Here is a 57,671-nt window from a genome sequence, read left to right as displayed (position 1 = left end):
CAAAATAGATTTTCTGAACCATCACTTTTTCTCGAATGACCTGAGTAGAAGGTTTTCCATCCGTGTAAAACAGGATAAGTGGAATCGCTTCAGGGTTATGATGTGTCGTGGAGATACCGGATGCAATCTCACGCGCTTGCTCCGTAATATATCTCAAAGCCCCTTTCTCAACCTTATCAAAACGTGTCTCCATTTCCCGATGAACGCCATCTACACTGCATCCACATATACTGTCATGAGGATGATTCTCCATAAGCATCTTCCAATAAAATTCCGCAAAATCACGGTGAAGTCTTTTGTCTTCTACCAGGAGTCCCATCGGCTCCAATACTCTTTCCAATAGAGACTGACAGCGGTCGTTCGCCTGCTTTAAATAAATTCTCGCAGAAGCCGTGTTCACAAGTGTCGACCATCCATCCGTTTTTTGGTTCCTGAGTTCTCCACGAATGGTTTGAAGCTCATCCGGCAGTTCTTTTTTCACCTCATCTATATATTCTTTGAAACTTGAGTGCTTGAATGTGACATTCGGAATGAGATCATTTGCAGTCGTGATAGCTTTTACAATATCTTTTTGCAGAGGTTGATGATCACAACCATTCATAAATAATAATTGGGAAGTAGAAGCAAACTTCTCAGCATCTGCAAGTTTCTTTTCCCAAAAGTCTTCAGCCTCCACTTCATCGGTGGGAATTTCATTTCCATTGGAATACCAATTGGCAAATAAGATCCCTAATATATTCGAGCCATCAGGAGCTTCCCACTTCATTTCTGAATAAGGGGAAGAGAACTCATCACCGTGATGAACCTGATTATTAAACCCTGTCGGTGTCACCCCTCTTCCGAAGGCTGCAACATCTATATTTGCTTGTTGTAATAATTGGGGTGCCTGTCCGTAAATGCCGAACGTATCAGGAAAATACCCCAGCGTACCATCTTGCCCAAGTTTCTTCGTATCTTTCATCCCATAAAGCAAATTCCTTACATTCGCTTCAGAACTTGTAAGAAATGCATCCTGCAAGATATACCATGGACCGATGATCAAACGTCCTTCACGAATATATCGTTTGACTTCTTCTCCTTTATCAGGACGGACCTGCAAGTAGTCATCAACCATAATCGTTTGTCCATCCAGGTGAAAACTGTGGAAACCCGGGTCTTGTGCCAATTGCTCTAACAAATCATCAAACAGCTTTACTAAGTAATAACGGTGTTCTTCCAGTGACATATACCATTCCCGATCCCAATGAGAATGGGAAATAATATGAGCGGTTTTGTTCTCCATCATGACTCTCCTCCAATCATTTTCACTTGCAACTGTGTATAGCGATTCATCGAAACTTTCATCACCCAATAGGAAGGCATGACACCTAAGGCAAAGGGAATTAACCCAGGCATTTGATAAATCAGGTAACCTACCATCGTTAAGCCGATGGAGAGGATAAGGTTCTGTTTGAAGCTGATGATCGTAATAATAAATGGCTGGTACAGGTAACGCCTAAAAGACTGGTCAAAATGAACGTAATAGGGGAATAAATATAGAAATGAAAATACATACAGGATGAGTATGAATAAAATGAGCATCGTGCTGAATAAAGCAATGATCCCTTTTAGTTGAGTCACAAGATAAAGATCAATCCATAAGAATAGACCAACACTTGAATAGATCCAGCCCAGACCGTTAACCTTCCAAAAATTCTTTTTGTAATAGTGGTGGTATTCACGGAAGAAAGGTTCATCCCGTCCACCTTGCAACCACTTTCTAGTAATGGCAAATAAAGAAACGGTTGCAGGAAAAATCCCAAAGACAACACCGCCCATTACAATATGTAAAATCCAAAAAAGATTAAGCTGAATCGTCTTCCAAATCCAAAGGCTCGCTTCTGTAAATAATCCGCCTAATCGACTAAACATGAAGATCACCCTTTCTGTATTCTGCCAACCACACATAAGCAGCTCCAACTAATTGGGCTTCATCCAGATAGTGACACAAAGAGATGGAGGGACGTACCTTGGCAATAGGCTTTGAATCCAATATCTTGTCCATTCTGGATTCCAGCTCCTCTATAAAATCAGGCTGTCTAGTAATGCCTCCCCCTACCAAAATCTTCTCAGGATCCAATATGTACTGAATGTTGAAGATTCCGATCGCCAGAGTATAAAAAAAGGAATCTAATGATTTCTGAGCTCCTTCATGGTTCTTCCCGGCTTGTTCAAATACCAGCGGCCCTGTCCATCCATCGTCATAAGGGGCTTGATGCTTCAGCCTTCTTGAAATCGCAGAGGACGAACCCAACTCACTCCATGTCTCATAAACATTTTCATGAATGTCACTTGCTAAAATCGAGTATCCAAATTCGCCTCCATGAAGATTTGCTCCCTTGAAGAGTTTCTTGTTAATGACAAGAGCCCCACCTATTCCCGTACCACATACGATACAGGCGAACGTTTCACTTTCTCTTGCCGCCCCCTTCCAAAGCTCTGAAAGGGCAGCGCAATTGGCATCATTCTCCATTGCAACCGGCAAACAATATCTCTTTCCGAGCAACTGCTTGACATTATGCTCATGAACAAATGGCACAGCACTATATCCTAAGACATTCCCTGCATCCGTCACACTTCCCGGACTACTAATGGTTATGCCAATCAAGGAATAATTCTTGTTCATCCGCTTATAATACTGATCGATCATGTCACTAAATTCATCGATTGATTGAGGGGTTGATTCTTCTTCTTTCTCAACTAACTGACCTGTAATAGAAATCAGCGCAAGCTTAATATAGGTGCCGCCTATATCAATGGTTAATAAAAACTCCATATCTTATCACCCTAAATTCGGAAGCTGATTTGATTCGGCAAGTGCCTTAAACCAGTCTGCACTTTTTTTCTTATACCTTCTCCCGGTCTTCAAATCCAGTTCAACGAGTCCATACCTATTTTTGTACTCATTTAGCCATGACCAGTTATCAATGAAGGTCCATACATGATACCCATAACAATTTGACCCTTCTTTTATTCCTTTGTGAAGCCACTTTAGATGATTGCTCATGAATTCAATCCGGTAGGAATCCTGAATCATCCCTGATGAATCTCTAAACCTTGATTCACCTTCCACTCCCATCCCATTCTCCGCTATATACCAGGGGATGTTTCCATATTTGTCTCTTACCGTCAGGGCAATATCATAAATGCCTTTTTCGTATATTTCCCAGCCGCGATGTGGATTCATTTTCGCTCCGTCCCAATGATACGGTTCGAAATAGTGATCAAGTGTGTTTGTCGAAGCAGGTGCCCCTGCCTGTACCCTTCGTGGTTGATAATAATTAACACCAAGAAAGTCCACGGGGGAATCTTTCAATAGTTGGAAGTCTCCAGGAAAATAACGGACGAGAATGTGTTCTTGTTCTATGAAGGACAACAACTCTTCCGGGAACTCACCCTTAACAACCGGATCTAAAAAGCTCCGATTATACAGCACATCGGCCCACATAGCTGCTTCCAAGTCTTTAGGTTTGTCTGAGCGGGGATAACTTGGCGTTAAGTTTAAAATGATACCTATTTTCCCCCGATGGTTCCTATCCTTAAATGCCCTCACTGCTTTCACATGGGCCATCAACGTATGATATCCAGCCTGAAATGCTCGATTGAGATCGAACACTCCCGGCAGATGCTTATCATTTAAATAACCCATTTCAATGGGTACAATGGGTTCATTAAACGTGACCCATTCCTCAACAAGATCCCCAAATCGTTCAAAGGCCACCTTAGCGTAAAACTCAAACTCATCGACCACTTCCCGATTGTCCCAACCGCCTTTCTCGTACAATCGAAAGGGCATATCGAAATGAAACAAGTTAACAATGGGCTTAATGCCACTTTCTTTAAGCCTCTGAAATACATCCCTATAAAAGGCAACCGCCTCTTCATTCACTTGAATGCCATCAGGTAATAACCGCGACCAAGATATCGAGGTTCGAAAGGAATTAAAGCCCGTTTGCTTCATAGTGACTATGTCTTCTTTATAGTGAGCATAAAAGCCTGAAGTCTCTTTTGGCCCTATCTGCTGAAAGAAACGTTCAGGTTCCTTCTGAAACCAATAATCCCAAACATTTTGAGCCTTTCCTCCACTACTTCCCGCTCCCTCCATCTGAGGTCCCGAAGAAGCCGCTCCCCATAAAAAACCATCAGGAAATTCCATCCTTAACACCCTCTCTAGAAATCGCTTACATTTCTTCTTAAAGCCATCATATATAGAAAAAAAAGGAGTTGGAATATGTTCACTCCAACTCCTTTAATAAACGCATGAAAACTTTAAAAATGACACTTTTTGTGGATGATTTCCTACTCTTTTTACTTAGAGGAAAAGTAAAAGAATGATAAAAAAAACGCAAAGCTCTAAGCTCTGCGCCATTCTTATAACCAATCAAACATGAGAAACAATCAACTCAACCTGTCCCTCAATCTCAAATGTCTCAACATCCGCGGGTATTATGAAATGATCTCCTTTTGTAAGAGAATACTCTTCTCCTTGGACCTTCAGTACACCGTTTCCATCCAGTACACTTGCTAATTGAAATGGCTGGTCCTGCACAAATGCGGCATGTCCATCGACTCGCCATTTGTACACTGTGAAGTATTCTGCTTCTACAAATTTCGTAGACTCGACCCCTTCTCGTTTCTCCACAACCGGTTCAACAGCCGCAGCCTTGTGTGGAATGGTCGTCACTTCAATCGATTTGTCGATATGCAGCTCACGGGTATTCCCTTCCCCATCCTTACGATCATAATCATACACACGATACGTCGTATCCGAACTTTGCTGTGTTTCTAACACCAATGTTCCTTTGCAAAGCGCATGGATGGTGCCACTTGGAACATAGAAGAAGTCACCAGGCTTAACCGGGATGCGTCGCAGCAGGTCATTCCACTCGCCTTTTTCAATCATCGATACAAACTCTTCCTTCGTTTGAGCTGTATGACCAAAGATCATTTCGGCATCTTCATCACAATCGATGATGTACCAGCACTCGGTTTTACCCAGTTCACCGTTTTCATGTTCTTTAGCATAGGTATCATCCGGGTGCACCTGTACAGAAAGATCTGCGTTTGCGTCCAATATTTTCGTCAGTAATGGAAACACCGGTGAAGAGTGGTTCCCAAATAACTCACGATGCTCGTTCCAAAGCTCGCCAATCGTCTTTCCGGCAAACTCACCGTTGACTACTGTGCTCTGTCCATTCGGATGACCGGATATGGCCCAGCATTCACCCGTTATATCGGATGGAATATCGTAGTTGAATTGGTCCTTTAACGCCGTACCTCCCCAGATTCTTTCCTGGAATACGGGTTGAAGAAATAGTGGTTGGTTCATGGTTGCCTCCTAATGTTTACTTTTTGTATGTACTTATACAATTTTACTAATCTTATCAACGATCTCATTCAGTTGATTCTCTTGAGCTCCACTTAGTTGATATCAAACATTTCATCAATCTTTAGGCTATTAACTCTTCCCAATTGATTGTCTTACATAATGTAAGTTCTATCAAGTACGAAATAGTGTTCGATCTTCTTTCATTGACTGACAATCAATCATCAGTAGTGGCTTATTCCGAATGATCGCTTCACTCCCTCAATCTAGTCATTATGTTCCCCCATCACTTTCCATCTTATCGACTATCCCAACTTCCTATTGCCATCTATAAAAAAGGCCAAAATCGACAGCCGATTTTGGCAGAATTCTATTCTACATAAGTAAAATATTTAATATCCATGAACCTCCAGTTCATAAATCCGTGCAGCTTGATCCCCTGTTTGGGTAGGTTCGTTTATCGATAAACGAACGAAGCGAGCTTCTGTCACGGGTATCGTATGCTCGGTAACAGAGGCCTGATTATCATCCACGCTTACGTTCTCTTCCCACGTTTCTCCATCCATACTTGTCTCTATAACAAAAGATTTCGTGTTAAACGCCGGAGATTCCCCTCCTGCTTCAGCATGTTTCACGATGAATTTAGATAAATGATACGTATCTTCTAAATCCACCACCATCCACTGATCCGTACCAAGCGCACACCATTTACTGTTATTTTCCACTACCCCATCAATAGCCTTATCTGCTCCTTCACTTGGAGCACAGTCACCACTTGATTCAGTCGCTTTATTCAAGGCAACATTTTCAATCGCATCCGCGTCTTCAGAGACATAAATATAAGCTTGTTTCGTCCTGACATCTTCACCCGATGTATTCCGAGCCGTCAGGGTTACGGAAAATAACCCCTCCTCGGGATATTGAACGACAGGGTTCTTCTCTGAACTAACTTCCGGCTGACCGCCCTCGAATTGCCATTCCCACTCTTCCGTTACTTCTGAAGCTTCGCTAAAGAACTGCACCTTATCACCCGGTCGTATAACCGTTTGATCGACCCGAAAGTCTGCTTCCGGTTTCGGGTAAGCTGGCCAGTCCATCGCAACCACACTGCCTTCACCTCTTACAAGCTCCTTACTGACTGGTACCAACTCATAAGAAGTAGCTGCTTCTTTTCCATCCCTTTTCAAGTCATTCAAGGCAAGGACATGGTTTGGAGTAGCCCCTACCCACTCTTTAGAGCCATCTGAATGAATTCTGTACACCTCATAATGTTTCACTTCGTCCATTTTATTCCATGACAGCCTAACATCCGCATATAAACCATCTACAAATTCGATTTGAGAGACCTCAAGCCCTGTTGGCTTTCGAGGCTTATCTTTATCATTGTAAATCTTTATTTCTCCAATATGGATTTCATATTCCCCAGGTTTTTTAACTTTATCGAAGTGAAGGGAAAGGGAGGAAAGATGACGTCCCTTAAACTTCGTCAAGTTAAACGTTTGTGTGACCCAATCTCCGCGACTCTCCTTTTTCACTTCCATCAATGAAGTCTTATCATGATCAAAGTCCAGTTGTACGTCCATCCCTGGTTTCTTTTCATCCGTTTTGTACGTAATCGAAAACTTTGTGCCTTTGGTAATCTCCAAATCTGTTTCATAAAGGGACAGAGTCGTCTTGCTATTCTCATCACGCGTTCCATGAACTTTCAATGAGCTTCCACCATAGTAAGACGTACTCCAATCAAAGGTTGGATTCAATAATTCACCTTCTCCTTCCACTTTCCAACGCCAAGTCGGTAAAATGTCTTGGAGACTTCGGTTATTCCACTCCTGTTCAGAAGACTTCTCCCCGTCAATTGCGAAGAATTCTCCACTTCCCGTATTGAAATTCGTCGTGAATGGAAGCGACTGGATCGTTGTCTTTTCAGTAAAATGACTTGAAATCCCTGGCCAGTTCACTTCAGGATCCCCAGTCCAAAACGCTTCTTCTTTTTGATAAAACTCGTTCATCGCTCTTGATGATTTAAAAGCCCAATCAGGGCGATAAATACCCAGGGATGTCCAAAGAGAGCCGTCTTCTTTGACTAAGTTGTCCCACTTTACAGAGGTCTGAGTCCCATTCGCTTCAACATCTATTCCTGCATACAAATCATAAGGAGATCGGCCGATTTCCAAAGCCTTTTCATGCGAGCGTTCCTGACTTCCACCCTTCCACCAGAAATTTAGGAACATACTGTCGGATACACGCTGAGCCTCATCTTGCAGAAAGTACGTGTTCTCATCCGTCAAATAGTTCTGCCAATCTATCTCTCCGGATTTCACCATCGAGTCATACCACATAACCTCAAAGTCCTTTGGCTTATGATCCTGAAGATAGGTAAGGAACTCTTGCATCTTCTTCGCTTGTTCCTCGTCTCCACCCTCGGTCTCCTGATTAATAAACCAGCCGTCAAATCCATAATAATCTGCTACTTCAAGCAACTTGTCAGCAGCCGGGAATGACCCATCCTCCCGCTGCGTCAACATTTGGTCGACCCACTCTTCTTTTCCGCCATACACTTTCGGCGGGAAGAAGACATTCCCTAAGATCGGTACCCCGTTACGGTGAGAAGCATCAATCACATCAGCACTCGGGGGCACGATGATACCTTCCCCGGAAGAACCTGCCCAGTACACCATCACGTCCACATATTGCCAAAAGGCAAATGTATTCGCATAAAACTCCTTTCCTCCTTGAGAAGGTACACCGCTCGTATGAGGATTTAAAGCAGATAAAGCTACAACGCGTGCAGAATTGTTACTGTCACTTGACTCCACCCGTTTCGCCAGAGGAACCGTGGACCTGTTGTAGGCTGCGTCCGGATCCTGCTCAGGAGACCATTCCAGAAACTCTTCCGGATACCAATGAGAAGAAGTGGGACCTTCTGCCGATACTGCCATGGGAAAAAGAAATAAAACAAAAAACATGAGACTTCCAACAATACTTTTGTAACCGTTCTTCATTTCCTCAACCTCCTAATATGAATGTATCAACCCTTTTATTGCCCCGTTCTCATCCACCCCCTTCTTGAATTAGAAACTACTAATCTCCAATTTGTTAACGCTTACAATAATTGAGAAAAGCAGATTGATTAGATTTAATTTAGTCGAGAAGGATATAGGAATCAATTGCTCAGGAGGATGTTGTAAAGTATGAACAGCTAATCTTTAAATTTTACAGTGCTTTTATTTATCAATCTTAGAACGACTTTACGGGAGGTTGAAATATAAAAAGAAGGAGAAAAATCATATTGTAAGGTGCTTTGTATGTGGCAAGTGAAAAATGTATGAAATGGCACTTTATATTGAAGAGGGAATTGAAGCTTCCTTCATAAGCATAGTTGGAGGGAACTCCTTATGAACCAGGAATTGATGATTAAACAATCATTGCAAGATTAATAGATGAAGTTAAAAAGATTCGTTCCGAAAATCAAGTATTAAGAAATGAATGTGAACAATTAAGAACAGGTCCAGAAGCTATTCCGTTCATCAATAATTTCCGATATGAAATAACGTTATGAAGAATATAATTTAGAAACAAATTGAAAAAAATTCAGGGGGTTGCAACCGTGAACACATATGGCACTTATATTGAAGTGGAACCAGGACTCGAATTATTTGTTCAGGATATCGGCAGTGGGAAGCCCATTGTATTTATCCCGGGGTTTACATTTACTACAGAAGTCTTTTCAGAGCAGGTGAAGCATTTTTCAAAAACTCACCGTACGATTGTGATGGATCCCAGGAGCCATGGCCGGTCAACCATGACGGTTCACGGGAATGACTATGTCACGCATGGAACAGATCTCGAAAAGGTATTGAAGCACTTAAAGGTCGAGAATGTAACCCTTGTCGGCTGGTCATTCGGATGCTTAACGGTTTGGGAATATATCCGCCAATTCGGTACGGATGGAATCAAATCCCTAGTCCTCATTGATATGCCGCCAAAATCTTTATCCGTTCACCAAGACCAGGAATGGGTGGAAGGCCCGCTTGATGACATGGCTGCGGCCTACACTAACTACCTTCGACATCCAAAAGGACAACGGGATTTCATTTCTGCTTATGCCAGCGGAGTCATGGTCCAACGAGAGCTGAAGGAAGAAGAATTAGTATGGATCGTCGAGCAATCACTCAAAACACCTTACTATATTGCCGCGAATTTGTTTTCTTCCGGGCTTTTCTCCGATTACCGTGATGAGGTGGCAAAGAGCAGTGAATCCGTACCGACTCTATTTGTTGTCGCCGAGCACTGGGCAGAAGTGGCAACCTCTAACGTGAGAAAGCTGGCGCCTAAAGCGTCGGTGGAGGTATTGGGAGGGCATCTTATGTTTTGGGAGCATAGTGAAAAGTTTAATGGGATTGTTGAGGATTTTTTGGAAGGGAATAAGTAACACAGCATTTACTTCATTCGTTCTGTCCCAAACTAAAGCAACAGAAAGACTGCCTTTCCTACTAAGAAGGCAGTCTTTTCTTTGACACCTATTTGATTGGTGGAACGGTTTATACTCATGGCTTGATGTGTAGCCTTAAGAATTCACGATGCTTGATTCAAAAAAGACCTCCGATAATAAAAATCCTTCTACCAATCAAAATTACTTTACGCACTAAGCTTTACACTTTAGCTGAGTGAAATTATTAAGAAGCACTGGAAACGCCACGGCGATCCCTTGTTCTTTCCAATGACCTTAAATCGTCCCTTTTTAAGCAGCCATTTCAGAAGTCTCCTTCCTTCGCCGATAAACGACCTTGGATAACAACACACTGCATTCATACAGTAAGAGCAATGGGATAATGACGAGAACATCTGATAAAAAATCAGGAGGGGTAATTAAAACAGACGTCACAATCAGAAAGAAATAAGCATACTTCCTCGTCTTTTGTAAACGAAAAGGGTTCAATACCCCAATGCTTGTGAGAAACATTATGACTACTGGAAGTTCGAACAGGAAACCAAAAGGCAGCGTCATACTGATCATAAAGCGAAAATATTTCTCCACGGTAAAGAACTCCATGAACATATCCCCTGATAATGACAACAGAAAGTCAAGAACGATGGGAAAGATTAAAAAATACCCCATGCAGATACCCAAAATGAAAAGAATGAATAATGCCGGAATGTAGGCCAACGTTACTTTTCTCTCATTTTCATGTAATGCCGGTCGGACAAAGAGCCAAACTTGGTAAGCGGCAACAGGAATGGTTCCGGCAAGAGCGATGACACTTGAAAGTAGTAAATATACCCATAGGATGTCACTCGGACCCAGTACAGCAAGCTTTATCGGGAAATCCTGAATGAACCATCTATATAAATCTTGGATATAAAAAAAAGCAATCATAAAAAAAACCACAAAAGTAGCAAGTGTGATGATCAGTCGTTTGCGCAATTCTTCCAAATGTCCAATTAAATTCAAATCCATCTTCTCCATAAACACACCTCTGGTTGTGGGAAATTAACGGCTTTTTAACACGTTCAAGGATTGCTGTACACCTTATAAATCTCAAACAATGTCATAAATCTTACTCTCCATACTTTAAAGGAATACCAACCTGGTTATAACAAGAAGATGCAAGTGAAGAACCTACTTGCACCTTCCTGAATGGAGATTAATTAATTTATTTTTTCATTGTTTGTTTTGGATTTGGGGTTTTCCGACTCACCATCTGAAACCAATTCTCTAGTAGACTTCTTAAATTCCTTTAATGTCGACCCGAAGGCTCTTCCGATTTCCGGGAGCTTGGATGGGCCGAAGATGATAAGGGCAATGACTAATACTAATATCAAGCCCGGTATTCCGATATTTTGAAGCATCCTATTACCTCCTGCTCATGTTGATTTAGTAGCTTGAAAGATTCAATCCAATCATTCATTTGTCTGTCAGACGATTATCCATTTTTCTTCGGATTCTTCCCATTCGGCTTCACACCTTGGAGAGAACCGGATGCCACATTCCCCTTGTAGAGAACGGCATCACATTTAGGTAAGCGGGCCACCGTTTCAGCGGAGCAGCTTGCAGGAACAAGGACGGCTGTTGCTTCGTCCCCCACCTTCGGCCATACTTGTTTACCTGATTCATTTAATGGTGTAATCCCTCCGGTGGCGAGAGAAAGTGCCCGTGACAGTTTGTATTCACTGGACCAGCCATACAGTTCGGCAGCTCGGTGTGCCTTATGGAGAATATCTCCGATTCCAAACGGTGACCAGTGATCGGTGATACTGTCATTCCCTAGCATGACGTTCACATTCTGTTCTTGCAGCATCGGAATCGGCATCACACCTTTTCCGTTAGGTACATGGGACGCAATGGAAATCCCCAATGATGCCAGGCGGTTCGCCATCTCCACGTCAGCACTTGGAGCTAAGTCTGCGAGGGCGAACGCGTGGCTGATCGTTACTTTTCCTTGAAGGCCAGCTTCCTCAGTCAGATCTGCTAATCTACGAATTGCCTTTATACCGGTTTCCCCTCCTTCATGAAGGTGAATATCAATCCCGGCATTATAATCTGCTGCAATTTGTACCATGGTTTGCAATGACTTTTCCATGTTCCCATCGACCTTGGTTGGATCCAGTCCGCCAACATGTGTCACGCCAAGCTTCATAGCCTCACGTATTAGTCCCTCAGAATCGGAAAGGAGCAAACCATGTTGAGGGAATGCCACAATCTCATGCCCTAACTTATCTGAGTAGTTGGCTAAGGCCAGTTGTAATTTCTCCAGATTCTTAAGGCCAACTACCGTATCGATGTTACAATGGCTTCTCGCAAAGGTTGAACCATAACCAAGGATCAACTCAATCAGTTTCTCTGCACGCTCCTGGGCAGTCGGAAGTAATTCCAGTAGCAGCGACTGTTCCAATTCAATCATGGAGAAAATGCCATTTTTCCTCGTGGCTGCCGCTTTCCAGGGGCCACCATAATAGGTTTTGTCCAAGTGAATGTGCATTTCCTTAAAAGAAGGAAGAAGCAGCCTCCCATCGGCGTCATAGCAGTCAAGATGCTTTTCATATGGTACACCTGTATCTAAAATCTTCGTGATCTTGCCTTGGTCGATTCGCATGTTTTTCAAGACCGTGTCCGTTGCGACAACCTCTCCACCTTCATATTGATATCCGCTTTCTAATCGTACATTCAACAGCATATAAGAACTGTTTTTGTCCGGTTGCCTGGTGTGGTGTTTATTCTTTTGATTTTCTTTCGCACCTGCCATTTGGGGTCCAAATAATCCCATGGAACCAGTCACCCCAAGAACAGCAGAAGCGCCTCCAATCCTCCCTGCGTCCTTTAAGAATTTTCTCCTGGATAAACCATACCTTTCCTGATCCATTTACTCATTCTCCTTACCTATTGTTTTTAATAAGCTAAAACTAGCGTACCAAAAATTTTTAGAATTTATTTTTAATTCATTTACGTATTTTTTAAATTTTATTACTATTCAGCAAAATACGAAGAATCACGTGTAGACGTCAAGTTGAATTTTACACTTTTTGCTCGTTTCCTTTTTACACTTCTGTTCAAAAAATGCTCTTTCGGTTTTTCATCCGATGACTTTCCTCATCCTCACCACCATGTATGACTTCCACACGATGAAGTAAACGGTCTAAAATAGCTGTAGTAATGCCTTGATCTCCAATTAAATTACCCCATTCATCAGGACCTTTATTTGAGGTAAAGATAATCGAACTTCGTTCGTATAAATGATTAATTAAATGAAAAAATAAGTTTCTTCTCTTTGATCCATCGCCATGTACATCAAATCATCGATAATCACAAGATCGGCATTTCTTATCCGTTTGAGCTGGACTTTAGATTTATTCAGATATTCTTCTGTCTTTAAAAGCTGCACAAGCTCACCCATTGTAGCGAAGTAAACATTAAATCCTCTGTAAACTGCTTCGAGTCCCAGCCCTATTGCGATAAAGGTTTTCCCAATGCCAGGGGGACCTAGGAGAATTAAATTATACTGTTGCTCTAACCAGCTTAATTCTCTAAGTTGAGAAAGCTGGCGGGCTGTTAGAACGTTTTGACCTTTTAGTTCAAACTCATCTAATGACTTCACGAAAGGGAAGCGTGCTCATTTCATTCTTTTTTCAAGGCTCTTTACTTCACGTTTTGCTAATTCATATCGTGTGATAGATTCTAAGAATTCCAAATAGGTCCAGGATGCTTTTTCAGCTTTGCGAAGAAGCTGTGGCAACTCCGCAGTCTCTGATAAACGTAACTGTCGAAATTGATCCTGTAATTCATGCACCGTCTTGTTCATTAACCTCGACCTCCTAAAATGCTGGTATACGCAATTAAAGAACGGGTAGAGGCCTTAATATGAGAATGTTTTGCTGGATTGGCATAAAAGGATTCTGCCTCTTTAACAGGTTCATCACGCAATGTATCAAGGTGATGAGCTATATCACGAAAATCATTGGCACTGTATAGTTTCTCTGTCATGCACTTGTTCATCACAGTATCTATTAATGCTGGATACTGTTGATTCACCTTGTAGATGATCGCAAACTGATCTCGACGATACCTCGGGTATTTTTGGCTGATTTCATCAAAATAAGCAGCCGCCTTAGTCTGATCTTCAAAGTAAGAGACTAGACGTTGCTTTAGCTCTTCAATCCCTTTTGAGCGATCACGAGTATGATGACGGTTTTGAATGAGTTTTCCTTTTTCTGAACTAACAGAGTGTTCTGTTATGATTTCACCATTTTCTTCTTTACGTATCACAAGCGTTTGTTGTTCGTCGCCTGTGACTTCAATCCATACAAGATTTTCAGTCATTGTTTGATAAGTCCCTAGTGGGACGGAATAACGGTTTGACTTATAACGGATCGTGTTGTCCTTGCTTACAGTTCTTGTTATACTTTGGTTATTGGTACTTTCATATGAAAGTAACGAAGAGACTGGCTGTAAGTGTTGCTTTTCGAGGAGAAACACTTCTGCTGGTCTTTTTTTCGTTGTCTGGTGAACCTGATGGTTCCCGGTACGTTGAAGCCACTGTAGTGCTCGATCATTCCAATTTTCTATATCGCTAAACACTCTACTGTCGGCGAAATTGCCTTTTATGTATTTCACTACATTTTCAATCATACCTTTAGATTCCGGGTCAGCTCTTCTACACAAGTGAACTTTGAATTTACGCTCTTTCACATAGCTTTGAAATTCTGTTGTTAAAAGCAGCTGACCTGCATTTTCACTAACTGTGATTAAGTGATCCTGGTCATAGACGATTTCTTCTGTTCTTCCTCCGTAGAATTGAAATGCATTTTCATGACATCTGATCGCATCTCTTGTAGTAAACGGACGTGCCTGCCATTCCATATATTTGTTTCTGGAGTGAGCGAGTACAAAGGCAATAAAGTACAGTTTGATTTCTTTGTTGCCTTTCGTCTTCTGTTTTGTTTCACCCCAGCCTACCTGAAGTTGTTTGCCCATCGGTTGTTCAGGAACTGCTTCGTATTGCTGCACAATGACCTTTTTCTCAATCTGATAGACTTCACGTATATTTCTCACATACGTTCTCACAGTACTTCCACCGACCAAAAGGTCGGGATATCTCTCTAAAAGCCAATCATGAATTTGAGCGCTACTCAGGTGAGGATACTCTTCTAGCCAAGCAAGTATCCAATCTTTATAATGATCCAATTTTCTCTTCTTCCCCAAAGGCTGTTCCGTGTATGCTCTTGCTTCATCAAATGTCATTTCTAAATACTTGTAAACAGTTGGTCTTGAGATCTTAAGCTCCTTAGCGATTTGTGCTACTTTAAATTTTCTTTTACGCAGTTCATGAATCTTTACATATAACACTAACTTCTCCTCCAAAAATCCTAACCTCCAGTAAAATAACGTCACGATCTATTTTACTAAAGTAGTAGGTTGATTGAGCAAAAGTGTAAAATCTTATCAAGCAAGAACTGTCAACTTTATTCTAGCGTTCACAGCGATACTGTGGTAAGGAGTAAGAGCAAGATTAATAGCTTTGCTAGCCACTTTTTCCTTAAGATTTGCTTGTGCATTTTGATGACCCCCATTAAATAAATAATAGTCCTACTCTTTTATATCCGGTTGCTTTTGGACTATTTTCTATTATCATCATTCCGATTTTAATAGTAAATAAATTCTATAAAAGGAATAAAATTTTAATTATATTTTAGTGATGAAAAATAATTAACAAGTTAAAAAAACCTGCATCGCACATAATGTTATGTACGTTGCAGGTCTTTTTTTTTACTTGTATACTTCATATAAATTTAAGTAGTTAAATAGAAAAAATCCTTAACTTTTTTTATTCAGTTTATCAATGACTAATTCTATGTTTTTGAGTGATGTCTCCTAAAAGTCGTTGAACAAAATCTACATTAATAGGACTTCCTGTATTGGTATCTTACAATTGGGGAAGTCTTTGGGTCCTAGAAACTGATAGCCAGCCCAAAATAGCATTCTTGACTCAGACATATTTGGGTCAAACTCTATTCAGTAAAGATTATCGATATTCATTCCTGTTGCTTTCTATAACACTTCTTAACTTATTTTTTGTTACTAGTTCTCTATTAAGACTTAAAGCTAATCCAAAATAAAAAAAGATAAGTATTGGGTAATTCCAACCACTTAATGTCTCAGCTTGGAATCCTATAATTAAAGAAAAAATAATATACTGTACACCTAAAGCTTTAATCTTTAGGTTTTTAACTTTCATGAACCTGATTAAAATATACATATAAATAAATATATTAATGGTAAAAAATATTAAACCGTTATTAAAAGCCGCAAATAAGTAATCATTATCTAGTGATGAGAGTGAACCTGGTCCTAAACCAAATAGCCAAGTAATTAACATATTGTTTTCACTAGTAAAATTTTTCCAAGCATGATTCCAAATTTGGGTGCGAGCATCAAATGAATTAATACTTGTAAATGACTTATCTTCAATCACACTTACGATTTGGTACAAATATTTCAATTCACTTCCATATTTAATTAATAATTGATAACTTATCATTAGTATTCCAACAAGTAATGCTGTATATATAGGTAATTTAATCAAGTAGAATTTAACAGTATTTCTATTAGATAGTAATTTACTTGTGAAAATCATAAATGGAAACAATAAAAATGCTGACCTTGATCCTGATAGTAAAACTAAAACAAATCCTATTGTTAGAAAAAGTAACCTCAAACCCTTTTTAGTCTCAAATAAAAATATAAGAATAGACATCTGAGTGACGATCCATGCAAATGTATTTGGGTTCCCTATCGTTCCAGTAATTCTAATTAATGACCCTAATGATTTTGTTTTATCAGAAAAGTATAGATTACTTAAGATTTGTAAGTTCCATAGTTGATCTATTGCTAAAATGCACTGAAATAAAACGACAATATACGCTAGAGTTAATAAGCCTTTACAAATTTTATTGTAATTTAGATACAATCCTACAAAATAACTAGATAGTAATATTAAACTAAAATAGATTGGTTTAAAAACCTCAAATAAAGCCATAATAGATAAATTACTTAAATTAAATAACACTGAGATAGCTATTGTAAAAGAACATAAACCTAATAAAATCAGAAAGTTAATTAATGATTGAGTTAATCCAAATAACTTAGATGAATATATGATGATTATCACTGCTATTAAAGCTATTAAGAAATAAGTTACATAATGAAAGTATGATAAATTTGGCTTTAACATCAACATATAAGTTAATGGGATAACAGAGATTAAGATATTTTGTTTAAGAAGGTGTTCCTCTTTCAAGTATGGATTCATTTTAAAGATGCACTCCGATTTATTTCCTTAAGTTTATTTAGATGTAATAAGGTAATTACAAAATAGGCAGCATAGCTTAAAGCCATTGAAACACTGATACCAATTATCATGAAATCTATATCATTATTATAAATAATTGGTATGGAAATACCTATGAACAATAAAATTAATCTTATTATCTCCCATATCAGGTGAAGACCTGTCGAATTTGTCACATAAAGAGTTTGTCCTAAGGGTGTTATTGATATTTGAGCAATAAACATGGGAATTAAAAGTTGAATATACCTTCCAGATTCTAACCATTCATCTCCTAAAAAATACTCGGCAGCAGTTGGAGCAATAACACTAATTAAAATAAAAGGTACAAGAGATATCAAGAAAATTTTCATAATGCTCTTTCTAAAAAAAGAGGAAAGTTTATCAGGTCCTTCTCTAAGTAGTTTAATTGCTTCACTGTAATACACTTGGGAGATAGATCTACTTATGAGAGTAATAGGTAATCCAATTACTTTCTGGCTTAATAGATACAACCCTGCAAAATAAGGATCATACACATATCCAATAATAATTATCGGGACTTGTATAGTAAAGGTACTTAAGAAAGCTGCCAATGTTGCTTTAAAGGAGAAAGACTTAAATTTTCTAAAACCTAAAAAGACTAATTTCAGCTTAAATACTCTTATAAACTTTTTTTTAGTGTTTAAGAAAACTTTAAATAACCTTAATACCCCTGAGGATCGACCTATACCGTCCCCTATTAATAACCAAAGTGTATTACTACCTAAAACTAAGGAGAATACTATTTGTGTTATAACTTGTGATAAACTTTGACTTACTTTTGAAATTGAAATATCATTAAATGAATTTTTTCTAATAGCATAATAATTGAAAATTTGATATAATCCTGCAATAAATAAGCTTAGTGGTATTAACCAAAAGTAATCAAGCAAGTCCATCATGTTAAATATATTTAGAATTTCTTCTCCAAGATAATATAACAGAGCAAATACTATTATAGTAAATAAAGAAAGTATAGCTGTAGATAATAATACAATGTTAATTGCAAATTTTTCATTATTAACTAAAGGTATTACTTTTTCAAAACTTAATATTGATATAGCCAATAAGATTGAAATTAACGCAGTATAAGAGGCTAATACCCCAAAATCTTTTGGCGTATATAAACGTGTTAATATAGGAGTTGTTGCAAATAATATTACTTGAGATAATATATTTCCACTAAATAAGATTAATATTGATTTCTTCATATTAGTCATTTTACTTTTCTTTTTTAATTGCATTAAAATCTTCATATATTTCATGTACAGCAACCTTTGTTATATTTGGTTAATTAAGTATAAATTTATCAATGTTAAGAACTAAGATTCATGAATTTTTTTAATTGGCTTTGCGGGAACTCCACCTGCAAAATAGTAGTCTGGAATATCTTTTGTTACAGAAGAGCATGCACCTACAATACAACCTTCCCCTATTACTACTCCTTTAGTTATTACGCTATTACTGGCTACCCAAGAACCCGACTTTATAATAATCTTAGATACCTCGCTTTTTAAATTACTAACTTTACCATTTTCATATACATGTTTAGTAGAGGCAATAACAACCATAGGAGACACTATAACTCCTGATTGAATCTCAATTTCTCCTGTACCATTTATCCATACATTATGAGCAATATAAACATCATCACCAATTGATATTTTATTAGGATTAATTATGATTACACCACTAGCTATTTGAAAATTTTTTCCGCACTCTTTAAAAAAAGGAGCAATTAATGCCCCTCTTATTCTATTTGAGTATCTATTATTCGGCAGCAAACTCGTTAATAACTGGATATTATGTAGAGTTACATTTCTCAAAATACCTATTACTCGTTTTTTCAACTTTTCACAACCCGGTTCTTTATTTAAATAATTTAATAATTATAAATACCTAAATACATGTCAGATATATATTTCCATTTAAAACTTTTTGCCATTTTTTTACATTCTATAGAAATATCATTGTAACCTTCACTTATTTTCAATATGTTTGAATAAATTTGATCCCAATTATTAGGATCAACTGAGTACCCTACTTGTCCTTCTTCGAAGAAACCATCTATACCTTCACCTTTCGTGTAGATAATAGGAATTCCTCTAGACATCGCCTCTATATAAACTAAGCCAAATGTTTCTGTATAAGAAGGCATCACAAATACATCACTATCATTCATTATAGACAAAATATTTTCTCTTTCCTTTAGGTGTCCATGGAAGGTTATATTCTGATCTACCCCTAGTTTCTTGCTGAAGGATTTCATTTTTTCCTCTAAGGGTCCAGTCCCTATTATGTCTAAGGTATAACCTTGTCCATTCTTCACAAAATAATTAAGAACTGTAATAATGGCTTTTACATTTTTATTCCTATCAATTCTTCCTATATATAACATTTTAACATTTTCAGAGTTCAATGATTTAGGTGAGCTCGGATTTTCATGCCAATAATTATCTATCCCGTTAGGTATAACTATAATATTATCTTTAATTTTTTCAAGAATATCCTTTGGTAATACTGACATTATTTTTTTCTTATATGCATGTGAAATAAAGACTATTTGTTTTGCGTTTAACAAAATCTCATACATCAATGGGCGTAGATGAATTCTATATTTATAAAAATAGTTAATGTCAGTGTTTCTTACATTTACAATATAATTTATTCCGTATTTTTTATTAAGTTTATATGCTGTTCCTCCATCGCTGAAAACTGTATGAGCATGTATGAAGTCAATATTTTTCTTAGATAATATATTCTTTTCCACCCATTGAAACTGCTTATTTATCTTTTTTTCAAAAAAAAGTCTATCACTTTTTTTTAGAATATTCACAAAATGAAATGAAATACTTTCAAACTCATCTTTTGCCAATTCATTTTTACCAATTTGATTCTCATCTTTTATTGGAATAAAGACATCCTGATTAATATTGCTATCGGCTAATTCCTTAATTAAATTTGAATATAATTTACTTCCGCTATAATACGAACATATATGCAACAGATTCATTAAAAATCGTCCTCATTTCATAAAACTTACAATCCCCAATAACGATAGCCTTTTCTTTCAGTTTCATCTTTATCTAATATCCCTTTGACGTCTACAACCACTTTTTCATTATTATTAGACTGAATAAACATTTGATCTATTTGTTTCCAATCTAAGTTTTTAAATTCATCATGGGAAACAGCAAAAACAAGGCAGTCAGCATTATCAATACTATTAATTTCTTCTAAACCAAGGTTATATTCTCTATCTACGTCAGCAGGATCCGCTTGAGGATCAACTATAACTGGCTCGATACCATATTCATTTAACCCCTTTATAATATCAATTACTTTTGAGTTTCTTATATCAGGACAGTTCTCTTTGAAAGTAAGTCCCAAAATGACAACTTTAGATTGTTTAACAGTTTTATTAGCTAAAATAAGTTCTTTAATAATAGCATCTGCCACGAATTTACCCATTCCATCATTAATTTTTCTTCCAGATAAAATGATTTGACTGTGATATCCTAATTTCTCAGCTTCATAAACAAAGTAGTAAGGATCAACACCTATACAATGACCTCCAACCAGTCCTGGATAGAATTTCAGGGCATTCCACTTTGTATTCATAGCCTCAATTACATCATTAGTGTTTATATCCATGCGATCAAATACCATGGAAAGTTCATTCATAAAAGCTATATTAATATCACGTTGACTATTTTCAACCACTTTAGCAGCTTCAGCAACCTTAATAGAACTAGCTCTATGAACACCCGCTTCAATAACTAATTCATACACTTTCGATATTTCCTCTAGGCTTTCTTCATCCATACCTGATACAATTTTAATGATTTTTTCAAGAGTATGAACTTTATCTCCTGGATTAATTCGTTCAGGTGAGTAGCCTACCTTAAAATCCACTCCACACTTGAGTCCTGATTCACTTTCAAGAATAGGAATACAAATGTCTTCAGTAACCCCTGGATAGACAGTTGACTCGTAAACAACAATGGAGCCTTTAGTTAGATTTCTTCCTATGATTCTACTAGCTCCCTCTACTGGGGAAAGATCTGGAGTTTTGTCCGAATTTATAGGCGTAGGAACAGCAACAATATGGAATTTTGCTTCTTTAAGTTTTTTTTCATCTGAAGTAAATTCAACAGTTGACTGCCTAATTTCTTCATTACCCACTTCATTGGTAGGATCAATTCCAGATTTATATAATTCAATCTTATTATTATTTAGATCAAAACCTATTACGTCAATTTTCTTTCCAAAGGCAACTGCAATTGGCATACCTACATAACCCAAGCCTATTACTGCAAGTTTCTCTTGTTTATTAATCAATTCTTTGAATACCACGACAACCATCTCCTGATTATTTACATTTTAAAACTTAATCTCTACTATATAGATCTCTTGTGTACAATTTTTCAGCGACATCTTGTATTTCCTCTGTTATTCTATTGGCGACAATCACATCGCAAATTTCTTTAAATTCATAAAAGTCTTTAATTACTTTAGAATTATAAAACTTTTCCTCAATTAAATTTGGTTCATATATTACTACTTCAATTCCCTTAGCTTTTATACGTTTCATAACACCCTGAATAGCTGATTGCCTAAAATTATCTGAATCCATTTTCATTGTTAATCTATAAATACCTACTACCTTCGGTTTCTTAGCTACTATCATTTCTGCCACATGATCTTTTCTAGTTATATTAGCATCAACTACTGCTGTCATAATATTATTTGGCACGTCTTCATAATTTGCTAGTAACTGTTTCGTATCCTTTGGAAGACAATAACCCCCATAGCCAAAGGACGGATTGTTATAATGATTTCCTATTCTTGGATCCATCCCAATACCTTCAATAATTTGCTTTGAGTTTAACTCTCTTAACTCTGCATAAGAATCTAATTCGTTAAAGAAAGCAACTCGCATAGCAAGGTATGTATTTGCAAAGAGCTTAATAGCTTCTGCTTCTGTAGAATTAGTAAATAATACAGGAATGTTTTCTTTATGGGCCCCTTGTATTAATAAGTCTGCAAACACTCTAGCTCTCTGTGACTGCTCTCCTACAATAATCCTTGAAGGGTTTAAATTATCATATAAAGCCTTTCCTTCCCTTAAGAACTCCGGAGAAAAAATAATATTTTCAGTTTCGAACTTCATCCTCACTTGATTGGTATACCCTACCGGCACAGTAGATTTGATAACCATAACAGCGTGCGGATTAATTGATAACACTTTGGCAATTACATCTTCAACCGTTCTGGTATTAAAGTGTTTTTTTTCAGGGTCATAGTCGGTGGGTGTTGAGATTATTACATACTCAGCATCTCTAAATGCTATATAATAATCGGTTGTAGCGGTTAAATTTAATTCCTTTGTAGCTAAAAACTCCTCTATTTCATGGTCAATTATAGGGGATCTTTTATTGTTAATCATATCTACTTTTTCTTGCAAAACATCAAGTGCTACTACTTCATTGCTTTGGGCTAATAATATTGCATTGGATAATCCTACATATCCTGTTCCAGCGACAGCTATTTTCATTTTGATAACTCCTCTATATATAAATTACCTTGTACTCTCTGCTTTTTCCCAGAACGGCTTAGCCTTTCCGGTCAATATATTATAGACCCCCGCCCATTGTGCAATTATAGTTACACAGTAGTAGTAAATTAGTGTCAGATATTTATTATTGGTCTTAGTATAGGTTTTAATTAATGCCAATAGATAAAAGAGTACCTGTCCAGAAAAAGTCATAGTATAAAACCAGGAATCTGAAATTAAGCAAGCATTGGAGATAAATACAATTAAGTGTGCTATCCATAATAAATATCTACAAGTTCTGTGACCAAAGTAAAAATAGGAAAACCATTTATACTTAAATATGTTAAGGATCCTTGCATCAGGCAAAATATGTTTTAGTATAATCCTATTCATCCTTACTTTACGACCAAACTCATCTTCAATGACTTCTCCAGCCTTCTCATAAGCTATAGCATCATGGTTGGCGATCGCCCTTTTACCCTGGAGGGCATATAGAGGCGGCATTGCGCTATCATGACATTGAATTGGATTAAAATCATAATAATCCTCTGTCTTACAAGCATATAACGCACCGTTACCAGCAGTAATAGTTTGTATTCTTCCCTCTATTTCCCGAATAGCCATATCACCATCCCAATAACTGGCCTCAGCGTCACTTACATCACTTGAAGTTTGATTTACAATCGATAGTCTTCCAGAAACATACGCAATTTCATCGGAAGTAAAAGATGCCATAAGTTCTTTAACAGAATTTTTATCCATTATAGAGTTAGCATCAGTCATAACTAGATACTCTGTTGTAACAGTTTTTTGAGCCTCATTTTGAGCATTGGTTTTCCCTTTACGAGCCTTCACTTCATAAAGTCTTACATTTACACCTTTTCGTTTTTTGATAAAATGTCTAACAATTTCATTTGTTCTATCTGTACTATTATCTGAAGCTATCAAGAACTCTATCTTATCTTTTGGGTAATCTAACTCCAAAATATTATTAAGTTTGTCTAAGATCACTTTTTCTTCGTTATGTGCTACTACCATAACTGTTACAGTAGGTCTATGCGAAAAATCTTTTTCAAGTTTGCGACCCTTATAAAATTTGCCAATTATCTTTAATGAAACTGGATAACCAATCATTGCCCAGAATATAATGAACCCACTTATATAAAATAGAATTTCAAAAAATAATTCCATGTTATAACTCCCTTAAATTAGTAACTATTTATCTTCCTCATTGGAACCCCTACATATGTTCCAGCTTCAGTAATATCCTTAACCACCACTGTTCCTGCACCAACTGTACATCTACTAGTTATATTTACATTATTACTTACTATGCTACCTATTCCTAACCAGCTCCGTTTTCCTACTTTAACAGTGCCAGCTAAATGTGAACCAGGTGATATGTGAACATAATCTTCTATAATATTGTCATGATCAATTGTAGAAGAAGTATTGAGAATACATCCTTTACCGATACTAGTGCAACAGTTAATTACTACTCCAGCCATAACTACTGTTCCACTCGCTAAAATAACTTGTTCTCCAATAACAGCATTAGGATGAATTAAAGTGGGTATGCTTGCACCATTTTCTTCTAGTTCATTTTGAATTTTTTCTCGTATAGTATTGTTACCTATACCAACAAAAATGTCATAATCGTTTATAAGTTCAATAGCATCATTTGACTTTCCAACTACTTTTATTCCCATTGATGATTCAATGCTTTCATCATCATCCATAAATGAAATGCTATCCCATTTATTCATTTTCAAAGCGATGTCAGCAACCACTTTTCCATGACCACTTGCTCCGATAATGAGAAGTTTGTTTTTCATAGATCCATTCGTTCCTTTTTAGTTCCCTTGAAAGGCTCCATAGTCACTGCTGTCTCTGAACTGATTCCCTCTCTTACAAAAACCTTCTTAATAGTAGAAAAAATAATATTCCAATCTCCGATAAAACTTACACTATCTACATATTTCACATCTAGATTAAACTTATCTTCCCAACTGATGGCGTTCCTGCCACTTATTTGCGCTAATCCAGATAATCCCGGTCTTACTTCATGGCGACGTTTCTGATGCTCATTATAAAGGGGCAGATATTGAACCAATAATGGTCTAGGTCCTACTATGGACATATCTCCCTTTAAGATATTAAATAGCTCTGGAAGTTCATCAAGTGACGTAGAACGTAAGAATTTTCCAAACCTCGTCAACCTAACACTATCAGGAAGCAATTCTCCATTCTCATCTCTCTCATCCGTCATCGTTCTAAACTTATACATCATAAAAATCTTTTCATTCAGCCCCGGTCTTTTTTGTTTAAATAAGATTGGGCTGCCTAACTTGATTCTTACAAGAATAGCTACGATTACGAGAATAACGCTGAGTGGAATCAAAGCAAGCAATGATACTATTATATCCATCGGTCTTTTTATGAATCTTTTATAAATTCTTTTGTTAGAATCGATCATTATTTCAACCACAATCCTTTAATTATCTCTACCACTCTTTCTAAATCCTCCTCCGTCATCTTTGTATCAGACGGCAAACAAACACCATTTTCAAACAACTTCTCTGAAACACCTGCCCCCACAAAATCATACTGCTCAAAAAACGGTTGCATATGCATCGGTTTCCAGATTGGTCTGGATTCAATATTTTCTTTTTCAAGAGCATCCATTACATCTATCGGCCTTACATGACCATTCAAAGTTATCGAACTTAACCAATAATTCGGCTCATCCCATTCATTACTAGGCATAAACTCAACACCATCAAGTTCCCCAAGCTCTCTTTTATAAAAGTCAAAGATATACCTCTTCTTTTCAACTCTCTGATCTAACACCTTCAGCTGTCCTCTACCAATACCAGCTACTACATTGCTCATTCGATAATTAAAGCCTAACTCGCTATGCTGGTAATGCCTTGCTTGGTCTCTACTCTGTGTCGCCCAAAATCTTGTTTTCGCAATACGTTCTTCATTATTAGAAACTAACATACCACCACCAGAGGTAGTGATGATCTTGTTTCCATTAAAGGAGAAAATACCGTAATCTCCGAACGTTCCTGTATGCTTTCCTTTGTAATAAGTTCCTAAACTCTCAGCAGCATCTTCTATTAATGCAACATTATGTTTTTTACAAAGTTCTATTATTCTATCCATATCGGCAGATAATCCATATAGATGTACAACGATTACTGCTTTTACTTCTGGGTATTTCTCAAATGCTTCTTCTAAGGCTTTAGGGCACATATTCCAAGTCTCATAATCACTATCTATAAAAACAGGAATAGCATTTTGATAGATTATTGGATTCGCTGTAGCTGAGAATGTTAGTGTTGGACAGAAGACGATGTCTCCCTCCTCTACCCCTGCTGCTCTTAAAGCTAAATGGATTGCCCCAGTACCAGAAGATAGAGCTGCTGCAGCTTTAGAACCTACCTTAGCAGCTAGTTCTTTTTCAAATTCATTCACGTTCTCACCAAGAGGTGCGATCCAGTTCGTATCAAAGGCTTTTTTTACATATTCCATTTCATACCCTTCATCACTCATGTGTGGTGATGAAAGAAAAATACGATCTCCCATACTCTAAATCTTCCTTCCACTATTATGTAGTTGCTTATTACTTACTTGGATATACTTTATCCAAGTAACTAATAAACTACTCATATTATTTTCATTAACATAGGTACTTAAGTTTCGTTAAGTACCTATGTTGTTAATATTCATATATTAAATAGTTATCTTTTCTTGGTTCACTATATGCTTAAGATAGTCCATTACTTGAACCTGCAAATCTCCACGCTCCAAAGCAAACTCCACCGTAGCCTTAATAAAACCAAACTTATCTCCAACATCATAACGCTCACCCTCAAACTCATACCCAACAACCATCTGCAATTCATTTAGCTTCTTAATAGCATCCGTCAACTGAATCTCCCCACCAGCCCCCGGGGTAAGATTCTCCAAAATACTAAAGATTTCCGGTCGTAAAATATATCGACCCATAATTGCATAATTCGAAGGTGCTTCTTCCTTCTTAGGTTTTTCAACTAAATCATTGATATGGTAAACCCCTTCTTCAATTCCATTCTGATTAATTGAAATAACTCCGTATTTAGAAACATCCTGTTCGGGAACTTGTTGAACTCCTATGACCGAAGAATTATAGCGTTCATAGACATCGACTAACTGCTTCAAGCAGGGACTACCAGGAGAGTGAACAATATCATCCCCCAGTAATACAGCAAACGGCTCATTACCGATAAAACGACTAGCGCACGAAATTGCATGACCCAATCCAAGAGGTTCCTTTTGACGGATATAATGGATATTAGCAAGCATAGAAATACCTTGTACCTCTTCCAACTGGTCATACTTACCCTTCTTCGCAAGTGTCTCCTCTAACTCATACGATTTATCAAAATGATCTTCAATTGCTCTTTTCCCTCTACCGGTTACAATAATAATGTCCTCAATCCCTGATGCGACTGCTTCCTCGATAATATATTGAATAGTAGGCTTGTCTACAATTGGTAACATTTCTTTCGGCTGAGCTTTAGTAGCAGGTAAAAAACGTGTCCCTAGTCCAGCTGCAGGAATAATTGCTTTTCTCACTTTTTCCATACCTTCCACCTCTTAATTTGCATTCTTGACTAATAATTGTTCTTTCTTATTAGCTAATTCTATTACGTAGTTTGATAAGTACTGAGGATCAAATTCAGTATGATTCTCAATCAAGTTTGAAACTCTCTCATACTCAAAATCAACTGTCTTTCCAATGAAAATTTTGGGGAATATGGCTTTTCCATGAACTTCATTTTCCCCAAGCAGTTCCTCATACATCTTCTCACCAGGACGAATCCCCGCATATTTAATCCCGATTTCTTCTAATGTATAACCGGATAACTTAATAAGATTTTTTGCAAGGTCAACGATTTTTACTGGTTCACCCATATCAAGGACAAAAATTTCTCCACCGCGCGCTAAAGCTCCAGCCTGCATGACTAAACGGGACGCTTCTGGAATTGTCATGAAGTATCTCGTCATATCAGGATGAGTTACCGTAACTGGACCGCCAGCTTGAATTTGATTCTTAAATAATGGAATCACGCTTCCTCTACTACCTAAAACGTTCCCGAAGCGAACCGCAACAAAGTTTGTTTGACTTTCTCTATTCAAGTTTTGAATGACCATTTCTGCAATTCGTTTTGTTGATCCCATTACATTTGTAGGGTTTACTGCTTTATCAGAAGAAACCAAAACGAACGTATTCGCACCGAATGTATCCGCAGCCTCCGCTACATTCTTTGTACCAATAACATTGTTCTTAACCGCTTCTTTCGGATTATATTCCATTAACGGCACATGCTTATGAGCTGCCGCATGATATACAACCTCGGGGGAATGTTCTTCAAACACTTCAAAAATACGGTTTCGATCTTGTATATCCGCGATGATAGGAACAACTTTCAATTCTGTTCCATATTTATTTCTTAATTCCATATCTATGGTGTAGATAGAGTTTTCACCATGACCTAATAATAAAAGCTTTTCAGGTTTAAATTTACTTACTTGCCGACAAATCTCAGACCCGATTGAACCACCAGCGCCCGTAACCAGTACTGTTTTCCCTGATATTTTCTTAGAAATACTTTCAGTATCAAGTTCTACGGGTTCACGGCCAAGTAAATCTTCTACCTGCACTTCCCTGAATTGATTGACGGATACTTTACCAGACACAATATCTTCGATCATAGGCATAATCTGTGTCTTGGCTGAAGTTTTACTGCATTGTTGATAAACTTCTTGCAGTTCACCCTTACGAAGAGAAGGAATGGCAATGATGATATTATCAACTTGGTGCTTTTCAACTAATGTTGGTATATCTTTGGTGCGGCCTAGTATCGTTACACCATATATTTGAAGCTTCATTTTTTTAGGGTCATCGTCAATAAATCCGACTGGAAGTAAATCAGTATCCTGGCTCTTTATCAACTGACGGACAAGCATGGACCCGGCTGACCCCGCCCCGATGATCAAGGCACGTTTTTTCTCCTGTTTAGGCTTTATGTAATAGTGTCTGTACATTCTCCATGAGAATCGTGATCCACCTATTAAGATGATATGAAGCATCCAAGTGACCGCTAATACCCGAACATATATATCCCCGTTCACAAAAAACTGAAGAATACCGGTGGCCACGATTGAAAATGTAATCGCTCGAATGATCGCAACCAATTCCCCGACACTGGCATATTCCCATGCTTTCTGATAAAGACGATCAATAAATGCGAATACATGGTGACTTGCCAGTAGTGCGCATGAGCTAAAGACGAGTGTGGGTAACGTATACAGACTGAACGTTGGATGAAGGAGATAATAACCGAAATAAATTGCTGTTAACACGATCAATGAATCCAGCAGCATCAGCAATGATACCCGTTTTGTATAACTCACATAAATCCCTTCTTTTCTAAGTTATTTTGACAAATTAAATACCTAAGGAAAAGATACAACCGTATACCCTTTCCTTAGGTATCTAGATTTATTTTTGATCATTTAATCTTTTTTCAATGGCTTGATTGATTAGATTCCTTATTTCTTCTAACCGTCTACGGGTGCATCCTGGTAGATGTACCTTATGGCTTTTTTAATTTTTTGAACAAAGTATTAAAATCTTTCAATTATAGTTTCTACTTGATTTTACAATTAATATTTTTCATACCATTTTCTGAATAAATCGATAAAGCGTTTTCATTTAAAAACTTTACCGTCTTCTATTATGATGGTATTTGTGGGCATCTAACCCTTCCTCACATCCCACCACCGACGACAAGCGTCTAAGGTTGAAGCATTTACTCTTCACCCACGGTGTGACCGAGTGCCTCCAATGATAATGGTAAGGAGACATTCCCAAAATTCTACTGTTGTCTGTGTGCAACTTTCTGTTTCTCATTTACCAACGACAATAGTACCTTAGGATTACCTGTATCTTGATTTAGTTAGAAGATTCCTAGGAACTTCTTCTTTTTGATCAATTCAGGTATTTCTTTATAAATATTTTTCCCATCTATTAGCAATTCTGCATTTTCTGTAAAGTAATAGACCATGTCTATTCCGTACTTTTTCTCTATATAGTTCATCGCTTCTTCCATTTTGAAGGTGCGATTATGTATGTTATGAGCGTCCGATGCGATGAAGTGTGTCAAGTTGGCTTGGATCATTTGCCGTGAAAACTTCTGGATGTTCTTGCCGAAATACCCTATAAGACTGGACGCTGTTAGTTGAGTTGCGGCTCCTCCTTGTACAAGCTTGTAAAGCTTTTCTGGTCGTTCGATCAACTCAGCATTCCGTTCAGGATGAACGATGATAGGGGTCAGACCGGCTACCTGAATGTCGTAGAGAAGCTTTTCCGCATATCTCGGAACCGAACTTGATGGGAATTCAATGAAAAGATATTGGGATACTTGATTTAGCGGTAATATATCACCCTTTTGGTAATCTTCTAAAATTTCACCATAAATGCGGCACTCCTGCCCAGGAAGGATTTCAAGGTCAATGTGTTCTTCCCTTAACCGATCATTCACTTCTTTCACAAGGGGAAGGATGTCCGACTTCACATTGTCGTATTTTCCATTACGGTGATGAGGAGTCGCAATGATTGTATGAATGCCTTCTGAGACAGCCTGTTTAGCCATGTCGATACTGTCGTAAATCGTATTGGCCCCATCGTCTATCCCCGGCAGGATATGGCTGTGTATGTCAATCATTACTAACTCCTCCTTTTTCTAGTTCTTTCAACTTAATTTTACATCATCTTCCATTTTACACCACTAGGTATATTTGTAAAGGGGTGAATTTTGTCGAATGAATCTTAATTTCCGTAATAGTAATAATAGTCTGTTTCTGAAGCTTTCTTATTATTAAGGACGCATCCAAGCAACTTTCCTTTTGTCGATTGCAATAGTTCTCTCGCTTTCTTCGCTGGTTCCATTTCCGTCTTTCCACTTGAAACGACAAGGATGCTTCCATGACACTGGTTCGCCATAATCTGAGCATCTGTCACAACGAGCACTGGTGGCGTATCAAATATGATCAAGTCGTACTCTTGGTAAGCTTCTTCAAAGAAATTCTCCATTGCTCTTGAACTTAGAAGCTCTGCCGGGTTCGGTGGCACCGGACCGCTTGAAAGAATATGAAGCTTGTCCACCCCGCTGTCTTTAACGGCTTCCTTCAATGTGACTTGTCTCGATAGAATATTCGTCAACCCCGTTGTGTTCGGGAAGTTAAACGTATAGTGAACGGTTGGCTTTCGCATATCTGCATCGACCAGGAGGACCGCCTTACCCTGTTGAGCAAAGACTACAGCTAAGTTTGCGGCCGTTGTGGACTTTCCTTCCCCGGGACCTGCAGATGATACCATGATCGAGCGGTATTCCTGATCGACGGATGAGAATTGAATATTTGTACGAATCGTTCGGTATTGCTCAGATACGGGAGACTTCGGATTGACTTTAGCGATTAGCTTACGAATATTTGCGTTCATTGATTTCTTCTGTTTATTAAACACCGACACTTTCACCTCTGCGTCTTGACGTTCTTTCCTGGCGATGGGCTACCTTCTGAAATTCACTATCGGTAATCGTTGGGATCACCCCTAGTACAGGAAGCTCGAGTTCTTTTTCGATGTCTTGCTCTGTTTTCACTGTGTTGTCTAAGAACTCTAATAAGAATGCAAGTCCGACTCCCGCCATTAATCCCACTACCAGTGCAATGGCGATATTTAATAGTGGCTGCGGTTTAATTGGAGATGGGTTTTCTCCAAGTTCTGCCTTTGCAAGGATGCTCACATTATCGACGTTCATGATTTTCACAATTTCTGTTTGAAAGACTTCCGCAATCTTATTGGCAATTGCAGCAGCTTGTTTAGGATCTTCATCCTGAACGGAGATGTTCACGACTTGTGAATCTTTTTCACTTTGAACCGTTACTTTTTCATTTAAATCCTTTGTTGTCATATCTAACTTAAGATCATCAATAACAATATCCAGAATAGCCGGGCTCTTCATGATAACATTATATGTATTGATCAATTGCAGGTTGGTTTGCACTTCCCCTATATTAAATGAATTCTGTTGATCTTGATTCGATTTATTCACAAGCAATTGAGTGGACGATTGATAGATTGGTGTGAGGGCAAAATAGCTGATTACCGCACTAACCAATACTGCCATTAGGGTCAGTATGATAATGAGACTCATGCGTTTCTTCAACGTCTGAATGAGCTCCTTTAAACTGATGGTTTCTTCCATGATAGCCTCCTATAATTCTTCAAAAATAAAAATCTCTCATATTATATCATAAATTCTTGTTATTTTTAGGGAATCTTGTCATAATTTTAGTATAATTGAAATCTTTTGTTACTTATCTATTAAACAATAGATTGTTTATTATTGGTAGGGTCTGCTTGAATTTGGTTCCATTTTCCAAGTTAATTACTCATAGGGGGTTTAAAATGAAAAAGGTCTTTATTTTGTTCTTACTTATATTATGCGGCGGGGTTATTGTGTACGGAAATCTTCACTGGAAGTCTATGATGCCGAGCTCCACGTCTGCGGATTCGTCTTCAAGTTCAGAGAAACAAGGTCAATCTGATAAGAGTGAGTCACCATCACTTGGAACAGAGGAAGAGAATGCTCTCCCTACCACGGGCAATTGGCCGGAAGATGCCCGTTCCCTTTATAAAGAGAAACGGGAAGCTGGAGAACCCTTTAATATTATTCTAATGGGGTCAACCGAGATGGATTCCATTGAAGAGGGATGGAATGATAAGGTCGCGGACGCTTTAGAAGATGCGTATGGGGACACTGTTTCAATCGAAAGTCTTTCGTTTGAAACCAGTACACTTGAATTCGTTCGTGAGAAACGATATGAAGAAATTGGGGAATTACAGCCTGGACTAGTCATTTTTGAGCCGTTCGTCTTTACGGATAATGGAAATGTCACGATTGAAGACACACTTCAGAGTATCGGAACCATTATAGATGAAGTAAAAGAGTCATCACCAGGATCAGCATTCGTTCTTACCCCGCCCCAGCCTATTTATCAGCCGTCCAATTATGCTGCACAGGTTTCTCAAATTCAGGAGCACGCGGAAGAGAATGATATTCCGTTTATCGACCACTGGTCCAACTGGCCCGATGTAGAAGATGAAGAAATTAAAGCGTATTTAGATGATGTCAGCAGTCCGAATGAGCAGGGACACACAGCCTGGGCCAAAGGGATCATCGACTTTCTAGTAGAAAAGGAATAATTTTTTACTATTTCAGGAATAATTTAGTTTTTTCCACCAAATTATGTGATAAAATGACGGTATTATCTATCAAACTATGACAATAAAGGAGAAGTGTACGTGAAAAAGACATTGGTTTCTGTAGCAGCTACGGCTGTTCTCTCGTCTTCGTTTGTTAGCTATGCCTCGGCAAGCACTCACAAGGTGGAATCAGGCGACTCCCTTTGGCTGATCGCAAACAAATATGACACAAGCGTTGCCAACTTAAAGAGTTGGAACAAGCTGCAGTCGGAAATGATTTTTCCTAATCAGGTATTGAAGGTTGCCGCGAGCGGTGCACAAGCCCCGGCGCCTCCAAAGCAAAACACAGGGCAAACATCTGCTAAAACGTATACGATCAAGTCCGGGGATACATTAGGACAGATTGCCGGTAAGCATTCGATTTCCCTTGCTGATTTAATGAGCTGGAATGGATTGAATAATCATCTGATCTATCCCGGGCAAGTGTTGAAAGTATCGAAATCAGGCTCCCAGCCTGCTCCAAGCCGTCCGGCACCCGCTCCGGCTCCACCTAAACAAGACGGTTCGATGACAAGTTACTCAGTGAAATCTGGGGATACGTTGTCTCATATCGGGATGAAGTTTGGTGTGACTGTAGCCCAATTAAAAAGTTGGAATGGACTTTCTAGTGATTTCCTTCGGATTGGACAGGTCCTGAAAGTGTCGAAATCAGGGGCTCAACCTGCACCTGCCACTCCGGCACCGGCACAACCTGCTCCGCCTAAACCAGATAGCTCAATGACAAGCTATACCGTTAAGTCGGGGGATACCCTGTCTCATATTGGTGCAACTTTCGGAGTGAGTGTAAATGACTTAAGAAGTTGGAATAACCTTTCGAGCGATTTCCTGCGTATCGGACAGGTACTGAAGGTGAATGGAACGGCACAAACAGTCAAGCCGCCAGCCCCATCTCCAAATCAATCTTCGCCCTTTTCCGTTGATAGATTATTAAGTGAGGCAACGTCTCATATGGGAACCCCTTATGTGTGGGGAGGCTCATCGGCCAGCGGCTTTGATTGCAGCGGCTTCATCTATTATGTCTTTAAAGAAGCCGGCGCAAGTAGTGTAAAGCGTCTATCCAGCGAAGGATACTACAGTCGCTCCTACTACGTGAATTCACCTCAGCCAGGTGACCTTGTATTCTTCGAAAATACATACAAAAAAGGCATTTCTCACTTAGGCATTTATATCGGAAATAATGAATTCATCCATGCCGGGGACAATGGCGTCCAGGTTTCCAGCTTAAGTAACTCTTATTGGAAATCGAAGTTTGATGGATTTAAGAGATTTTATGATTTGTAGAAAGATAGATCCCGATGACTTTTCCGTCATCGGGGCCTATTTTTTTATGGAGTGAAGAAATCCTGAGTATAGTACACGCCATACTCCCCGCCGAAGTATACTCCCGTACCCAGCTTTTTAAAGAGAGGACTCAGGATGTTTTTGCGATGGCCGGATGAGTTGACCCAGGCATCATGAACAGCAATGGCATTGAACTGTCCCCCCGCGATGTTTTCCCCTGCTGATGAATATGAGATACCAGCCTGGTCCATCCTTTGAAAGGATGATAGACCATCCGGGTTATCATGACTGAAGAAGTTTCTCATCGCCATGTCTTTGCTATGGGCTCTGGCTACCTCTTGAGCTTTTGCATCTGCCTGAAGGGGAGCCACCAGATGACGTGCCCGTAATGCATTTGCCTTGTCGAGAATCTGCTTCTCCGTACTGTTTCTTAGTTCTGTTTCGTTTACGTCTGGATTTGTGATCGTGAAATCTTCTCTATGAGTAAGATGCCGGAAAGGGTATTCCCATCATTTTTATCATAATGAGCTCGAATAAGCATTTCATCGTAATCATAATCGTTGGCCTGATTATGACTGGCACCTATTTGATTCATTTTGGTTTCTACTTCAGTTTTGCTCAGACCAAGCTTAAGTCCGGATTGGGATACCCAGCTATCCGAGTTTGAATAGACAGCCACCACTACTCCTTTAAATACACCGTATTGGATGTACTTCTTGGGATCCTGATTATAAACATACCAATCAAAGCTGAACCTACTTTCATCGATTCGTTGTGGATCACCTAAGGAAGAGCGAAGTAATTCTTCAGTCGCATTGACATGAACTCCTTGAAACCGGAACTCTTCAAAGCTGCCGGTTAATCTCTCCTGGACACCTGATGAAACGGCGTTGATTCCTCCAAGAATATGGAATGAGTCATAATAGTTTACCAGGCTTTTCATCGGTGAAGGAACAGCGTCTTTATTCACTAATACGATTGGGGCGTTTTCTTTCGCTGCCAGTACAGACCCCGATAAAGCATCCGCGAAGTTTGTCCCCGTTGCTACATAAGCCTGGTTCGTTCCCATCGGAAGCCCTTCTATGATATTCCTGGCGGTTTCATAGCGATCGATTCCGCCATACCTGGTTGTGCCTGGGAGCTTTGATTCGACTTTCGCAGAGATTACTCCGTTACCACCGACCATTATGGTCTCTGTTTTCTGATCTGTTATCTTTTTGGACGGTAGAATACCGGATTCTGTCAGGACGATCGGAATCCCATTCTTTGCAGCGTACGGAGCCACTGCCAATGCATCCGGGAAGTTTCGTCCGTTGGCTATGATTGCCTTTTGGGAAGGTAAGTAGCTTGCGATTTTGGCAGCTGTTTGGAAACGGTCGTCACCTCCGATTCTTGTAATCTTGATATTTTTCTTTTTCAATTCATTTTCAATAGTTGCATCAATGGCGCCGGTCCCACCTAATATGTATATATGCTTTGCCTGTAAACGCTCGATTTCCTCTCTTGTTTCAGAAGGTAGACGATTTTTGTAGGTTAATAGAATCGGTGCTCTCATTTTATAGGCCAGCGGTCCCCCTGCAAGGGCGTCGGGAAAGGAAACGTTTGTCCGTTTGCAAGCACCACCGTGTCTGATTGATCCCATCCCCTTAACGAAATCTGCACAGCTGTATCAAAGCGATTTTCTCCACATATTCTTGTTTACATTTGCCTTGGCTGTGTCCATTCTTACCAGGCTGAATGTAAGGATAATGAGTAAAATGGTTATGCCGGTTTTTTATCAAATGATTCCCTCCTTATGTTTTCTTCACTCTAATAATACCAAATAAATCCAACTTTTTGATGGTCAGTCGACAATTCGTTCCTGTTTTCTAATACTTCTGACATAAACAGACAAAAATTTACTAATGTATTCCCTTTTCTCGTTATTTCTAGTATATTTTTCTTATGTGTAAAATTTATAACTTATAGGTGGGAAACATTTTGAGAGCAGATAAACATCAAAAAAAACGTAAGTGGCCGAAAGTCGTTGGAATTGTCTTGATCCTTTTACTAGTAGCTGGTGGAGGATATGCTTATTCCATCTATCATTCACTGAATAAAACGGCTGAAACAATGAACGAGAAGATTGACCGACCGAAGTCGGAGAAGCGGACGGAAGAAGTGAAATTCGATAAGAAACATCCATTCTCCGTTTTACTGTTAGGAGTAGATGAAAGAGATGGGGACAAAGGTCGTTCAGATACGATGATTGTCGTGACGGTCAACCCACACGAGAAAACAACTAAGATGATAAGTATACCTCGTGATACACTTGTCGAAATCGTAGGTAGAGGAACGGAAGATAAAATCAACCATGCATACGCGTTTGGCGGCGTCGAAATGGCCATGGATACAGTCGAAGGATTCCTGGATATTCCGATTGATTATTATGCAAAGATTAATATGGAAGGATTCAAGGACATCGTAAATGCTGTCGGTGGAGTAACCGTTAACAATGAATTCACTTTCTCTTCTGGTGGCTATACCTTTAATGAAGGCAAGCTTTCGTTAAGTGGCGACAAGGCTCTTGCTTATGCACGTATGCGCTATGAAGATCCCCGTGGAGACTTCGGCCGCCAGGCAAGACAACGCCAGGTAATCCAGGCGGTTATTAAAGAAGGTGCTAGTGTATCGTCCCTATGGAACTATGGTGATATCTTCGGAGCCATTGGGGAAAATGTGAAAACAAACCTGACTCTCGATGAGATGGTCGACATACAGAAGAACTACAAATCGGCGACAAAAGATATTTCTCAAAGTCAAATTGCCGGTGAGGGTGCCAAACTGGGCGGTATCTACTACTACATCGTTCCTGAACAAGAGAAACAAAAAGTACAGAGTGATTTGAAGGATCATCTAGATTTGAATTAATAGAATGAAACCGGCCTTTAGGATCGGGTGTTTTATTTTGGATGAACAGGAAAAGGGGCAGCTGCATTAAGCAGCTATCCCTTTTTTCTTGATGAATATGAATTTCCCCAACCAAACACCACCGGCAATAAAGAGTATTCCCAATAGCGAGAGAAAGAACAACGATGCTTTTGCTCCATCTTGATAAGGTAAGTCTGTATAATAGCCTTGTGTTTCATCTGATAGCCCTCTTATCCATTGGGTCTCAAGCTTTGATTTCGTATCTGCCGTGAAATCACTTTTCTTTACGATTCCATTTTCATTGATCGTGTACGTTCTGAACTTGGCAGGGTCTTCCTTTTGATTAATAGAAGTCGTTTGCAGGCTGACGATGAACTCCTCTTTTCCTGTTTGATTGTCTGCGACTGATTTATATTGGATTACATTGGAAAAGGAATGCATCCCCTCTACCTCAGGATCTACCTTATTCCCTTTTAACTTTGCTTCCACTTCGTCATTTATTTCCAGAATGGTGGTCGGGTTATTCTCACTTTCAACATAGGTATTTATTTTCACCCCGTGAAAGACTTGGACCGCCTCAATCGCTCCCTCTTCTTCTAAGGAAACATAGTCATACTGTTTCTCAAATGCTCTTTGATAAAAGTTCTCTCTTATAGATTGGACGAGAAAGTAAGCGACGATAGACATGATGATGATTCCCACTATTATGAAAGAACCACTTATTTTCAACCACAATTTTTGTCTTTTATTCATCGCCTTCCCTCCCATCTTGTTTGTATTAATGGAGTCCACCTCAAAGCTCCTGTTTCTTCTGCTTATAAAAAGCACCTTTTGTAGAAGAAAGGTTTATTTGATCATTGTCTATTATTCTATCTAACTGTCTACTATTTTAGTAAATATTAATTAATGAGGTTGTATATATTTGTAGAGGGATTCCAATACTTTCCGACAAAATCCGCGTAATTCTATAGATAAGAATAATAAAGACAGATGTTTATTCGATTTCTCATTTTTAGTATTCCAAACTATTTTTTGGTTAACTGTGTTTAAGGGGGGAAATGCTTAAACATTATAAGTAGGAGGAAACGGATGGGAATTTCTTTGTATGGCCATCCAAGCCGATTGTTAGAAGTATAAGCGTTGAGTATGTGGCTATTCTGCTGTAGTGACGGTATTTCTCCCCACTTTTATGTGACTATGGAGATGTAAAAAGAACCAGTACACAGCTGGTTCTTTCTCATCTGTTAAACAGAGTTTTTCTCTTTAACAGAATAGTGGTCTTGTTCTAAAGGTAGAGATAAATATTCAGACTTCTCGATTAGGCGCTTCGTAACAGTAATGCGGGAAATCGTTGCCTTACATGATAGAATGCTTCAACACTTATTTAACCTCTGACAATTCTTTAATTTTATTTCTGATAAAATTGATATATTTGTCATCCTCTTGAAGTTCAAATACAATAAGTGCTTTCTCCATATAACCCATGGCTTTCTGTGGCTGGTTCAACAGCTCTAAATTATATCCGATCTGATAATGTAACTCTCCCAATAAATATAAACTATCCTTATTCAAACACCACTTAATGGCATCCTCGCAATATTTATTTGAATCTTTGATTCTGTTTATTTTCGTTAACACTCTGGACATGTTATAGAATAATCTTGTTTTGATGGTATAATCATTTATATGGGGTAACGCATGTATATGCCCTTTAGCTTCTTCAAATACCGTCAATGCCTTCTCATTATCATCTTTATAGTAAATCCCTCCAATGGTTAAGAGGATTTCAATTTCCCTTTCTAACATGACCTTGCCCTTAACATGTGTAATATTTAAAGCCTCTCTTAACGTAGAAATGGAAGATTCAACATCCTTTTCCACCTCCCAAAGATAAATGCCTTTATGCCAGAGGAGCAGTTGCATGTTCTTTTTATTTTGAAGAAATAGTGGATTGAACTCTTCTGTTTTTACAATATCCATCATTTCTTCAAACCTAAGACTCCTCCTCATGATCTGGAGTTGTTTAAAGACTTCTTGCACATAATCTAGTCTTGGTGTTGTACCTATATCGAAAAAGTAGTTGACATCGACTCCTAATTTCTGTGAAATCTGATATAGTGTAGATGCATAGGGAAATACATCCCCCTTCTCAATCTTACTAATCTGTGCCTGAGTACAAATTCCTTCAGCCAATTCTTCCTGTGATAATCCACTATTCTTTCTAAGCTCTTTAATTTTTCTCCCTACTGCCCCAAAATCCATTAAACCCTCTCCTAAATATGCCTAGAGTTATATTTTCATCTATAATCCTTAGAAAATACCGCTTATTCTTATTAAAATAAGAAAAAAGGACGGTACACTCCCTTTATACAATCATAGGAAATATGTTTTAATAATTATAACATTACTTATATTTATAATAACGAATCTTCTTTTGAAGAAGAAAGGGAGGAAAGACCTATGAAAAGACGATTTCTTACAATTTTAACAGCATCGTTCCTTATTTTAGGCTTTGCAGGGACTTCAAGTGTTGCCGCAAATGCAAATGATACTACTCCTCAGAATGATTTACCTGGTTGGGCATACTAAAACACTCACTTTCCATAGTGCTTCCTCATTTTGAGGAAGCTTTTTTCTTGAGTTGAATCGTTTTTGTAATATGCCTAGAGTTATAAGAACTGACAAAAAACGGTTTATTTATATCATAATTAAAGTTGTATCTCCAATATAGGTTCATATGCCTAAAACCCCTTTTTTCAAGATTGTGGTAGGATAAAAGTACAATAAAAGAAAGGGGGCTTCATGATGAATAACATAAGCATGAAAGTAAATCCTCTATACTCGGATTTGGATATGTCGATCCAGTTCCAATTTGAATTTTCCAAAGGTGATTGTAAGGTCGGGCAAGCCATGGTATCCACGTATGCCATCAACAACAATGCGGTGTACCGCAAATCCCAAAGTGTGACAGCTGCTAAAGTTGAAAAGTGTGCAGTCATTGATCAGTTCGAAATTGCAGGGGACCTTGGAGAACCCTGTATGAACAAGCTCCGGCACTTTCTGAAAGTGATCGGGATGAAAGAAATTCATTCGGGTTATGACATGACGCGGGAGAAGATTAGTAACTAAGGTTTTATTTAGATTGAAGAGGCTGTCTTATAATGAGGGCAGTCTCTTTTTGCACCTTCAACTTTAAAACTTTCTCATCAGCCTTTTCAACACGATATACTTTCTTCTATTCGTTTGTTTTAACCTGACTAAGACCGGCAGTGTCAATATCTTCATTCCACTGATTAGAAGGGCTGCATAGGCAAATGAGTTCAATAAAAAGTATTTCAAATTGAGTATTAATACTACCATCGAGCATAAGCCCCATAATATGGCCTCCATTATCACCCTACCCTCGAATGTCATTTTCTTTTTGCAGAGTAATGTAGGGAGCACTGCAACGATGACGGAGGCAAGGAGCAGGAATAGTATGGCATATATCATTCCTATAATCGCTGTTATCATATGGGTTCCTCTTATTTCAATAAAGTCTTACTTCTGTTTCATTTCACCGTTTCAGTAGTAAAATCCTTCTACTAGTATGATTATTCTTCCTTTGATGTGTGAAGATATTTATAAAGTGCCTGCTTGCCATTCGTCTCAAAAGTACGTTAAAAAAGCTTTGGCATTGGCCAAAGCTCTTTGTATAAGTGTTTCAATGACGAGATGAGCTGCTACTCTGCTTGTCATATCCCGGATATCGAGGGTCGGGTCGATTTCCACGATGTCCATGGGGGTTACTTTAGGATGCTGCAGGGCGGTTTGAACCATTTCCGTTAATGTATCAGGGTGTATGAGGGACGGACCTTACTCAATGGAGTTTAAATCGCCCATCCAATTGATATCTGGATAACCCCCTTCATGAGTACTTTTCGAATTGCTCAATCCCGTGTCGTAATAACCGTCTATACTATTCTCAATATGAATCACATAGGTATAATCATTCCATATCGTTCCTTCTTCGATCGCTTTGTTCGAAACATCCGTCAATCTCTTCAGGAATTGGTTTGCTATGGCTCTCATTTCGTCCTCCGATGTTTCCTGAGGGACTACGATGTTAAATTCCAATGGGTCCTGTTGAGAACGTAGGAGGACTGCTGGAGATACTGTATTTTGCACAATATAGTCTCTCGCTTCATTGAACCACTCAGGACGGAATTCCATCGGTTCTTCTTCTCCAAGATACTTTACATCCTTACTTAAATAGTCGGATCCTCCCTTGCCTTTAAAAAGGGCTACTGACGTAATGTACGAGTCACGATCAATGATTTGTATCTCGCCTGCCGTATACGGCTTTAGTTTGTTTTGACCTTGCAGCTCCATTTCCACTATATATTCACCGTAGTGAAAATTCGCCGAATAAACACCTTCCATTACATTGTAGAAATAATACGGTTCACCCAGGGTTTCAATGACTTGATCCAATTTGTATGACGAGTTTATATTGGACCGAATCTGTAATAGCTTCTTCTCATCTTGAAGATAATGGAGGAGGTAGTTGTCGATTCGATCATAATCCTTGTGTCCCTTCATGACGTTAATATCCTCAAACCGATCCTTGTATAACTCCTGTATTTCATCTACTGAATTTCCTATTGTAAAAGAAGTTCCGATGAACGTCCCTTTCTCTGCTTCTCTCTTAAACTCATTGGGATGATTCATAATAATAGAGAAATCAAATGGAGTTAAAGGTGGTGTATCCACCGGTTCAGGTTTGTTTGCTTGTTCTTTTCCATCCGTTAGTGCTTCCTCTTCTTTCTCTTCTTGTTCTTTCTGCTCTTCTTGGCCTTCATTTTCTTTTACATCGTCTATGGGGGTTGCCGATTTCTTTATCAAGGCTTTTTCATCTTGTATCCGATCTTCTAACTCGTCCGTAGGTATAAATGTGAATTGATCGATGGATTCTTCTTGTTCTTTCTCTTTGACGAGATCCTTTTTAAACAGATAACTGCTGCCCAGGATCGAAAGAATCATGATGATACATAACGGGATACCCAGGTTAATAAAAAGAGATTTGGGCGATGACTTCTTTTGCTTTTCGTTCTTTATTTTAGACAGGATGGCTCTTTTTTGACTAACAGGATTGATATTCTTGAATACCTCCCGTTCTATTTCGTTTTTAATATTGCGTAAGGGATCCTTATTCATTGGGAATCCTCCCTCCCATTGTTTTCTTCATCTTCTCCCTTCCACGATCTAGCCTCGTCCGGACCGTCGAAGGATTTATCCCAAGCATATCTCCTATTTCCTGAGTCGATAATTCCTCATAGTAGTATAATAAGATGACTTCTCTATATTTAAGCGGCAAAGAAAATACATGTGATGCGACAGAGTCATTTTCTTCGTTTTTTAAGATTTCTTGTTCTGGGGTAACTGTCGTCTCTTTATTGAGAATGGAATGGAATTTATTCACAATCATATTTTTCCTGAAATAAGCTGAGCGTTTATAATCTTTACATTGGTTAATGGCTATTCGATAAATCCACGTTTTGTAAGAGGATTTATGATTGAAGTGATGGAGAGCATGAAATGCTTTAATGAATACCTCTTGTGTAATATCCTGAGCAGCTGACCAGTCTTTCACATATAAATATACCAATTTGGTAATCTGTACTTCATACTCGTCGACCAAACTTTCAATCAACCTTTCCTCACTTACCTCCATCTGCATCACTCCCCTCTTTTCATGCTGTAACGCTTCTCCCATTTTTATCCTCCTTGATTTAGACGGATGGTCGCTTCTTTTTAGGTCTGCAATATACACAGGTCCGTCCCTCATCCGTTTTAGTTTAATGTATTTTTTTACATTTTTGTTATTTATTCTTCAATTAGACGTTTGTAGGGATAAAGGTGTCTCATTTTTTGAGATTTATCTACCACAAAAAATGGATCTGTTAATCCTTTTCTTACCAATCGAATCAAGATGGTGTATAGATGAGATTAAAGGCACATGATCGGGGTAACACGAATCGAAAGAATCCTTAACGTCAAAGGTCCGTCCCTCACCGCTTTAAAGCGGTGAGGGACGGACCTTTGTTATATAAGTGAATTAATGATTAGAAGGCTTGCTATTCTACTCGTCATGTCTCTGATGTCGAGGGTTGGATCGATTTCTACGATGTCCATGGTGGTTACTTTAGGATGCTGCAGGGCGATTTGAACCGCTTCCGTTAACGTATCCGGGTGCATTCCACCAGGACCGATTGCCGGGCAGCCAGGTGCGTATGCCTGGTCAAGGACGTCCATGTCTACTGAGAGGTAGATGGTGTCGACTTGGGATTCCAGTTTGGCTAAGGATTCTTGGATGAGTTCCGTAATTGGTTGATGTCTTACGTCCTTCATCGTATAGACTGTGACACCTTGCTCGATTGCATAGTCATGGTACGCTTTCGCGTTGGCATAACTTCGAATGCCAATTTGAATCAGGTCCTCACCATTGATATGCCCCTCTTCTATTAACCTTCTAAAAGGTGTCCCATTGGTCGGACCGCCGTCATCTGTGTTTCGAAGGTCATGATGGGCATCGAATTGGAGGATGCCGACTGTGCCCTTGGTTTCCTTGATGGCTTTAACCGTTGATGTGGTGATGGAGTGGTCGCCTCCAAGGATGATGGTGATGGGTGCTGCATTTGTGTCCATGACTTCTTTGAATGATTCATAGATTCGTTGGTGACAGCCTTCTATTGATGTTGGGTGCATGGTGATATCACCGAAGTCAATGATGGTTTTGCTGGCTTCGGCGAGGTCTGTCCCTCTTTCGATGTTGTACGTCGTAAACGAGTTAAGACATCTTCTGATTGCATCGGGTGCAAAGCTTGCTCCTGAGTGTGAGATGGAAGGTTTGGAGAGGGGAGCGCCGAGTATGGCGATGTCCCCTTTCTTACCTTCTTCCCATGGTGTGATGAGCTCTGCTGCTTTGGTCGTGTAGCGGTCTTTGAATTGAGCTTTACCTGCCTGCTTAATGTGTTGAAATGTGCTCATGAAGCTTCTCCTTGCGGTAGATGATCCGGCCGTTTTTCATAACGGTGTGGGTATGGTTCACCCCGTAATGATACGGTACGTAATGATAGTTTGGTACATCCCATAGGACGATGTCGGCTTTTCGACCTGGTGCTAGCTTTCCTGCTGAGTCTCCTCTGTTGATGGCATAGGCCGCGTTGATTGTTACGGCGTTCCAGATTTCTTCCGGAGTCATTTTCAGCTGCAGGGATGCCAGGTTCATAATAAACTGCAGGTTCTCTGTAGGTGAACTTCCCGGGTTGAAGTCTGTTGACAGGGCGACTGCTGCTCCCGCTTCCATCATGCCTCTTGCGTTGGCAAATTTACCTTTGTTCAGGTAAAAGGACGTTCCTGGCAATAGGACAGCGATTGTGTCTGTTTCTCCTAGTGCCTGGATGCCTTTATCGGATGCCCCCACTAAGTGGTCTCCGCTTGTTGCGCCGATTTCTGCCGCCATTTCCGTTCCGCCCAGTGGATCGATTTCGTCGGCGTGAATTTTTACTGAGAAGCCTTTTTCTTTTGCTTTTATTAAGAACTCGCGTGACTGCTCGACGGTAAATACTCCTGTTTCACAGAAGATATCGACGAATTCAGCCAGTTGACCTTTTTCGATATCGTTCAGTAGCTCGAGCATTTCCGTTAAAAATTCATCGGAGCGATCCTTAAATTCCGGTGGGATCGCGTGTGCCCCAAGGAATGTGGAAACGATGTCTGCCGGGTGCGATTCGTTTAGTTGTTTGGCTACTCTCAGTTGTTTTAGTTCGGTTGGGCGGTCAAGGCCGTAGCCGCTTTTCGCTTCGACAGTTGTGACTCCATATGAAATCATTCTGTTTAAATGGAAGCGCGCCTTTGTGAGCAGCTCTTCTTCTGATGCTTCGCGAGTGGCACCTACTGTTGATAGGATGCCTCCTCCGCGCTTAAGAATTTCTAAGTATGGCACCCCCTGCTGTTTGAGAGCCATTTCGTGTTCACGTGAGCCACCGAAGACTAAATGTGTATGCGGGTCTACTAAACCTGGTGTGACCAGCTTTCCTTCTGCATCGATTCGTTCAGTCGCTTTTAGGGCTTGTGCTTCTTCGTGTGTTCCGACCCAAGCGACAAGTCCGTCCCTGATGGCAAGGGCCGCCTGCTCTGAAACCTTGAGTTTACTCATTTCCTTCCCTTTTAGAGGTCCGTCCCCATGATCCATCGTAAGGAGCTGGCCGATGTTATCGATGATGGTGTCGAAGTGTTTTTCTGTTGTCATGTTATTCTCCTCCTTTGTTCATCGGGATGTGGATGTTGTGTTTTTCAGCTGTCTTTTCTGCGATATCGTAGCCTGCGTCCACGTGGCGGATGACGCCCATTCCTGGATCAGTTGTGAGAACTCGTTCCAATCTTTCTTGCGCAAGGTCCGTCCCATCTGCTACGACGACCATTCCCGCGTGTAATGAATAGCCCATGCCTACTCCGCCGCCGTGGTGGAAGGAAACCCAGGAGCCGCCTGCTGCTGTGTTGATGAGGGCATTCAGGATCGCCCAGTCTCCTACTGCGTCACTTCCATCTTTCATACTTTCGGTTTCACGGTTTGGTGAAGCAACGGATCCGCAATCCAGGTGGTCACGACCGATGACAATCGGAGCTTTCAATTCGCCGTTTCGAACAAGCTCATTGATGGCAAGACCCATCTTCACGCGTTCACCATAGCCCAGCCAGCAAATACGGGAAGGGAGCCCTTGGAATGCCACTTGCTCCTGTGCCATATTGATCCAGCGATTGAGGGCTTCATTTTCAGGGAAAAGCTCTTTGATCAGGCGATCTGTTCTGTAGATATCCTCAGGGTCACCTGATAGGGCTGCCCAGCGGAATGGCCCTTTTCCTTCACAGAATAATGGACGGATATAGGCTGGAACGAACCCAGGGAAATCAAAGGCATTGTCGACGCCTTCATCCTTCGCAACTTGACGGATGTTGTTGCCATAGTCAAATACGATGGAATCTCTATTCTGGAACTCAAGCATTGCTTCCACGTGTTTGGCCATGCTTTTTTGTGAAAGTGCCGTGTAGACTTTCGGGTCCTGTTTGCGAAGCTCTGCCGCTTCTGCTAGGGAATAGCCTTCTGGTACATATCCGTTTAATGGGTCGTGAGCTGATGTTTGGTCGGTTACGATATCGATTTGGACATTTCGTTTTAGAAGTTCATGGTGAACTTCTGCTGCGTTTCCAAGTAATGCGATGGAAAGAGGCTTACCTTGGTCACGTGCTTCATAGGCCATCATCAATGCTTCATCGATGGAATCTGTCTTCACGTCACAGTATTTTGTGTCGAGGCGCTTTTGGATACGTTCTGCGTCAACGTCGACTGCAATCACGACTCCACCGTTCATGGTGACTGCTAAAGGCTGTGCTCCACCCATTCCGCCCAGTCCCGCAGTTAGAGTGATTGTACCTTTGAGTGAGTTATTGAAATGTTTCTTCGCAAGTGCTGCGAACGTTTCATATGTCCCTTGAAGGATTCCTTGGGTCCCGATATAAATCCAGCTTCCCGCCGTCATTTGGCCATACATCATGAGGCCTTTTTGGTCCAGCTCATGGAAGTGCTCCCAGTTTGCCCATTTCGGTACAAGGACCGAGTTTGATAGAAGGACTCTTGGAGCCGCTTTATGTGTTTTGAATACACCAACCGGTTTTCCAGATTGAACAAGCATAGTTTCGTCGTTTTCTAAGTTTCTGAGCGTATGAACGATTGCGTCAAAGGACTCCCAGTTACGGGCCGCTTTCCCGATACCACCATATACAACAAGTTCTTCAGGAATTTCCGCTACCTCAGGATCCAGGTTATTGTAGAGCATGCGAAGGACCGCTTCCTGCTCCCATCCCTTACATTCAAGGTCCGTCCCTCTTTTTACGTGTACGATGCGTTTGTTTGCTTTAACCATTTGTCGTTTCCTCCTTTGTTTTGGTTGGTTTGATGAGTGAGCTTAACGAGATCTGTTGCAGCCACTGGTTGGCTTTTTCTATATCTTTCGAGAAGATCCTGTCCTTTGTAATGGAAGGAATGATCTTTCTCGCTGCTTCATAAAATTGGCGTGTTTTGCTTGCCAGGAGGTCCGTCCCTCTATGTTCTGCTGCCTGTAGGTTACAGATGAGTTCGACTGCAAGGACTCTTCTTGTGTTCTGTAAGATTTGGTAGGCATGTCGTGATCCGATGGTTCCCATGCTGACGTGGTCTTCCTGGTTGGCAGATGACGGGATGGAATCAACGCTCGCTGGATGGGCAAGAGTTTTATTTTCGGATACGAGTGATGCCGCGCAGTATTGCATGATCATGGCACCGGATTGGAGTCCAGGTTGTGGACTCAGGAACGGTGGCAGATCATTGAGCTGCGGATTCACGAGTCGCTCGATTCGCCTTTCTGAAATGTTGGCAAGTTCGGCTACAGCAATTTTCATAAAATCCATGGCGAATGCGATTGGCTGTCCGTGGAAGTTCCCACCTGAGATGACTTTTTCTCCATCATCGAAAATCAGTGGATTATCCGTTGCTGCGTTCATTTCGATTTCGAGCTTTTCTTTTACATAGTCAAGTGCCTGCCAGGATGCTCCGTGTACTTGTGGAATACATCTTAGTGAGTAGGCATCCTGAACTCGCAGCTCTCCTTGTTTCGTTGTGAGTTTACTGTCTTCCAGGTAAGCCCGGATTCTTTTTGCCGTTGCGACCTGTTGAGGATATCCCCTTACTAAATGAATATCTTCGTCGAAGGCATCCATGATTCCTCTAAGTCCTTCCATGGTCAGACTAGCGATCATCTCACTTTGGAAGGCAAGTTCCTCCGCTTCTAAGTATCCGATGACTCCCATTGCCGTCATCGCTTGCGTTCCATTGATGAGTGCCAATCCTTCTTTTGCCTGAAGCTGGATTGGGAAGATGTTTTCTTTAGATAGAACAGGCAGAGTTTGGTGAATCTCCCCTTGATAATGGACCTCTCCTTCTCCCATCAAGGCTAGGGCCAGATGTGAAAGTGGTGCTAAGTCTCCGCTTGCTCCCAGTGACCCTTGCTGTGGGATGACTGGATGGATCCCCTTATTCAAGAATTCCGCTAAGCGTTCGACGATGACCGGCCTAACACCTGAATACCCTTTTAATAAAGCATTGGCTCTCAGTAGAAGCATCGCTCGAGAAACCGTCTCAGGAAATGGATCCCCCACTCCACAAGCATGAGAATGAATCAGGTTAAGCTGAAGCTCCTCCACATCATCCGCATCAATCAACACATCACTAAACTTCCCAAAGCCCGTGTTAATCCCATACACCACACGCTTCTCCTTCACAATCCGCTCAACCGCCTCACGACTCTTCCGCACCCGCTCCATACTTACCGGCGAAAGTTCCACTTGCTCCTTCCCATAAATAACCCTACCAGCTTCCTCCAAACTCAAACTACAACCCTTCAACTCCACCATTCGAATCACCTCTTCATATTTTTAGGGACGGACCTTCGAAAGCTGTCTCTACACAACCTCAGTCTGGCTAAACCCCTCTAAATCACTATCTTTGCTGTTTCGTTCTTTAACGCTTTAAACCGCTCTGGGACGGACCTCCAAATCTTCTCTGTCCACTCCCTAAATAATCATCTTGACCCAAAATTCCACACAAAAAGAGGCTCGACCAAAGACAGACTTCTGCCGTTGGTCGAGCCTCCTTTCAACTAATATCTCTAGGCTCTAGATTATTTAAATATGATTAATTCCAAGTCCGATTGTCTCATGCTCCAGCCCCTTAATGGGCGCACCAATCGTCCCGTATAGAGCAACCGCAATCCACTCGCCTTCTTCTTCACTTGCATATGGAGTCCCCCTTACAACCGAGAATCGCAATCCCACGGTGCGCAGGATCTCACCTAATTGTGTATGGCCGCGGGTCACACCCGTTAATGCCTCCATGATGGCGTGATATAAGGCATGCATTTCCCGGTACAAATCTTCCCGGACAAGATCACTTCGCTTTGCTGCTGTTTCAATCGCAGCCACGATTTTTTGACTGTCCATGGAGCCGATTTTCCCGGTGCAGTAACTCCAATTCAGTTCATTGAAATGACGATTCCATTCTTCTTCACCTTTGTCTACGAGCAGAAGAAGCATGGCATTCTTTCCGATACGAGTATGGTCTGTCTTTTCCAAGTGGCATTCGCACCTTACATGAAAATTCTAAAAATACTAATAACTACTTATATTGTATGGTCTGTTTCATAAGAGGTCAACGAAAAAAGTGCTGATTTTAGAAACTTAGAGAGGTAGTTTGGTAGCGTGGTAAAGGGTTTTGGAGAGTTTCTCAAGTAGGGACATAGGAGGTGTTCCTAGTTTAAACAGTTGGAGGTCCGTCCCTCAAACCACTCAAGAGAGTACAAGTTAAGAGCTTAAAAAAAGACGTACCTATTGAATTTAGGTTCGCCTCATTCCTCCTTTACTCTTCTTGTTTTTTACCTTTTCCCTTGAACACTTGTGGGTTGTTCATGAGATAGGTGACCGTGCCTTCATTACTTTTCATGCTAAGATAGGATAATATGTCGTGTCTATCTTCATGTGAAATCGGACCATCCATAGTATACAAAGGTTTGATATTTAATTGCTCCACGCCCTTCCGTTTTTCAAGCACAATCTTACAATCCCTGGGCTCCTTGTCACCTATTCGGACAAACTTAAACGGGATTGAATGCTTTCTGTCAATCGGCACCGCAAACAGAGTCGAAAATCCATAGGTTTCGAGTATCTTATCAGAGTACATGATGCTTTCTAATGCGTGGGAGAACCCTGGGGGTCGATTCACGACAACGAGCTTGTTGTAATAATGTTGCCCTTGAAACACAACTAAGTGCTTTTGGGATTTCATGATTCTCCTCTTTGAAACTTGAAAATCCTCAAACACCAATATAAAGTCTTTTTTCATTCTTCCTCCTCCTTGATATAGGGATTTTGTCCTACAAACATGAATTTCGACATAAACATCTAATTCCCTTTATATTGTTACAAAAATATTTTATTTTTTTACCATTTTAATTGTATTTTCGCCAAATTCCTTGTTCGGGTCTTCCTTCTCTTCTTCTTTGTCTACATATTCTTTGTAAAGCTTCACTTCTGAATCTGGAAAATATGCCAGGGTCCTCTCCTTTGAGAGAAGCGGATTGTCGATGGAATGAACATATGAGGGGTAGCTGCTCCAGGGATAATACTCGGGGACGACAGTGAGTTTGGCTTTGACAGGATTTTGATGAATATATCTGCTTACCTTAATAAAATAAGCAGGGGTATCAATCTTAGTTGATCCATATCTTCCTTGAAAAACATGTCCGACGTAATCATACTTTTTGTTGAAATAAATGGCATAACGAGTATGTAGGATTCTGAAGATTTGCTCAAGTGGAACCTTATGGGTTTCGATTAGAAGATGAATGTGGTTGGACATTAAACAGTATGCGTGGATGGTAAAAGGATACTTGTCTTTCGTGTCCTGCAGGTAGGATAAATACTTCTTTCGGTCTTCAATGTCATGAAACAAGTCTTGCTTCCGATTCCCTCTCGATGTCACATGATAAGTGGCTCCCGGACACCAATCCCGAGGTGTTCGAACCATAACATCACTCCTTCTCTCAATTTCAACTAAATTTCGCACAATTACCTATTCGACACAACTCCGCAAAATCCTCTTTTTTTGAGGGACGGACCTCTGGAATTTTACAAAAGAGGTTAAATCAGGCTGCTTGTCTTCAATTTCACCGTTAGAGGTCCGTCCCTCATATTAGTCCCCCTTCTTTATTCTTCTATTCTATCTATTAGTAGGTAATCTTTTCTGTTCATTCCCTCGTTGGTAAAGCTGTTTTGAGAATAGTAGATCACACGCTGTTTGCCGTTATTTTTAGTACTGAATACCAGGTTTGACTCTGACCTCAAAGGTATCCATTTGACCTTTTCCGTTAAACTGGGTTTCGTGCCTCCCATATATGTAACGTGAATCTTTCTCCCTTTGTTCTGATCTTCCATTCTATCTTCCACCTTTACCCCAATTCGACAAAATTACAATTATATTTACATTCTAATACGTTTTAATGTAATTTTGTATACCTTTTCCAAATTATTTATATTTGGTAACCAATAATAGTATTTCATTTTGAAGAAAAAGGGATAGTCGCTGAAAAGAATGGACTTACATATAGAGCTAAAGCTTTATAGGAAAGACGTATTGAAGCTTACTCAAAAAGAAGCTGCCATTCGTTTTAATATTACTCAGAGTACGTTATCAAATTATGAAAATGGCATAAAGGACATCCCGTATCAATGCTCCTTACCTTTAAAGAAGTCTATAACATCCCTACCTATGAGATGAACCGAATCATTTACGGCGTGGAAAGTGAAGGGCTTGGTAATAGTCAAAATCCCATGATTCTAAGAGAAAAATTTGAAGGGGAAGAAAATAGGGAAATCCTAAAGATTCTTCAAGATTTCCCAAAATTCAAACGTACCCTATCCTCCCTTACCTACTTCTCAGAAAAACGGCAAAGAAAAATTCATTACTCAGGTCACCCACCTTTACCAAACGATGAAGGAGTGGTAGTGAGTGGTGATTTGAGGGACGGACCTCAAATCACCTCAAAAGGATTGATAAACCTTATGGTATGGGGTTTCCAAAGAATACCCCTTGCTATAGGTCCGTCCCTACCAAGCACTCTACAAGCACTTCAAATTACATTAACACTGATGTGACAAGACTTATAAACCACAGTACGAAAAAAACAGAGGTCCGTCCCTCTCTGAATGGCATGCTCTCTAAATGTTGTTTAGTTTTGGCCGTAGCTTAGTAGGTTGGTGAAGATTCGGTAGCCTCCGGGGACTCCGCCTTGGATTTGGCGGTAGAATACGAGATTGGTGTATAGGTAGGTTCCTTCTCCATATTCGGCCATGAGGATTCCTCCGTCGAATGGTTCTTCATTCGGGTCTGCCATACGGACAAATGTCTCGTAGCGGTCATCCCAAGCCATTGGGTAGTATAAGCCTCTTTCTTGTACCCAGTTATCCCAATCCGTGCCGGTAATCGTATTAGGGTAGTTAAATAATGGTGATTCAGGCTGCAATACCTCTACGTCCGCATTTTCATCGGTTACTCTCCAGCGGATCGACGGGTTTCCAATGGTTAATGGATAGGGAGCTGTAGTATCTTTATCCCATCCGTCGTTCGGTTTATGATACTGAACAACCAGATGTCCGCCGTTTTCTACGTATTCTTTCAGACGTGGATTATTCGCCACCAGGTCTTCTCTGGATAAATAAGCTCGAATCCCTGTCACAATCGTATCGTATTGACTAAGATCTCCTGAAGCTAAATCTTCTTCTGTAAGTGATGTGATGTCCATCCCGACATTGCGAAGATATTCTGCTACTTTATCAAAGCCGCTTTCGATGTAACCTACTTTCAGATTTTCAGGAGTCAGCAATTCAAACGCTACTCCATTCACTTTTGAATCATACAAGTAATAAAATGTCCCGATATGGTCATAGCTTATTTCCTGGACCGTTGAAGTGAAGGTTTGACCACCCGCGACGGCTTGTGCATCCACCTCAAAATTCCCTTCACCGATGTCTTCCGGCGGACTGAGTGTAAAGGATACCTCTTTCTCCTCCTGTGACTCATCAAATTGAACCGTCACCTCTTGAGGGGATACGTCCCAACCCTCTGGAACCGTTAATGATACCTGTGTAGAAGTTGCTCCATCGCGATAGTTCTTCACCTTCGCGACTACAGGAATTTCAGCTTGTACTTCAGCCCTATTGACCACGATATCTTCCGGGTTAAGGGTTATGCCTACGTCAGGTAAGACTGCGATGGTTCCATCGAGATTTTGAACGTGGGTCGTTTTTGCACCAGCTGCCTCAAAGCTTACTTTAGCCTGAATTGCCGGCTCTTCGTAAGCATGATAGTAGTCAGCATCACTCGGAACTTCAACGTCAAATACCACTTCACGTTCTTCACCAGGTTTAAGGTCAACCGATCTTCCATCATTGACAACAACCCACTCTTCCGGTGTAACGAGTTCGACTTCCGCTTTTTTCAGCTTCTCTTCTCCCTGGTTGGCTAATTGAACTTTCACCTGCACCTCTTGCCCTTTTGTCAGAACGGTCGTTTCTGCAGAGGCATCGACACTTAATTCCGAAGCGACAAAACTCACCGCATTCAGCTGCTCTTTCTTCAAGGAAATTTTATGAAGCAGGTCTATCTTCATTGGTTCATCAAGCTTTGATTTCTCGGTTTTCTTCTCAAGTTTTTCTACTTCTTTCAATGCTTTCTGTGTTTTCTTGAACGTTTCGCCTCGATCAGGATAGCTTGAAATGATCCCTTCTAAGCTCTTTTGAAACTTAGTGTAGTGAACCTTGAGTGAGTTATCACCCTTAGGCATTTCTTCTGCCCACTCTTTAAAATCATAGGGAATTCCCTCAAACAATTGATCAGTGCCTGTAGTTTCTACTGAGCTCTCCTCTAATTCCAAGTGAGTCTGTCTTGGAGCCACACCGATGTCATTCCCCATCCCCTGGCTCTTATGCATATAACGGGATTCTTCCCCGATTTGCGGATAAGACATCTCATAAATAGGGTCGTAATCCCCGATTTCTATGGATGTAGTGGCTGTATCTTTTGATTCAGCAGGTAAATAAAACTTTTTCACCTGCCAAACCGACAAGCCTTCTTCTAGTTGTTCTGGAAATACGTCTGGATTTGCAGCGTCCTCAAACGCACGTTGACTAAGTATGGTGATGGAGCGATGATGTCCGTGTTGGGAGTTGGAGTCTCTGAAGGAAGGCATTAAAATATCTGGTTGGTAGGTCCGGATGAAGCGAATGAGTCTCTCGTAAGTAAGTTCTTCCCCCCATTTTTCCAACGTTTCATCAGGGGTTTTAGAAAATCCAAAGTCGTAAATCGGATCTGAGGTGGTTTCACTGAGGTGGTAGGCTTTTACACCCGTAATCTTGGCGGCTTCGATCATTTCCCTGGAGCGAATGATTCCAAGGCCATTCCCGAGCTCCTGCCCTATTTCATTTTGTCCACCCTCTCCTCTATTCGCAATTAGGCTTGAGGTTTTCACTCCAAGACCTCTGGATAAGTATGCCAGGAAATCGCTTCGTTCGTCATCGGGATGAGCACCCGTGTTTAAAAACGTAACTGTCGTATCCAAAGGTTTGACGGCATTCCATAATTCAACATCATGCTCTTCTGAATGAACGACACCACTAAGAGGTAATAAAGAAAGAACCAACAATAGCGAAAGCAAATAACTCATAAACTTCATCATGTAACCCCTCTCATTTTCAGGAATTTGGTCAAACGTTTAAATACCATCTTCCACTCCTTTCATCATAGGTCTTTAGTATGTTAGTTAAATTACCTAACTAACTAGACCCAGAAATCTCTCCTAATTAGTATCACATCAGGATAATAATGTAAATATTTATTTTACAGAAGATTCAGAGTGTTGTCACGTTAACACTTTGAATTATCATAAAATTAAAATAACTATTGTAACTTATTCCATAATAAGGTATATTCCTTGTTAATTAGTAAACTTTACTAACCAAAATAAAGAAGGCCGTGATGCAATGAGTTTAAGAGGGGCACCTATGCAGATGAAATCGTTGAATAAAAAAAGAGTACTTCAGTGCATTCAAGAAAACTCCCCTATTTCCAGGGCGGAAATTGCTGCACAAATGAACTTGAGTAAGCCGACCATCTCTTTAATTGTAGATGAATTGATAAAAGAAAAATGGATCTATGAAAAAGGAATCGGTCCCTCCTCTTCCCAAGGAGGAAGGAAGCCGATTCAGCTATTCTTCAATGAAAAAGCCGCCTATGTGATCGGAACAGATGTTGGCGGTACAAAGGTGAAAACGATTGTTTCTGATTTAAGTGGAAATATCATTCATTCAAAGAGTTTTTCTACATCACACTATTTACAGACAGGCCTTTTGGAGCAAATTGCAAAAGATGTCTTCCGCATGCTTGATCATCTTCAAATCCAAACCAACGACGTGTTAGGAATGGGCATGGGCGTGCCGGGAATCACACAAAACGGGGTAGTAATTGAGGCCCCCAGCCTCAATTGGATTCGATACCCGATTCTTTCAGAAGCTGAAAAACACTTCCCCTTCCCCATTCACGTGGACAACGATGTGAATGTTGCTGCACTCGGGGAGCAGTGGATTGGAAGCGCAAAAAACAATCGCCACGTTCTATTCATGGCCGTGGGGACTGGTATCGGAAGCGGCATTATCATCAATAACCAGCTTTACAGGGGACACTCCAACGCCGCGGGGGAGATCGGTTATATGGTGACAGATAAAGACGACCTCCAGAATGACTTTAAACCGATGTTTCACCGGTATGGCTATCTGGAAAGTGTAGCCGGCGGCAAGTCCATTGGACATAAACTTACTACCCTGGTATTAGAGAATCCTGATCATCCGGCTTATGAAGAAGCCAAAACCTCAGAGTTATCCGGGGAAACGGCTTTTAATCTGGCAAAGTCTGGAGACCCGACAGCCCTTTCGGTCGTCAATGAGGCGATTGACCATCTGGGCTACGGGATCATCAACGCAGCAAGCTTACTAAACCCAGAGGTCATCATTTTAGGAGGTGGTGTTTTAAAATCATCCGATTTTATTCTTCCAAGATTACGAAAAATGGTTGATCAGTATCTTCCCAGTTCAGTAGAATTGAAGATTTCACAATTAGGGGGAAATGTTGGCGTTTTAGGTGCCGTTTCACTGTTTTTACGCGAGCACGAGGGTATTATTAATTTTTGATAACAAGGGGGATTTTTCATGAAATTGAACAAGAAATTAGCGGTGATGACAACGGTTTCTCTATCTGCTGCTTTATTGCTTTCAGCTTGTGGTGGATCAGAACAAGGGTCAAGTTCAAGCAGCTCGGGAGAAAAAGAAAACAAGCTTGAAGAAAAGATTGTAGTGTACTCTCCTCATGGAAAAGACATCCTGTCTAAATTCGAACAGCAATTCGAGGCAAAATACAATGTCGACGTTGAATGGCTCGATATGGGATCACAAGAAATCCTGGACAGGATCCGCTCCGAAAAGAATAACCCGCAGGCAGATGTTTGGTGGGGGGCCCCTTCCACTAACTTCGATCAAGCGAAAGACGAAGGATTACTGAAACCTTATGAACCATCCTATGCGTCAAGCTTGGATGAAGGCTTCCACGATCCAGAATGGAACTGGTCCGGTACGAGCCAGACTCCGGAAGTGATCATGTATAACAGCAAGGAAATCTCTAAAGAAGAAGCACCTAAAGACTGGGATGAGTTATTGGATCCGAAGTGGAAAGACGAAATCATCATTCGTTATCCTCTTGCTTCCGGAACCATGAGAACGATTTTCTCGGCGATGATTTATCGTGATTACAAAGATTCAAATGATCCGACAAAAGGATATGAGTGGCTTGAGAAATTAGACGCGAACACAAAGGAATATTCAGCTAATCCGGAAATGATGTACAACAAGGTCGCTAAAGGCGAAGGTGCCCTTTCTGTTTGGGCGATGCCGGATGTCGTCATGTTAAAAGAAAACAAGAACTATCCATTCGAATTTATCATCCCTGAAAGCGGGACACCCGTTTTAACGGAGGGGATCGCACTTGTTGAAGGTGCACGCCATCCAAAGGCTGCAGAAGCATTTTACGAGTTTGTTAATACACCGGAAGCCGCTAAGATCCTGGCAGAAGAATTCTATCGTATTCCAACGAGAAACGATGTCGAGGGACTACCTGAGTGGATTACAGAAACTGAAATCAAGAGTATGGACATCGACTGGAAAGTATTCCAGGAAAAAAGCGATGAGTGGATGAAGCATTGGGATGAAAACATCAAAAACGGAGAGAAAGAAATCAAAGAATAGGAAGTGTAACCGGTATGGCGTCGATAAAAATAGATAATGTCCAAAAAGCCTTTGGAAAGGTTGTAGCAGTTGATCAATTAAACTTGGATATCAGGGATGGGGAATTCTTTACCTTCCTTGGTCCAAGCGGTTGTGGGAAGACCACTACCCTCAGGATGATTGCCGGATTCTACTATCCTACTAAAGGTGTCGTCCGTTTTGGTGAAAAGGACATGACGCGTGTACCTCCTGAAAAAAGAAATACGGGCATGGTTTTCCAAAACTATGCCCTTTTTCCTCACATGACGGTATTTGAAAATGTTGCTTTCGGATTAAGAGTCAGAAAGCTGGCCGTTAAAG

Annotated in this window: 52 protein-coding genes and 1 pseudogene (2 of these 53 only partly in view); 10 read left to right on the top strand and 43 right to left on the bottom strand. The window is 40.0% G+C overall.

Annotated elements, in window-relative coordinates; all coding sequences use genetic code 11:
- The 6 genes from AC6CIB_RS19190 to AC6CIB_RS19165 all read right to left on the bottom strand — a co-directional run.
- Positions 1-1,285, bottom strand: the 5' portion of a protein-coding gene (locus AC6CIB_RS19190; protein ID WP_498283377.1) for an alpha-mannosidase. The gene continues 1,412 nt to the left of window position 1, outside the view; 1,285 of the gene's 2,697 nt are visible here — the first part of the coding sequence; the start codon lies at positions 1,283-1,285; the stop codon falls past the left edge of the window.
- Positions 1,282-1,911 carry a YesL family protein gene (locus AC6CIB_RS19185; RefSeq protein WP_498283375.1) on the bottom strand — a complete coding sequence of 210 codons (630 nt, stop codon included), beginning with the start codon at positions 1,909-1,911 and terminating at the stop codon, positions 1,282-1,284. The genes AC6CIB_RS19190 and AC6CIB_RS19185 overlap by 4 nt, the downstream gene beginning before the upstream one ends.
- A complete protein-coding gene (locus AC6CIB_RS19180) occupies positions 1,904-2,815 on the bottom strand; it encodes an ROK family protein (protein ID WP_498283373.1) in 912 nt (303 codons plus the stop codon). Before AC6CIB_RS19180 ends, AC6CIB_RS19185 begins: the two co-directional genes overlap by 8 nt.
- A gap of 6 nt (positions 2,816-2,821) precedes the next feature.
- Complete coding sequence (locus AC6CIB_RS19175) at positions 2,822-4,195, bottom strand: glycoside hydrolase family 1 protein (RefSeq protein ID WP_498283371.1); 1,374 nt, start codon at positions 4,193-4,195, stop codon at positions 2,822-2,824.
- A gap of 225 nt (positions 4,196-4,420) precedes the next feature.
- Positions 4,421-5,368, bottom strand: a complete 948-nt coding sequence (gene manA, locus AC6CIB_RS19170; RefSeq protein ID WP_498283369.1) for a mannose-6-phosphate isomerase, class I — start codon at positions 5,366-5,368, stop codon at positions 4,421-4,423.
- 389 nt (positions 5,369-5,757) lie between these two features.
- A complete protein-coding gene (locus AC6CIB_RS19165; RefSeq protein ID WP_498283367.1) occupies positions 5,758-8,367 on the bottom strand; it encodes an endo-beta-N-acetylglucosaminidase in 2,610 nt (869 codons plus the stop codon).
- 605 nt (positions 8,368-8,972) lie between these two features.
- Here AC6CIB_RS19165 and AC6CIB_RS19160 point away from each other — a divergent pair.
- Positions 8,973-9,797, top strand: coding sequence for an alpha/beta fold hydrolase (locus AC6CIB_RS19160; protein WP_498283365.1), 825 nt, complete (start codon positions 8,973-8,975; stop codon positions 9,795-9,797).
- Positions 9,798-10,106: 309 nt separating this feature from the next.
- On the opposite strand, the gene tatC is transcribed toward AC6CIB_RS19160, so the two are convergent.
- The 20 genes and pseudogenes from tatC to AC6CIB_RS19060 all read right to left on the bottom strand — a co-directional run bounded on the left by tatC (position 10,107) and on the right by AC6CIB_RS19060 (position 32,103).
- Entirely contained in the window at positions 10,107-10,832 is a 726-nt protein-coding gene (tatC, locus tag AC6CIB_RS19155) for a twin-arginine translocase subunit TatC (protein WP_498283363.1), read from the bottom strand.
- A 182-nt stretch (positions 10,833-11,014) separates the two neighbouring features.
- Positions 11,015-11,215 carry a twin-arginine translocase TatA/TatE family subunit gene (locus tag AC6CIB_RS19150; protein WP_498283361.1) on the bottom strand — a complete coding sequence of 67 codons (201 nt, stop codon included), beginning with the start codon at positions 11,213-11,215 and terminating at the stop codon, positions 11,015-11,017.
- A 74-nt stretch (positions 11,216-11,289) separates the two neighbouring features.
- Positions 11,290-12,540 carry an amidohydrolase gene (locus AC6CIB_RS19145; RefSeq protein WP_498283511.1) on the bottom strand — a complete coding sequence of 417 codons (1,251 nt, stop codon included), beginning with the start codon at positions 12,538-12,540 and terminating at the stop codon, positions 11,290-11,292.
- 373 nt (positions 12,541-12,913) lie between these two features.
- Positions 12,914-13,662: pseudogene (istB, locus tag AC6CIB_RS19140) on the bottom strand (IS21-like element IS643 family helper ATPase IstB).
- Positions 13,662-15,206: an IS21 family transposase gene (gene istA / locus AC6CIB_RS19135; RefSeq protein ID WP_498283509.1), complete on the bottom strand. Its 1,545-nt coding sequence runs from the start codon at positions 15,204-15,206 to the stop codon at positions 13,662-13,664. The pseudogene istB and the gene istA overlap by 1 nt, the downstream one beginning before the upstream one ends.
- Positions 15,207-15,882: 676 nt before the next feature.
- Positions 15,883-17,169, bottom strand: a complete 1,287-nt coding sequence (locus AC6CIB_RS19130) for an O-antigen ligase family protein (protein ID WP_498283359.1) — start codon at positions 17,167-17,169, stop codon at positions 15,883-15,885.
- On the bottom strand, positions 17,166-18,491 hold the full coding sequence (locus AC6CIB_RS19125; protein WP_498283357.1) for an oligosaccharide flippase family protein: 1,326 nt from the start codon (positions 18,489-18,491) through the stop codon (positions 17,166-17,168). Before AC6CIB_RS19125 ends, AC6CIB_RS19130 begins: the two co-directional genes overlap by 4 nt.
- Positions 18,492-18,548: 57 nt before the next feature.
- A complete protein-coding gene (locus AC6CIB_RS19120; RefSeq protein ID WP_498283355.1) occupies positions 18,549-19,076 on the bottom strand; it encodes an acyltransferase in 528 nt (175 codons plus the stop codon).
- Positions 19,077-19,108: 32 nt separating this feature from the next.
- A complete protein-coding gene (locus tag AC6CIB_RS19115) occupies positions 19,109-20,239 on the bottom strand; it encodes a glycosyltransferase family 4 protein (RefSeq protein WP_498283353.1) in 1,131 nt (376 codons plus the stop codon).
- Positions 20,240-20,265: 26 nt separating this feature from the next.
- Positions 20,266-21,591 (bottom strand): nucleotide sugar dehydrogenase, encoded by a 1,326-nt coding sequence (locus tag AC6CIB_RS19110; RefSeq protein WP_498283351.1) that lies wholly within the window; start codon positions 21,589-21,591, stop codon positions 20,266-20,268.
- 25 nt (positions 21,592-21,616) lie between these two features.
- Entirely contained in the window at positions 21,617-22,783 is a 1,167-nt protein-coding gene (locus AC6CIB_RS19105) for a nucleotide sugar dehydrogenase (protein ID WP_498283349.1), read from the bottom strand.
- Between the two features lie 24 nt (positions 22,784-22,807).
- Positions 22,808-23,974, bottom strand: a complete 1,167-nt coding sequence (locus AC6CIB_RS19100; protein WP_498283347.1) for a glycosyltransferase family 2 protein — start codon at positions 23,972-23,974, stop codon at positions 22,808-22,810.
- Between the two features lie 17 nt (positions 23,975-23,991).
- A complete protein-coding gene (locus tag AC6CIB_RS19095; protein WP_498283345.1) occupies positions 23,992-24,618 on the bottom strand; it encodes an acetyltransferase in 627 nt (208 codons plus the stop codon).
- A complete protein-coding gene (locus tag AC6CIB_RS19090; protein ID WP_498283343.1) occupies positions 24,615-25,259 on the bottom strand; it encodes a sugar transferase in 645 nt (214 codons plus the stop codon). The genes AC6CIB_RS19095 and AC6CIB_RS19090 overlap by 4 nt, the downstream gene beginning before the upstream one ends.
- Positions 25,259-26,374, bottom strand: coding sequence for a DegT/DnrJ/EryC1/StrS family aminotransferase (locus AC6CIB_RS19085; RefSeq protein WP_498283341.1), 1,116 nt, complete (start codon positions 26,372-26,374; stop codon positions 25,259-25,261). The genes AC6CIB_RS19090 and AC6CIB_RS19085 overlap by 1 nt, the downstream gene beginning before the upstream one ends.
- A 147-nt stretch (positions 26,375-26,521) precedes the next feature.
- Positions 26,522-27,415 carry a UTP--glucose-1-phosphate uridylyltransferase GalU gene (gene galU / locus AC6CIB_RS19080; RefSeq protein WP_498283339.1) on the bottom strand — a complete coding sequence of 298 codons (894 nt, stop codon included), beginning with the start codon at positions 27,413-27,415 and terminating at the stop codon, positions 26,522-26,524.
- Positions 27,416-27,427: 12 nt separating this feature from the next.
- Complete coding sequence (locus tag AC6CIB_RS19075; RefSeq protein ID WP_498283337.1) at positions 27,428-29,248, bottom strand: polysaccharide biosynthesis protein; 1,821 nt, start codon at positions 29,246-29,248, stop codon at positions 27,428-27,430.
- Between the two features lie 545 nt (positions 29,249-29,793).
- A complete protein-coding gene (locus AC6CIB_RS19070; protein WP_498283335.1) occupies positions 29,794-30,561 on the bottom strand; it encodes a tyrosine-protein phosphatase in 768 nt (255 codons plus the stop codon).
- Positions 30,562-30,665: 104 nt separating this feature from the next.
- Complete coding sequence (locus AC6CIB_RS19065; RefSeq protein WP_498283507.1) at positions 30,666-31,337, bottom strand: CpsD/CapB family tyrosine-protein kinase; 672 nt, start codon at positions 31,335-31,337, stop codon at positions 30,666-30,668.
- Between the two features lie 16 nt (positions 31,338-31,353).
- Positions 31,354-32,103: a YveK family protein gene (locus tag AC6CIB_RS19060; protein ID WP_498283333.1), complete on the bottom strand. Its 750-nt coding sequence runs from the start codon at positions 32,101-32,103 to the stop codon at positions 31,354-31,356.
- Positions 32,104-32,306: 203 nt separating this feature from the next.
- Between AC6CIB_RS19060 and AC6CIB_RS19055 the strand changes: the two genes are divergently transcribed.
- Together AC6CIB_RS19055 and AC6CIB_RS19050 are read left to right on the top strand one after the other, a co-directional pair.
- Positions 32,307-33,104, top strand: a complete 798-nt coding sequence (locus AC6CIB_RS19055) for an SGNH/GDSL hydrolase family protein (protein WP_498283331.1) — start codon at positions 32,307-32,309, stop codon at positions 33,102-33,104.
- A gap of 99 nt (positions 33,105-33,203) precedes the next feature.
- Entirely contained in the window at positions 33,204-34,445 is a 1,242-nt protein-coding gene (locus AC6CIB_RS19050; protein WP_498283329.1) for a C40 family peptidase, read from the top strand.
- Between the two features lie 44 nt (positions 34,446-34,489).
- Here the strand turns inward: AC6CIB_RS19050 and AC6CIB_RS19045 are convergent, their stop codons facing one another.
- Positions 34,490-34,855: a CAP domain-containing protein gene (locus tag AC6CIB_RS19045; RefSeq protein ID WP_498283505.1), complete on the bottom strand. Its 366-nt coding sequence runs from the start codon at positions 34,853-34,855 to the stop codon at positions 34,490-34,492.
- 35 nt (positions 34,856-34,890) lie between these two features.
- A complete protein-coding gene (locus AC6CIB_RS19040) occupies positions 34,891-36,087 on the bottom strand; it encodes a cell wall-binding repeat-containing protein (protein ID WP_498283327.1) in 1,197 nt (398 codons plus the stop codon).
- Between the two features lie 338 nt (positions 36,088-36,425).
- Between AC6CIB_RS19040 and tagU the strand changes: the two genes are divergently transcribed.
- The gene (gene tagU, locus AC6CIB_RS19035; RefSeq protein WP_498283325.1) at positions 36,426-37,355 is read left to right on the top strand and encodes a polyisoprenyl-teichoic acid--peptidoglycan teichoic acid transferase TagU; all 930 of its coding nucleotides are present in this window, start codon (positions 36,426-36,428) and stop codon (positions 37,353-37,355) included.
- Between the two features lie 66 nt (positions 37,356-37,421).
- On the opposite strand, the gene AC6CIB_RS19030 is transcribed toward tagU, so the two are convergent.
- Together AC6CIB_RS19030 and AC6CIB_RS19025 are read right to left on the bottom strand one after the other, a co-directional pair.
- A complete protein-coding gene (locus tag AC6CIB_RS19030) occupies positions 37,422-38,108 on the bottom strand; it encodes a hypothetical protein (RefSeq protein ID WP_498283323.1) in 687 nt (228 codons plus the stop codon).
- A 627-nt stretch (positions 38,109-38,735) separates the two neighbouring features.
- Positions 38,736-39,617, bottom strand: coding sequence for a helix-turn-helix domain-containing protein (locus AC6CIB_RS19025; RefSeq protein ID WP_498283321.1), 882 nt, complete (start codon positions 39,615-39,617; stop codon positions 38,736-38,738).
- A 198-nt stretch (positions 39,618-39,815) separates the two neighbouring features.
- Here AC6CIB_RS19025 and AC6CIB_RS19020 point away from each other — a divergent pair, with 198 nt between their 5' ends.
- Both AC6CIB_RS19020 and AC6CIB_RS19015 read left to right on the top strand, forming a co-directional pair.
- Positions 39,816-39,944 carry a hypothetical protein gene (locus AC6CIB_RS19020; protein ID WP_498283319.1) on the top strand — a complete coding sequence of 43 codons (129 nt, stop codon included), beginning with the start codon at positions 39,816-39,818 and terminating at the stop codon, positions 39,942-39,944.
- A 216-nt stretch (positions 39,945-40,160) separates the two neighbouring features.
- Positions 40,161-40,484, top strand: coding sequence for a hypothetical protein (locus tag AC6CIB_RS19015; RefSeq protein WP_498283317.1), 324 nt, complete (start codon positions 40,161-40,163; stop codon positions 40,482-40,484).
- 63 nt (positions 40,485-40,547) lie between these two features.
- Here the strand turns inward: AC6CIB_RS19015 and AC6CIB_RS19010 are convergent, their stop codons facing one another.
- The 12 genes from AC6CIB_RS19010 to AC6CIB_RS18955 form a co-directional block, all read right to left on the bottom strand.
- Positions 40,548-40,868: a hypothetical protein gene (locus tag AC6CIB_RS19010; protein ID WP_498283315.1), complete on the bottom strand. Its 321-nt coding sequence runs from the start codon at positions 40,866-40,868 to the stop codon at positions 40,548-40,550.
- A gap of 135 nt (positions 40,869-41,003) precedes the next feature.
- Entirely contained in the window at positions 41,004-41,198 is a 195-nt protein-coding gene (locus AC6CIB_RS19005; RefSeq protein ID WP_498283503.1) for an arginase family protein, read from the bottom strand.
- Between the two features lie 12 nt (positions 41,199-41,210).
- Positions 41,211-42,551 carry a hypothetical protein gene (locus AC6CIB_RS19000; RefSeq protein ID WP_498283313.1) on the bottom strand — a complete coding sequence of 447 codons (1,341 nt, stop codon included), beginning with the start codon at positions 42,549-42,551 and terminating at the stop codon, positions 41,211-41,213.
- Positions 42,544-43,110, bottom strand: a complete 567-nt coding sequence (locus tag AC6CIB_RS18995; RefSeq protein WP_498283311.1) for a sigma-70 family RNA polymerase sigma factor — start codon at positions 43,108-43,110, stop codon at positions 42,544-42,546. Before AC6CIB_RS18995 ends, AC6CIB_RS19000 begins: the two co-directional genes overlap by 8 nt.
- Before the next feature lie 329 nt (positions 43,111-43,439).
- A complete protein-coding gene (gene hutG, locus AC6CIB_RS18990; protein ID WP_498283309.1) occupies positions 43,440-44,384 on the bottom strand; it encodes a formimidoylglutamase in 945 nt (314 codons plus the stop codon).
- Positions 44,362-45,648: an imidazolonepropionase gene (gene hutI, locus AC6CIB_RS18985; RefSeq protein WP_498283307.1), complete on the bottom strand. Its 1,287-nt coding sequence runs from the start codon at positions 45,646-45,648 to the stop codon at positions 44,362-44,364. Before hutI ends, hutG begins: the two co-directional genes overlap by 23 nt.
- A gap of 1 nt (position 45,649) precedes the next feature.
- Complete coding sequence (hutU, locus tag AC6CIB_RS18980; RefSeq protein WP_498283305.1) at positions 45,650-47,320, bottom strand: urocanate hydratase; 1,671 nt, start codon at positions 47,318-47,320, stop codon at positions 45,650-45,652.
- Positions 47,313-48,845: a histidine ammonia-lyase gene (gene hutH / locus AC6CIB_RS18975; protein ID WP_498283303.1), complete on the bottom strand. Its 1,533-nt coding sequence runs from the start codon at positions 48,843-48,845 to the stop codon at positions 47,313-47,315. The genes hutU and hutH overlap by 8 nt, the downstream gene beginning before the upstream one ends.
- A 270-nt stretch (positions 48,846-49,115) precedes the next feature.
- Positions 49,116-49,562, bottom strand: coding sequence for a histidine utilization transcription antiterminator HutP (gene hutP, locus AC6CIB_RS18970; RefSeq protein ID WP_498283301.1), 447 nt, complete (start codon positions 49,560-49,562; stop codon positions 49,116-49,118).
- Between the two features lie 283 nt (positions 49,563-49,845).
- On the bottom strand, positions 49,846-50,328 hold the full coding sequence (locus tag AC6CIB_RS18965; RefSeq protein WP_498283299.1) for a hypothetical protein: 483 nt from the start codon (positions 50,326-50,328) through the stop codon (positions 49,846-49,848).
- Positions 50,329-50,418: 90 nt separating this feature from the next.
- Complete coding sequence (locus AC6CIB_RS18960; RefSeq protein ID WP_498283297.1) at positions 50,419-51,012, bottom strand: transposase; 594 nt, start codon at positions 51,010-51,012, stop codon at positions 50,419-50,421.
- Between the two features lie 179 nt (positions 51,013-51,191).
- A complete protein-coding gene (locus tag AC6CIB_RS18955; protein WP_498283295.1) occupies positions 51,192-51,419 on the bottom strand; it encodes a hypothetical protein in 228 nt (75 codons plus the stop codon).
- 157 nt (positions 51,420-51,576) lie between these two features.
- Between AC6CIB_RS18955 and AC6CIB_RS18950 the strand changes: the two genes are divergently transcribed.
- Positions 51,577-51,762: a helix-turn-helix domain-containing protein gene (locus AC6CIB_RS18950; protein WP_498283293.1), complete on the top strand. Its 186-nt coding sequence runs from the start codon at positions 51,577-51,579 to the stop codon at positions 51,760-51,762.
- A gap of 451 nt (positions 51,763-52,213) precedes the next feature.
- Here the strand turns inward: AC6CIB_RS18950 and AC6CIB_RS18945 are convergent, their stop codons facing one another.
- Positions 52,214-54,718: a PIG-L family deacetylase gene (locus AC6CIB_RS18945; protein ID WP_498283291.1), complete on the bottom strand. Its 2,505-nt coding sequence runs from the start codon at positions 54,716-54,718 to the stop codon at positions 52,214-52,216.
- A gap of 325 nt (positions 54,719-55,043) precedes the next feature.
- On the opposite strand from AC6CIB_RS18945, the gene AC6CIB_RS18940 reads away from it, so the two are divergent.
- The 3 genes in view from AC6CIB_RS18940 to AC6CIB_RS18930 are tightly spaced (at most 18 nt apart) and all read left to right on the top strand, a layout consistent with a single transcriptional unit that may run on beyond the window.
- Complete coding sequence (locus AC6CIB_RS18940) at positions 55,044-56,225, top strand: ROK family transcriptional regulator (protein ID WP_498283289.1); 1,182 nt, start codon at positions 55,044-55,046, stop codon at positions 56,223-56,225.
- A gap of 18 nt (positions 56,226-56,243) precedes the next feature.
- Positions 56,244-57,332: an extracellular solute-binding protein gene (locus AC6CIB_RS18935; RefSeq protein WP_498283287.1), complete on the top strand. Its 1,089-nt coding sequence runs from the start codon at positions 56,244-56,246 to the stop codon at positions 57,330-57,332.
- Between the two features lie 14 nt (positions 57,333-57,346).
- A protein-coding gene (locus AC6CIB_RS18930) for an ABC transporter ATP-binding protein (protein ID WP_498283285.1) crosses the window boundary here: on the top strand, positions 57,347-57,671 show its start. The gene runs 782 nt beyond the window's last position; 325 of the gene's 1,107 nt are visible here — the first part of the coding sequence; the start codon lies at positions 57,347-57,349; the stop codon falls past the right edge of the window.

This window comes from Rossellomorea sp. GQ25 (assembly GCF_059758515.1).
Note: the sequence above shows the minus strand (reverse complement) of the source record. Positions and strands in the feature narration are given on the sequence as shown.

Coding starts and splice junctions, on each gene's coding strand:
- AC6CIB_RS19010 (WP_498283315.1), bottom strand. CDS start 40,868: ATGATAACAGCGATTATAGGAATGATATATGCCATACTATTCCTGCTC.
- AC6CIB_RS19040 (WP_498283327.1), bottom strand. CDS start 36,087: ATGGGATCAATCAGACACGGTGGTGCTTGCAAACGGACAAACGTTTCC.
- hutU (WP_498283305.1), bottom strand. CDS start 47,320: ATGGTTAAAGCAAACAAACGCATCGTACACGTAAAAAGAGGGACGGAC.
- AC6CIB_RS18960 (WP_498283297.1), bottom strand. CDS start 51,012: ATGGTTCGAACACCTCGGGATTGGTGTCCGGGAGCCACTTATCATGTG.
- hutI (WP_498283307.1), bottom strand. CDS start 45,648: ATGACAACAGAAAAACACTTCGACACCATCATCGATAACATCGGCCAG.
- AC6CIB_RS18945 (WP_498283291.1), bottom strand. CDS start 54,718: ATGATGAAGTTTATGAGTTATTTGCTTTCGCTATTGTTGGTTCTTTCT.
- AC6CIB_RS18940 (WP_498283289.1), top strand. CDS start 55,044: ATGCAGATGAAATCGTTGAATAAAAAAAGAGTACTTCAGTGCATTCAA.
- manA (WP_498283369.1), bottom strand. CDS start 5,368: ATGAACCAACCACTATTTCTTCAACCCGTATTCCAGGAAAGAATCTGG.
- AC6CIB_RS19100 (WP_498283347.1), bottom strand. CDS start 23,974: ATGGAATTATTTTTTGAAATTCTATTTTATATAAGTGGGTTCATTATA.
- AC6CIB_RS18955 (WP_498283295.1), bottom strand. CDS start 51,419: ATGGAAGATCAGAACAAAGGGAGAAAGATTCACGTTACATATATGGGA.
- AC6CIB_RS19185 (WP_498283375.1), bottom strand. CDS start 1,911: ATGTTTAGTCGATTAGGCGGATTATTTACAGAAGCGAGCCTTTGGATT.
- AC6CIB_RS19030 (WP_498283323.1), bottom strand. CDS start 38,108: ATGAATAAAAGACAAAAATTGTGGTTGAAAATAAGTGGTTCTTTCATA.
- tatC (WP_498283363.1), bottom strand. CDS start 10,832: ATGGAGAAGATGGATTTGAATTTAATTGGACATTTGGAAGAATTGCGC.
- AC6CIB_RS19095 (WP_498283345.1), bottom strand. CDS start 24,618: ATGAAAAACAAACTTCTCATTATCGGAGCAAGTGGTCATGGAAAAGTG.
- AC6CIB_RS19000 (WP_498283313.1), bottom strand. CDS start 42,551: ATGAATAAGGATCCCTTACGCAATATTAAAAACGAAATAGAACGGGAG.
- AC6CIB_RS18935 (WP_498283287.1), top strand. CDS start 56,244: ATGAAATTGAACAAGAAATTAGCGGTGATGACAACGGTTTCTCTATCT.
- hutG (WP_498283309.1), bottom strand. CDS start 44,384: ATGAGCACATTTCAACACATTAAGCAGGCAGGTAAAGCTCAATTCAAA.
- AC6CIB_RS19060 (WP_498283333.1), bottom strand. CDS start 32,103: ATGGAAGAAACCATCAGTTTAAAGGAGCTCATTCAGACGTTGAAGAAA.
- AC6CIB_RS18950 (WP_498283293.1), top strand. CDS start 51,577: ATGGACTTACATATAGAGCTAAAGCTTTATAGGAAAGACGTATTGAAG.
- AC6CIB_RS19110 (WP_498283351.1), bottom strand. CDS start 21,591: ATGGTTGTCGTGGTATTCAAAGAATTGATTAATAAACAAGAGAAACTT.
- AC6CIB_RS19130 (WP_498283359.1), bottom strand. CDS start 17,169: ATGAATCCATACTTGAAAGAGGAACACCTTCTTAAACAAAATATCTTA.
- AC6CIB_RS19055 (WP_498283331.1), top strand. CDS start 32,307: ATGAAAAAGGTCTTTATTTTGTTCTTACTTATATTATGCGGCGGGGTT.
- AC6CIB_RS19090 (WP_498283343.1), bottom strand. CDS start 25,259: ATGATCGATTCTAACAAAAGAATTTATAAAAGATTCATAAAAAGACCG.
- AC6CIB_RS19165 (WP_498283367.1), bottom strand. CDS start 8,367: ATGAAGAACGGTTACAAAAGTATTGTTGGAAGTCTCATGTTTTTTGTT.
- galU (WP_498283339.1), bottom strand. CDS start 27,415: ATGGAAAAAGTGAGAAAAGCAATTATTCCTGCAGCTGGACTAGGGACA.
- AC6CIB_RS19180 (WP_498283373.1), bottom strand. CDS start 2,815: ATGGAGTTTTTATTAACCATTGATATAGGCGGCACCTATATTAAGCTT.
- AC6CIB_RS19105 (WP_498283349.1), bottom strand. CDS start 22,783: ATGAAAATAGCTGTCGCTGGAACAGGATATGTAGGATTATCCAATGCA.
- AC6CIB_RS19125 (WP_498283357.1), bottom strand. CDS start 18,491: ATGAAATATATGAAGATTTTAATGCAATTAAAAAAGAAAAGTAAAATG.
- AC6CIB_RS19070 (WP_498283335.1), bottom strand. CDS start 30,561: ATGATTGACATACACAGCCATATCCTGCCGGGGATAGACGATGGGGCC.
- AC6CIB_RS19085 (WP_498283341.1), bottom strand. CDS start 26,374: ATGGGAGATCGTATTTTTCTTTCATCACCACACATGAGTGATGAAGGG.
- AC6CIB_RS19175 (WP_498283371.1), bottom strand. CDS start 4,195: ATGGAATTTCCTGATGGTTTTTTATGGGGAGCGGCTTCTTCGGGACCT.
- AC6CIB_RS19115 (WP_498283353.1), bottom strand. CDS start 20,239: ATGAATCTGTTGCATATATGTTCGTATTATAGCGGAAGTAAATTATAT.
- AC6CIB_RS19025 (WP_498283321.1), bottom strand. CDS start 39,617: ATGGATTTTGGGGCAGTAGGGAGAAAAATTAAAGAGCTTAGAAAGAAT.
- AC6CIB_RS19020 (WP_498283319.1), top strand. CDS start 39,816: ATGAAAAGACGATTTCTTACAATTTTAACAGCATCGTTCCTTATTTTA.
- AC6CIB_RS19145 (WP_498283511.1), bottom strand. CDS start 12,540: ATGCTGTTGAATGTACGATTAGAAAGCGGATATCAATATGAAGGTGGA.
- hutH (WP_498283303.1), bottom strand. CDS start 48,845: ATGGTGGAGTTGAAGGGTTGTAGTTTGAGTTTGGAGGAAGCTGGTAGG.
- AC6CIB_RS19065 (WP_498283507.1), bottom strand. CDS start 31,337: ATGAACGCAAATATTCGTAAGCTAATCGCTAAAGTCAATCCGAAGTCT.
- AC6CIB_RS18995 (WP_498283311.1), bottom strand. CDS start 43,110: ATGGGAGAAGCGTTACAGCATGAAAAGAGGGGAGTGATGCAGATGGAG.
- AC6CIB_RS19015 (WP_498283317.1), top strand. CDS start 40,161: ATGAATAACATAAGCATGAAAGTAAATCCTCTATACTCGGATTTGGAT.
- AC6CIB_RS18965 (WP_498283299.1), bottom strand. CDS start 50,328: ATGAAAAAAGACTTTATATTGGTGTTTGAGGATTTTCAAGTTTCAAAG.
- AC6CIB_RS19150 (WP_498283361.1), bottom strand. CDS start 11,215: ATGCTTCAAAATATCGGAATACCGGGCTTGATATTAGTATTAGTCATT.